54 protein-coding genes and 2 pseudogenes (1 of these 56 running past the window's edge) are annotated in these 55,388 nt (G+C 65.5%); 23 read left to right on the forward strand and 33 right to left on the reverse strand.

All coding sequences use genetic code 11. The annotated features are described in order from the left end of the window. Positions 1-171 precede the first annotated feature (171 nt). Complete coding sequence (ald, locus tag ABIB45_RS20445; protein WP_354217684.1) at positions 172-1,290, reverse strand: alanine dehydrogenase; 1,119 nt, start codon at positions 1,288-1,290, stop codon at positions 172-174. A 233-nt stretch (positions 1,291-1,523) separates the two neighbouring features. Here ald and ABIB45_RS20450 point away from each other — a divergent pair, with 233 nt between their 5' ends. Then, positions 1,524-2,741 carry a PucR family transcriptional regulator gene (locus tag ABIB45_RS20450; RefSeq protein WP_354217685.1) on the forward strand — a complete coding sequence of 406 codons (1,218 nt, stop codon included), beginning with the start codon at positions 1,524-1,526 and terminating at the stop codon, positions 2,739-2,741. A 31-nt stretch (positions 2,742-2,772) separates the two neighbouring features. On the opposite strand, the gene ABIB45_RS20455 is transcribed toward ABIB45_RS20450, so the two are convergent. After that, positions 2,773-3,183: a helix-turn-helix domain-containing protein gene (locus tag ABIB45_RS20455; RefSeq protein ID WP_354217686.1), complete on the reverse strand. Its 411-nt coding sequence runs from the start codon at positions 3,181-3,183 to the stop codon at positions 2,773-2,775. Positions 3,184-3,232: 49 nt separating this feature from the next. Between ABIB45_RS20455 and ABIB45_RS20460 the strand changes: the two genes are divergently transcribed. Then, positions 3,233-4,015: an alpha/beta fold hydrolase gene (locus ABIB45_RS20460; RefSeq protein ID WP_354217687.1), complete on the forward strand. Its 783-nt coding sequence runs from the start codon at positions 3,233-3,235 to the stop codon at positions 4,013-4,015. Positions 4,016-4,018: 3 nt separating this feature from the next. Here the strand turns inward: ABIB45_RS20460 and ABIB45_RS20465 are convergent, their stop codons facing one another. After that, positions 4,019-4,297 carry an HPr family phosphocarrier protein gene (locus tag ABIB45_RS20465; protein ID WP_354217688.1) on the reverse strand — a complete coding sequence of 93 codons (279 nt, stop codon included), beginning with the start codon at positions 4,295-4,297 and terminating at the stop codon, positions 4,019-4,021. A 53-nt stretch (positions 4,298-4,350) separates the two neighbouring features. After that, the gene (ptsP, locus tag ABIB45_RS20470) at positions 4,351-6,036 is read right to left on the reverse strand and encodes a phosphoenolpyruvate--protein phosphotransferase (RefSeq protein WP_354217689.1); all 1,686 of its coding nucleotides are present in this window, start codon (positions 6,034-6,036) and stop codon (positions 4,351-4,353) included. Positions 6,037-6,196: 160 nt separating this feature from the next. Between ptsP and ABIB45_RS20475 the strand changes: the two genes are divergently transcribed. The 3 genes from ABIB45_RS20475 to ABIB45_RS20485 are packed head-to-tail and all read left to right on the forward strand — an operon-like array spanning position 6,197 to position 10,201. Beyond that, on the forward strand, positions 6,197-6,925 hold the full coding sequence (locus ABIB45_RS20475; RefSeq protein WP_354217690.1) for a TetR/AcrR family transcriptional regulator: 729 nt from the start codon (positions 6,197-6,199) through the stop codon (positions 6,923-6,925). Between the two features lie 49 nt (positions 6,926-6,974). Then, entirely contained in the window at positions 6,975-9,038 is a 2,064-nt protein-coding gene (locus ABIB45_RS20480; RefSeq protein WP_354217691.1) for a PTS mannitol transporter subunit IICBA, read from the forward strand. Then, complete coding sequence (locus tag ABIB45_RS20485; protein ID WP_354217692.1) at positions 9,038-10,201, forward strand: mannitol-1-phosphate 5-dehydrogenase; 1,164 nt, start codon at positions 9,038-9,040, stop codon at positions 10,199-10,201. The genes ABIB45_RS20480 and ABIB45_RS20485 overlap by 1 nt, the downstream gene beginning before the upstream one ends. Before the next feature lie 598 nt (positions 10,202-10,799). Here ABIB45_RS20485 and ABIB45_RS20490 read toward each other — a convergent pair. After that, entirely contained in the window at positions 10,800-12,461 is a 1,662-nt protein-coding gene (locus ABIB45_RS20490; protein ID WP_354217693.1) for an MDR family MFS transporter, read from the reverse strand. A gap of 127 nt (positions 12,462-12,588) precedes the next feature. Then, a complete protein-coding gene (rraA, locus tag ABIB45_RS20495; protein ID WP_354217694.1) occupies positions 12,589-13,083 on the reverse strand; it encodes a ribonuclease E activity regulator RraA in 495 nt (164 codons plus the stop codon). Positions 13,084-13,212: 129 nt separating this feature from the next. Here rraA and ABIB45_RS20500 point away from each other — a divergent pair, with 129 nt between their 5' ends. From ABIB45_RS20500 to ABIB45_RS20525, 6 genes are all read left to right on the forward strand, one after another. After that, positions 13,213-14,499, forward strand: coding sequence for an MFS transporter (locus ABIB45_RS20500; protein ID WP_354217695.1), 1,287 nt, complete (start codon positions 13,213-13,215; stop codon positions 14,497-14,499). A gap of 103 nt (positions 14,500-14,602) precedes the next feature. After that, positions 14,603-15,211 (forward strand): TetR/AcrR family transcriptional regulator, encoded by a 609-nt coding sequence (locus ABIB45_RS20505; protein ID WP_354217696.1) that lies wholly within the window; start codon positions 14,603-14,605, stop codon positions 15,209-15,211. A gap of 290 nt (positions 15,212-15,501) precedes the next feature. Continuing rightward, positions 15,502-16,701, forward strand: coding sequence for an NAD(P)-dependent malic enzyme (locus tag ABIB45_RS20510; RefSeq protein WP_354217697.1), 1,200 nt, complete (start codon positions 15,502-15,504; stop codon positions 16,699-16,701). A 140-nt stretch (positions 16,702-16,841) separates the two neighbouring features. Then, positions 16,842-17,342: a DUF456 domain-containing protein gene (locus ABIB45_RS20515; RefSeq protein WP_354217698.1), complete on the forward strand. Its 501-nt coding sequence runs from the start codon at positions 16,842-16,844 to the stop codon at positions 17,340-17,342. 47 nt (positions 17,343-17,389) lie between these two features. Then, positions 17,390-18,355 (forward strand): hypothetical protein, encoded by a 966-nt coding sequence (locus ABIB45_RS20520; RefSeq protein ID WP_354217699.1) that lies wholly within the window; start codon positions 17,390-17,392, stop codon positions 18,353-18,355. Between the two features lie 37 nt (positions 18,356-18,392). Continuing rightward, positions 18,393-18,752: a nuclear transport factor 2 family protein gene (locus ABIB45_RS20525; RefSeq protein ID WP_354217700.1), complete on the forward strand. Its 360-nt coding sequence runs from the start codon at positions 18,393-18,395 to the stop codon at positions 18,750-18,752. Here ABIB45_RS20525 and ABIB45_RS20530 read toward each other — a convergent pair. Then, positions 18,749-19,402, reverse strand: a complete 654-nt coding sequence (locus ABIB45_RS20530) for a LysE family translocator (RefSeq protein ID WP_354217701.1) — start codon at positions 19,400-19,402, stop codon at positions 18,749-18,751. The genes ABIB45_RS20525 and ABIB45_RS20530 overlap by 4 nt on opposite strands. Before the next feature lie 104 nt (positions 19,403-19,506). Here ABIB45_RS20530 and ABIB45_RS20535 point away from each other — a divergent pair, with 104 nt between their 5' ends. Beyond that, positions 19,507-19,962, forward strand: coding sequence for an Lrp/AsnC family transcriptional regulator (locus tag ABIB45_RS20535; protein ID WP_354217702.1), 456 nt, complete (start codon positions 19,507-19,509; stop codon positions 19,960-19,962). Positions 19,963-20,048: 86 nt separating this feature from the next. On the opposite strand, the gene ABIB45_RS20540 is transcribed toward ABIB45_RS20535, so the two are convergent. Then, positions 20,049-20,549 carry an Lrp/AsnC family transcriptional regulator gene (locus ABIB45_RS20540; protein WP_354217703.1) on the reverse strand — a complete coding sequence of 167 codons (501 nt, stop codon included), beginning with the start codon at positions 20,547-20,549 and terminating at the stop codon, positions 20,049-20,051. 322 nt (positions 20,550-20,871) lie between these two features. On the opposite strand from ABIB45_RS20540, the gene gluQRS reads away from it, so the two are divergent. After that, complete coding sequence (gene gluQRS, locus ABIB45_RS20545; RefSeq protein ID WP_354217704.1) at positions 20,872-21,753, forward strand: tRNA glutamyl-Q(34) synthetase GluQRS; 882 nt, start codon at positions 20,872-20,874, stop codon at positions 21,751-21,753. A 98-nt stretch (positions 21,754-21,851) separates the two neighbouring features. After that, a complete protein-coding gene (locus ABIB45_RS20550) occupies positions 21,852-22,460 on the forward strand; it encodes an HD domain-containing protein (RefSeq protein WP_354217705.1) in 609 nt (202 codons plus the stop codon). A gap of 69 nt (positions 22,461-22,529) precedes the next feature. Here the strand turns inward: ABIB45_RS20550 and ABIB45_RS20555 are convergent, their stop codons facing one another. The 6 genes from ABIB45_RS20555 to ABIB45_RS20580 all read right to left on the reverse strand — a co-directional run bounded on the left by ABIB45_RS20555 (position 22,530) and on the right by ABIB45_RS20580 (position 29,293). After that, complete coding sequence (locus ABIB45_RS20555; protein ID WP_354217706.1) at positions 22,530-23,846, reverse strand: ATP-binding protein; 1,317 nt, start codon at positions 23,844-23,846, stop codon at positions 22,530-22,532. A gap of 159 nt (positions 23,847-24,005) precedes the next feature. After that, on the reverse strand, positions 24,006-24,254 hold the full coding sequence (locus ABIB45_RS20560) for an SCO4226 family nickel-binding protein (RefSeq protein WP_354217707.1): 249 nt from the start codon (positions 24,252-24,254) through the stop codon (positions 24,006-24,008). Between the two features lie 174 nt (positions 24,255-24,428). Next, positions 24,429-25,943, reverse strand: a complete 1,515-nt coding sequence (locus tag ABIB45_RS20565) for an amino acid permease (protein ID WP_354217708.1) — start codon at positions 25,941-25,943, stop codon at positions 24,429-24,431. Between the two features lie 28 nt (positions 25,944-25,971). After that, positions 25,972-27,396: an aspartate ammonia-lyase gene (locus ABIB45_RS20570; protein ID WP_354217709.1), complete on the reverse strand. Its 1,425-nt coding sequence runs from the start codon at positions 27,394-27,396 to the stop codon at positions 25,972-25,974. Between the two features lie 29 nt (positions 27,397-27,425). Beyond that, on the reverse strand, positions 27,426-28,490 hold the full coding sequence (locus ABIB45_RS20575) for an asparaginase (protein ID WP_354217710.1): 1,065 nt from the start codon (positions 28,488-28,490) through the stop codon (positions 27,426-27,428). Between the two features lie 41 nt (positions 28,491-28,531). Further along, the gene (locus ABIB45_RS20580; protein WP_354217711.1) at positions 28,532-29,293 is read right to left on the reverse strand and encodes a FadR/GntR family transcriptional regulator; all 762 of its coding nucleotides are present in this window, start codon (positions 29,291-29,293) and stop codon (positions 28,532-28,534) included. Between the two features lie 352 nt (positions 29,294-29,645). Between ABIB45_RS20580 and ABIB45_RS20585 the strand changes: the two genes are divergently transcribed. Continuing rightward, positions 29,646-29,813 carry a hypothetical protein gene (locus tag ABIB45_RS20585; RefSeq protein ID WP_354217712.1) on the forward strand — a complete coding sequence of 56 codons (168 nt, stop codon included), beginning with the start codon at positions 29,646-29,648 and terminating at the stop codon, positions 29,811-29,813. 87 nt (positions 29,814-29,900) lie between these two features. Here ABIB45_RS20585 and ABIB45_RS20590 read toward each other — a convergent pair whose 3' ends face one another. From ABIB45_RS20590 to ABIB45_RS20605, 4 genes are all read right to left on the reverse strand, one after another. Continuing rightward, positions 29,901-30,323, reverse strand: a complete 423-nt coding sequence (locus tag ABIB45_RS20590; RefSeq protein WP_354217713.1) for an N-6 DNA methylase — start codon at positions 30,321-30,323, stop codon at positions 29,901-29,903. Beyond that, a complete protein-coding gene (locus ABIB45_RS20595; RefSeq protein WP_354217742.1) occupies positions 30,320-30,448 on the reverse strand; it encodes a type I restriction-modification system subunit M N-terminal domain-containing protein in 129 nt (42 codons plus the stop codon). The genes ABIB45_RS20590 and ABIB45_RS20595 overlap by 4 nt, the downstream gene beginning before the upstream one ends. Before the next feature lie 63 nt (positions 30,449-30,511). Next, on the reverse strand, positions 30,512-31,120 hold the full coding sequence (locus ABIB45_RS20600; protein WP_354217714.1) for a DedA family protein: 609 nt from the start codon (positions 31,118-31,120) through the stop codon (positions 30,512-30,514). 508 nt (positions 31,121-31,628) lie between these two features. Continuing rightward, the gene (locus tag ABIB45_RS20605) at positions 31,629-32,729 is read right to left on the reverse strand and encodes a thermonuclease family protein (RefSeq protein ID WP_354217715.1); all 1,101 of its coding nucleotides are present in this window, start codon (positions 32,727-32,729) and stop codon (positions 31,629-31,631) included. A 224-nt stretch (positions 32,730-32,953) separates the two neighbouring features. On the opposite strand from ABIB45_RS20605, the gene ABIB45_RS20610 reads away from it, so the two are divergent. Beyond that, positions 32,954-33,229, forward strand: coding sequence for a helix-turn-helix transcriptional regulator (locus ABIB45_RS20610; RefSeq protein WP_354217716.1), 276 nt, complete (start codon positions 32,954-32,956; stop codon positions 33,227-33,229). Next, positions 33,226-34,470: a type II toxin-antitoxin system HipA family toxin gene (locus ABIB45_RS20615; protein ID WP_354217717.1), complete on the forward strand. Its 1,245-nt coding sequence runs from the start codon at positions 33,226-33,228 to the stop codon at positions 34,468-34,470. The genes ABIB45_RS20610 and ABIB45_RS20615 overlap by 4 nt, the downstream gene beginning before the upstream one ends. 68 nt (positions 34,471-34,538) lie before the next feature. On the opposite strand, the gene ABIB45_RS20620 is transcribed toward ABIB45_RS20615, so the two are convergent. Both ABIB45_RS20620 and ABIB45_RS20625 read right to left on the reverse strand, forming a co-directional pair. Beyond that, positions 34,539-35,156 (reverse strand): uracil-DNA glycosylase family protein, encoded by a 618-nt coding sequence (locus ABIB45_RS20620; protein WP_354217718.1) that lies wholly within the window; start codon positions 35,154-35,156, stop codon positions 34,539-34,541. Between the two features lie 239 nt (positions 35,157-35,395). Beyond that, positions 35,396-35,959: pseudogene (locus ABIB45_RS20625) on the reverse strand (HNH endonuclease); the annotation flags it as partial. Positions 35,960-36,439: 480 nt separating this feature from the next. Here ABIB45_RS20625 and ABIB45_RS20630 point away from each other — a divergent pair. Next, positions 36,440-36,961 carry a hypothetical protein gene (locus tag ABIB45_RS20630; protein ID WP_502909158.1) on the forward strand — a complete coding sequence of 174 codons (522 nt, stop codon included), beginning with the start codon at positions 36,440-36,442 and terminating at the stop codon, positions 36,959-36,961. Here the strand turns inward: ABIB45_RS20630 and ABIB45_RS20635 are convergent. From ABIB45_RS20635 to ABIB45_RS20655, 5 genes are read right to left on the reverse strand one after another with little or no spacing between them, the layout of a single operon-like run. After that, on the reverse strand, positions 36,948-37,328 hold the full coding sequence (locus ABIB45_RS20635) for an RNA-binding S4 domain-containing protein (protein ID WP_354217744.1): 381 nt from the start codon (positions 37,326-37,328) through the stop codon (positions 36,948-36,950). The genes ABIB45_RS20630 and ABIB45_RS20635 overlap by 14 nt on opposite strands. A 44-nt stretch (positions 37,329-37,372) precedes the next feature. Then, on the reverse strand, positions 37,373-38,368 hold the full coding sequence (locus ABIB45_RS20640; protein ID WP_354217720.1) for a sensor histidine kinase: 996 nt from the start codon (positions 38,366-38,368) through the stop codon (positions 37,373-37,375). Then, complete coding sequence (locus ABIB45_RS20645) at positions 38,361-39,035, reverse strand: response regulator transcription factor (protein ID WP_354217721.1); 675 nt, start codon at positions 39,033-39,035, stop codon at positions 38,361-38,363. Before ABIB45_RS20645 ends, ABIB45_RS20640 begins: the two co-directional genes overlap by 8 nt. A gap of 4 nt (positions 39,036-39,039) precedes the next feature. After that, on the reverse strand, positions 39,040-39,753 hold the full coding sequence (locus tag ABIB45_RS20650) for a DedA family protein (RefSeq protein ID WP_354217722.1): 714 nt from the start codon (positions 39,751-39,753) through the stop codon (positions 39,040-39,042). Positions 39,754-39,779: 26 nt separating this feature from the next. After that, complete coding sequence (locus ABIB45_RS20655) at positions 39,780-40,541, reverse strand: phosphatase PAP2 family protein (RefSeq protein WP_354217723.1); 762 nt, start codon at positions 40,539-40,541, stop codon at positions 39,780-39,782. Between the two features lie 140 nt (positions 40,542-40,681). Here ABIB45_RS20655 and ABIB45_RS20660 point away from each other — a divergent pair, with 140 nt between their 5' ends. After that, entirely contained in the window at positions 40,682-41,566 is an 885-nt protein-coding gene (locus ABIB45_RS20660; protein ID WP_354217724.1) for a cytochrome c oxidase assembly protein, read from the forward strand. Positions 41,567-41,773: 207 nt separating this feature from the next. Here the strand turns inward: ABIB45_RS20660 and ABIB45_RS20665 are convergent. The 3 genes and pseudogenes from ABIB45_RS20665 to ABIB45_RS20675 all read right to left on the reverse strand — a co-directional run. Beyond that, a pseudogene (locus ABIB45_RS20665) lies at positions 41,774-42,091 on the reverse strand (Rossmann-fold NAD(P)-binding domain-containing protein); the annotation flags it as partial. A 62-nt stretch (positions 42,092-42,153) separates the two neighbouring features. Further along, positions 42,154-43,158: an aldo/keto reductase family protein gene (locus tag ABIB45_RS20670; RefSeq protein WP_354217725.1), complete on the reverse strand. Its 1,005-nt coding sequence runs from the start codon at positions 43,156-43,158 to the stop codon at positions 42,154-42,156. Between the two features lie 77 nt (positions 43,159-43,235). Then, positions 43,236-43,811, reverse strand: coding sequence for a hypothetical protein (locus ABIB45_RS20675; protein WP_354217726.1), 576 nt, complete (start codon positions 43,809-43,811; stop codon positions 43,236-43,238). Between the two features lie 243 nt (positions 43,812-44,054). Between ABIB45_RS20675 and ABIB45_RS20680 the strand changes: the two genes are divergently transcribed. Further along, complete coding sequence (locus ABIB45_RS20680; protein WP_354217727.1) at positions 44,055-44,450, forward strand: YchJ family protein; 396 nt, start codon at positions 44,055-44,057, stop codon at positions 44,448-44,450. On the opposite strand, the gene ABIB45_RS20685 is transcribed toward ABIB45_RS20680, so the two are convergent. The 3 genes from ABIB45_RS20685 to ABIB45_RS20695 form a co-directional block, all read right to left on the reverse strand. Further along, positions 44,447-45,334: a YrzE family protein gene (locus tag ABIB45_RS20685; RefSeq protein WP_354217728.1), complete on the reverse strand. Its 888-nt coding sequence runs from the start codon at positions 45,332-45,334 to the stop codon at positions 44,447-44,449. The two genes, ABIB45_RS20680 and ABIB45_RS20685, sit on opposite strands and share 4 nt — an antisense overlap. A gap of 51 nt (positions 45,335-45,385) precedes the next feature. Continuing rightward, on the reverse strand, positions 45,386-47,416 hold the full coding sequence (locus ABIB45_RS20690; RefSeq protein ID WP_354217729.1) for an acyl-CoA dehydrogenase family protein: 2,031 nt from the start codon (positions 47,414-47,416) through the stop codon (positions 45,386-45,388). 61 nt (positions 47,417-47,477) lie between these two features. Then, a complete protein-coding gene (locus tag ABIB45_RS20695; protein ID WP_354217730.1) occupies positions 47,478-47,777 on the reverse strand; it encodes a hypothetical protein in 300 nt (99 codons plus the stop codon). A gap of 239 nt (positions 47,778-48,016) precedes the next feature. Here ABIB45_RS20695 and ABIB45_RS20700 point away from each other — a divergent pair, with 239 nt between their 5' ends. Genes ABIB45_RS20700 through ABIB45_RS20710 form a run of 3 tightly spaced genes read left to right on the forward strand, consistent with a single transcriptional unit; the run spans position 48,017 to position 53,744 of the window. Further along, a complete protein-coding gene (locus tag ABIB45_RS20700; protein WP_354217731.1) occupies positions 48,017-49,480 on the forward strand; it encodes a DUF3375 family protein in 1,464 nt (487 codons plus the stop codon). Beyond that, positions 49,480-50,286 carry a DUF4194 domain-containing protein gene (locus tag ABIB45_RS20705; RefSeq protein ID WP_354217732.1) on the forward strand — a complete coding sequence of 269 codons (807 nt, stop codon included), beginning with the start codon at positions 49,480-49,482 and terminating at the stop codon, positions 50,284-50,286. The genes ABIB45_RS20700 and ABIB45_RS20705 overlap by 1 nt, the downstream gene beginning before the upstream one ends. After that, positions 50,283-53,744, forward strand: a complete 3,462-nt coding sequence (locus ABIB45_RS20710) for an ATP-binding protein (RefSeq protein ID WP_354217733.1) — start codon at positions 50,283-50,285, stop codon at positions 53,742-53,744. Before ABIB45_RS20705 ends, ABIB45_RS20710 begins: the two co-directional genes overlap by 4 nt. Before the next feature lie 81 nt (positions 53,745-53,825). On the opposite strand, the gene ABIB45_RS20715 is transcribed toward ABIB45_RS20710, so the two are convergent. Together ABIB45_RS20715 and ABIB45_RS20720 are read right to left on the reverse strand one after the other, a co-directional pair. Next, positions 53,826-54,371, reverse strand: a complete 546-nt coding sequence (locus ABIB45_RS20715) for a TetR/AcrR family transcriptional regulator (RefSeq protein ID WP_354217734.1) — start codon at positions 54,369-54,371, stop codon at positions 53,826-53,828. Then, on the reverse strand, positions 54,368-55,388 hold the 3' portion of the coding sequence (locus ABIB45_RS20720) for an MFS transporter (RefSeq protein ID WP_354217735.1). The gene runs 953 nt beyond the window's last position; the window shows 1,021 of its 1,974 coding nt (coding positions 954-1,974); its start codon lies off the right edge, out of view; its stop codon occupies positions 54,368-54,370. The genes ABIB45_RS20715 and ABIB45_RS20720 overlap by 4 nt, the downstream gene beginning before the upstream one ends.

Raw genomic sequence — 55,388 nt, forward strand, 5'->3', positions numbered from 1 at the left:
ACCAACCACAGAAAGTAGCCAGACACCCCAAACCAAAAGACAGGAAGATCCCCGGAAACCCGGGGATCTTCCTGTCTTAACTCACGTAACTTCAGCTTAAAAGAGGCCGGTGGTTGAGCCTGTCGAACCTAAGTTTCGACAGGCTCAACCACCGGAACGGCCAAAGGAGGACTACGCCGAAACGAGCTCGTGCCAGTCCGCGACGAGGGGCAGGTTGTGAGCCTCGGACACGGAGTGGTGTGCCACGTGGCCGCCGGCGATGTTGAGGCCGGCTGCAAGTGCGGTATCGCGGTCGAAGGCGGCCCGCACGCCCAGGTTGGCCAAGGCCACGGCGTAGCGCAGCGTGACGTTGGTCAGCGCGTGGGTGGAGGTGTTTGGCACAGCGCCGGGCATGTTGGCCACGCAGTAAAAGATGGTGTTGTGCACCTTGTAGGTGGGTTCCTGGTGCGTGGTGGGGTGGGTATCCTCGAAGCACCCGCCCTGGTCCACCGCGATGTCCACCAGCACCGAGCCGGGCTTCATCCGCGACACGAGCTCGTTGCTGACCAGCTTGGGGGCCTTGGCGCCGGGGATCAGGACGGACCCGATCACGAGGTCCGCGTCCACCACTGACTTCTCGATCTCGTACTTGTTGGATGCCACGGTCTTGAGCCGGCCGGCGTACTGGGCGTCGAGTTCGCGGAGGCGGTTGATGTTGATGTCCAGGATGGTCACGTCGGCGCCCAGCCCCAGTGCCATGGCCGCGGCGTTGGTGCCCGCAACGCCGGCACCCAGAACAACCACCTTGGCAGGCCGGACACCCGGCACGCCGCCCAGGAGCACACCCTTGCCCCCGGCCGGTGCCATCAGTGAGGTGGCGCCCACCTGCACGGACAGGCGACCGGCAACCTCGGACATCGGAGCCAGCAGCGGCAGGGTGCGGCCTTCCTGCACGGTCTCGTAGGCGATGGCCGTGACGCCGGAGTTGATGAGCTCCTGGGTGAGTTCCGGCTCAGCGGCGAGGTGGAGGTAGGTGAAGAGGATCAGGCCCTTGCGGAAACGGTGGTACTCGGCTTTGATGGGTTCCTTGACTTTCATGACCATGTCCGCGCCGGCCCATACGTTATCGGCGTCGGCCACGATCTCTGCACCGGCGATCGCGTATTCCTCGTCCGTGATCCCTGAACCCAGCCCTGCGCCGCGCTCCACCAGGACGGTATGGCCGTGCGTGCGGAACTCGTTGACGCCGGCTGCGGTGATGGCAACGCGGAATTCGTTGTTCTTGATCTCTTTGGGGACACCGATGATCATTTGGGGCTCCATGTTCTCGTACCGGATGGGTCCGAAATTGCGGGGAAGGTTGTGATTCCAGAATAAATCCCGCTGTGATCCACCTGACAGCAAACCTGGATCCTGAGTGCACCGGTCCCGCGTGATTCCGGCAATTTTGGATTTCGTATATCGACAAATGTTCAGTCCGCGGGCGTCAGGTGTCGCCTGATGTTCGTTCGCCGGGAGGGCCGGGCGGGCAGTAGTGTTAGCCCATGCAGCAGGACGTGGAACAGCTGGTGGAGCAGGTGGCCCAGAAGCTCGGGCGCGGGCTTTCGCTCGAAGACCTGGACGGCCTGCTGCTCGCCTACAGCTCCAACCAGTCCCACGCGGACCGGGTCCGGGTGAACTTCCTGCTGAGCAAGAGGGTCCCCGCTGACGTCAGCGCCTGGCAGCTTTCCCACGGCATCGCCACGGCGGTCCGCCCGGTGGTGATTCCAGCCAATCCGGACCTGGGAATGCTGGGCCGGGTCTGTGTCCCCTTGATGGTGCGCGGTTTTCGCGTGGGCTACCTGTGGGTCCAACAGGACTCGGCAGAGGAAAATCCGACGGCGATTCTCGCCCAGTTGCCGGACGTGGCCCAGGGGATCGAACTGCTTTCCGGCCTGCTGCTGGACTCCAACACCGCTGAGTCAGAGTTTCGGCGCAGCCGCGAACGCGAGTTCCTGGCCGCCTGCGTTGGCGAGGTCAACGCGGTGGCCGCCGTGGCGGGGTGGAAGGAAATCCAGGGCAAGGGCCCCTGGCAGATGGTTACAGTGCTCGACGCCGACGGCTGGGCCGGCGGTCCCGACCCCATCGCCTCGACCCTGATCCACCGGTCCGCCGCGCTGCAGGCCACCGTGGGCGTGGACGTGGCGCTGTTCAGTGCGGGCACGGAAACCCACGCCGTGGTCCTGTTCAGCGAGTCCGTGGGCCGCGCTAACCATGCCCAGGTCCTGGTCCATTACCAGCTGGAGCTGGCCAAACGGTCGGGACGGCCGGTGCACCGCATTATCCTGGGCATCAGCGAGGGTTTTTCGAGGCCGCGCGAGCTTGCCGAGGCGTACCGGCAGTCCCGGCAGGCAGCGCAGGCGGCGGCGGTGGATCCCCAGCTGGGCGAACTGGTGGATTGCCGGGCCACGGGCGTCTACCAGCTGCTGGCATCCGCGGGTGGGGGTGCCGGGGCGTGGGCTGACTCCGGGTCCGTCTACGTCCGGATGCTTGAGGACCATGACCGGAACCACGAGCTCCTCCCTGTGCTGGAGCTCATCTATGACAACGACGGCGCGGTCCAGGACGTGGCCACCAAACTCCACCTGCACCGCAGCAGCATCTACAACCGCCTGGGCCGCATCCGCCAACTCCTGGGCGTCGACCCGCTCAAGGGCATGCCCCGGCTGGAACTCCACGCGGCCCTGAAAATGCGGCGCTGGGCGGCGCGTCCGCGGATCTAGCGTGCCCTGAGGGACATAAGCCCCCTGATTCCTAGGCCGGCCCCGGTGTCTTCTGCTGCTGGCTGTTGTGCTGCTCGCTCTTCTTCTGCTCGTCCAGCCAGGCCATGATGGACGCCAGCCTGATCCGGCGGTGCGTGCCGCGGTATTCCACTGGTATCTCGCCGCGATCGGTCATGTTCCGCAAGTACGTGTGGGAAATCCCGGCGAGCTCGGCCGCCTGGGAGGTGGTGAGCACCTCCTCCACGCTGCTGACGGTCACCGCTTCGCCGCGGCCGAACCGGCTGAGGAGGTCGACGACGGCGTCCCTCGCCTGAGGTGTCAGCCGGTGGACGGTGCCGTCCACAAAGACAGTGATGTCCTGGCCGCCCTCCAGGGCCTGCTGCAGTTTTCCTGCGTCCTCGGCCGGGAGGCCGGCAGTCATCCTGGAAGCTATCAGTGCCATGCCAACAGCCTAGCGCGGTAGCAGTATGGGACAGCGGTATGCTCGCTGGGTGAAACTGAATGGCGGCCGTGACATTGAATCCGGCGGGCTCGCGGGCCGGCTCTACCCTTCTGTGGCGACCTCCGGCGACGGTCCACGCCGGACGTATGTCCTGCTGCACGGCATCGGCGTCTCCCACCGCTACCTCGCGCGGCTGCACCGTGAACTGGCCCTGGCGGCCGATGTCTACTCCTTTGACCTGCCAGGTTTCGGCGATGCGCCCAGGCCCCGGCGGCAAGTGCCGGTGGGTGAGTACGCGGCCTTCGTCCGTGCAGCGCTTTCCGACGCCGGCGTGACGTCCTGCGTGGTGATCGGGCATTCCATGGGAACCCAGCATGCGGTTGAACTGGCCCTGCAGGAGCCGGAGTTCGTGTCCGGCGTGGTGCTGATGGGCCCGGTGGTGGACCCGCGCCGCAAGTCGGTTGCCCGGCAGGCGCTTGCCTTGACCCGGGACGCCATGTTCAGCGAGAGCCTGTCCGCCAATACCCTCGTCTTCTCCGACTATTTCCGGGCCGGCCCCCGCTGGTACCTCACCGAGTTGCCCGTGATGCTGCAGTATCCCCTGGATGCCAGGATCCGCGGAGTCGGCCAGCCGCTGCTGGTGCTCCGCGGCGGCAAGGACCCGGTGGCCGGCCGCGACTGGTGCCAGTGGCTCGCAGCCCAGGCACCCCAAGGCAGCGCGGCCGAAATCCCGGGCCACGGCCACGTTTTCCAGCACACCGCCACGGGGCCCACCGCCGCAGCGATCACCAGTTGGGCGCGGGGAGTAGACGGCTTCGGCGTCACCGCCTAGCTGCTATTCTGCGTCGAGGTCCGTTTCCAGGAGCCTGACCAGGGAATCCAGCGCCGCGTCGGCACCGTCACCGTCTGCCCGGAGCACCACCACATCGCCCTTGGCGGCGCCGAGGGTCATTAGCGACAGGATGCTGGAAGCGTCCAGCGCGTCATCCTCCGGGTCGCCCTGCATGGCAATGGTGACGTCCACTCCCACGTCGCCGGCGGCTTCCGCGAAGAGTGCGGCGGGGCGGGCGTGCAGGCCGGAGCGGCTGGCGATGGTGGCGATGCGTTCGGGCATGGTTCCTCCTGGTAGGTGTTCGTCGCTGGTAGGCGTTGGTGCGGGCGGCCGCGTTAAAGTCCGAGTTCTTCAAGCACCGGGAGTTTTTCGCGCACCCAGGCGCGGGCCTCGGTGGCGCTGGGGGCGGACAGCGCCAGCTTGGCCAGCTGCTGCGCCTCGGCGAGGGTGACGGTTTTCAGGACCGCCGCCACGGCGGCCAAAGAGCGGGCGGTCATGGACAGGGTGTTGACCCCCAGGCCGGTAAGGACGACGGCGAGAGCCGGGTCCGCGGCTGCCTCACCGCAGACGCCCACGGGCTTGCTGTTCCCTTCCGCGCGGGAGCCTTCCACGGTGAGCCCCACCAGGCGAAGCACGGCAGGCTGCCACGGGGTGTTCAGACCGGCGAGCGGGCCCAGCTGTCGGTCAGCTGCCATGGCGTACTGGGTGAGGTCGTTGGTGCCAAGGCTCGCAAAGCCCACCTCACGCAGGATGGATTCGGCGGTGAGCGCCGCGGACGGCACTTCCACCATCACGCCGGGGTTTTTGATCCCGGCCGCCGCGCACATTGACGCAAAGTGCGCCGCTTCCTCGGCAGTGGAAATCATCGGGGCCATCACCCAGACGTCAGCTTCGGAATCCTTCTCGGCGAGGGCGATTGCCTGCAGCTGGCGGTCCAGTACCCCGGGCGAAGTGAAGTCGGTGCGGTAACCACGGACGCCGAGGGCCGGGTTGGGTTCGGTGGCGTCGGTGAGAAACGGGAGGGGCTTGTCCGCGCCGGCATCCAGGGTTCGCAGAACAACTTTTTTGCCGGGGAAGGCGTCGAACACGCTCTTATAGGCGGCGGCCTGCTCTTCCACGGTGGGTTCGGTGTCGCGTTCCAGGAAGCAGAACTCCGTGCGGAACAGGCCAACGCCCTGGGCCTTGAGGCCGGCAGCTGCCACGGCGTCCTTGCCACCGCCCACGTTGGCGAGCAGCGGTACCACGTGGCCGTCCGCCGTCGTGCCGTTCCCGTCAAAGACGGCCAGCAGCGATGCGTTGGTGGCCCAGGCGTCCGCGGCGGCGCGCTGATCGCCGTCGGGGTTCACGCTGATGAGGCCGGCGGCGCCATCCACGTACACCTCGGTACCGTCGGTGAGTTCGTCCACGCCGGCTGCGGCGACGACGGCGGGCAAACCCAGGGAACGGGCAATGATGGCAGTGTGGGACTGCGGTCCGCCGCCGGCAGTGACAAGGGCCAGTATCTTCTCAGGATCCAGGGTGGCAGTGTCTGCCGGAGCCAGGTCCTCGGCCACCAGGATGAACGGCGTACTGGCGGAGGGGATGCCGGGTGCCGGAACGCCACGCAGCTCGGCCACGATGCGGGCCCTGACGTCCAGGACGTCGGTTGCGCGTTCGGCCATGTAGCCGCCGAGGTTGTGCAGCATTTCTGAAACCAAGGCGCCGGCTTCCCAGATGGCACGCTGCGCCGAAGTTCCGCGGGCGATCAGCTTGGCGGCGTTCTTCAGGAGCATGGTGTCCTTGGCCATCAGCGCAGTGGCCTCCAGTACCGCCCTGCCGTCACCGCTGGCCGTTTCAGCTCGTGCCTTGAGTTCGTCGTGGACGGCGGCAGCGGCTGTCTTGAGGCCGGCGGTGGCCTGTTCGGCGGAGGTGCCGGCGGCCAACTGCTCACCGGCGGGGGGTTCGCTGATCGGTTTGGGCATCTGGCGGATGGTTCCGATGATGCGGCCGGGGCTGACGCCTACTCCTGGGAAGGTCTGCACTGAAGTCCTCATTCTCTGCCGGTAGCCAGGCGCGCCCTCATGGTTCCCGGCGCCATGCCGGGTCCGTCGCGACGACTGCGTGCGACAGCGAATACGTGCCTGAAAAAATTGTATGTGATTCAGTTCATATAGCAATGCTATAGGTGATAGGGTAGCGGCTATGAGTTTGGATGGCCAGCTTCCCCCCAAAATGCGACTGTTGCGAGCAGCAGCCGAATTGCTGGCAAATTCCGCGGGGGCGGCCGTTTCCACCCGCCAGATCACGCAGCTGGCAGGTGTTACGGCGCCAACGCTGTACCACCACTTCGGTGACAAGGAAGGTCTTTTCGACGCCGTCGTCGCCGCAGGTTTTGAAGAGTATGTTGCGGGCGAGAGGGATTTCGCCCCGTCCGGCCAGCCGCTGGAGGACATCCGCAGGATGTGGGACAACCACGTGCAGTTCGGGCTCAAGCAGCCGGAACTCTACCTGGTGATGTTCGGGAATATCCGCCCGGAAAGCCGCCCCGCCATCGTCGCCGATGCCGAGGCCCTGATGGAGGAAATGCTGAACAAGGCGGCGGTGGCGGGCCAACTGAATGTCCCGCCGCGGGAAGCAGCCAGGTCCATCCTGGCCGCCAACGTGGGTGTGACACTCATGCTGATTGCGGAACCCGCCGCGGAACGGAACCTTGAACTGTCCATCATGACCCGGGACGCCATGATTTTTGCGGTGTCCGCGGAGCAGAGCGCCGGTGCCGGACCGGACGACTCCGGTAAATCCTCGGTGGTGGTGGCAGCGATCGCCTTGAACGCGGCACTCCAGGCATCGCACTCAGACCAGCTCTCCAGCTCGGAACTCAAACTGTTCCTCGAATGGCTTCACCGGATCTCCACCAGCACGTCGTCGTAACTATCGGACCCATCCTGCGCAGCAGCAGGAATGACGGTTAGGAAAGCACATGGCAACAGAGACAGTTGCAAAACCCCGCACAAGCGTGCGTGTTGGCGTCCAGAAGTTCGGGACGTTCCTGTCCGGAATGATCATGCCCAACATCGGGGCGTTCATCGCCTGGGGCCTTATCACCGCCCTCTTCATTGAGAAGGGCTGGATCCCGGTCCCGCAGTTGGGCGGTTTTGGCGAAACTGGCGGGAAGCCGAACATCGGCCTCGTGGGCCCCATGATCACCTACCTGCTGCCCCTCCTGATCGCCTACACCGGCGGCCGGATGGTCTACGACGTCCGCGGCGGCGTGGTGGGCGCCATCGGCACCATGGGCGTCATTGTGGGCGCCGGCATCCCGATGTTCATCGGCGCCATGATCATGGGCCCCCTCGGAGGCTGGGCCATGAAGAAGGTCGACCTCCTGTGGGAGGGCAAAATCCGCCCGGGCTTCGAGATGCTGGTCAACAACTTCTCCGCCGGCATCTTGGGTGCGCTGCTCGCGATGCTCGGCTTCTATGGCATCTCCCCGCTGGTGCAGGCCTTCAGTACCGGCGCCGGCAACGTGGTGCAGTTCCTGGTCAACAACGGCCTGCTGCCGCTCACCAGTATTTTCATCGAGCCCGCCAAGGTGCTGTTCCTGAACAACGCCATCAATCATGGCGTGCTGACCCCGCTGGGCATCCAGCAGTCACTGGACCAGGGGAAGTCCATCCTGTTCCTGCTCGAGGCCAACCCCGGCCCCGGGCTGGGCGTCCTGCTGGCCTACATGTTCTTCGGAAAGGGCATCGCCAAGGCTTCGGCGCCGGGCGCCGCGATCATTCACTTCCTCGGCGGCATCCACGAAATCTACTTCCCGTACGTCCTGATGCGCCCGCTGCTGATCTTGGCCTCCATCGCCGGCGGCATGACGGGCATTGCCACCCTGGCCTTCACCGGCTCCGGGCTGGTTGCGCCGGCGGCACCTGGCTCGATCATCGCGGTATTGGCCCAGACCTCCCGTGACAGCTACGTCGGAGTGATCCTCGCAGTGGTGCTGGCTACGGCGGTTTCGTTCCTCGTGGCCTCCGTGATCCTGAAAACCACCAAGCACAGCGACGAGGTGGACCTTAACGACGCCACGTCCAAGATGGAGGCGATGAAGGGCAAAAAGAGCGCCGTATCCTCAGCGCTGACCGGCGCCGGTGCGGTGCGGGGTGGCGGCGTGGGCACGGCCGTCTTGGCCGGCCCCATCAAGAACATCGTGTTCGCCTGCGACGCCGGGATGGGCTCCAGCGCCATGGGAGCCTCGGTGCTCCGCAACAAGATCAAGGCTGCCGGGTTCCCGGATGTCAAGGTCACCAACGCCGCCATCGCCAACCTCAGGGACACGTACGACGTCGTCATCACCCACCAGGACCTGACCGAGCGTGCCAAGCCCGCCACGTCCAGCGCAGCACACTTCTCCGTGGACAACTTCATGAACAGCCCGAGGTACGACGAGATCGTGGAACTCGTCAGGGAAAGCAATACTGAGGCAACCGCCGGCGCTGACACTGAAAGGGCCGGCGGAACCAGCGGAACCGGCGCCGCCGTAGCCGCCAGGGCGGGCCACGGCGCCCACGTCGCCGATGTTCCGGTTGGTGCAGAACCGGCTGCCGCCGTCGCGCCTTCCGACATCCTGGTGTCCCGCAGCGTCATCCTCAACGGCATGGCCACTACGCGCGATGCCGCGATCGACGAGGCCGGCCGGCTCCTGCTGGACCGTGGCGCCGTGGACCAGGACTACATCGCGGCGATGCACGAGCGTGAGGAATCCGTGTCCACGTACATGGGCAGCTTCCTGGCGATCCCGCACGGCACCAACGCGGCCAAGGACCACATCATGAAGTCGGCGGTTTCCGTGATCCGCTACCCGGACGGCATCGACTGGAACGGCAAGCAGGTCAAGTTCGTGGTGGGCGTTGCCGGCATCAACAACGAGCACCTCCACATCCTGTCCTCCATCGCCAAAGTCTTCACCAACAAGGCCCAGGTGGCCCAGTTGGAGGCCGCGACATCGGTGGAAGAAGTCCTGGAGCTGTTCGGAAAGGTCAACGCATAGTGAAGGCAGTACATTTTGGCGCCGGGAACATCGGCCGCGGGTTTGTGGGGTTGCTGCTGCATCAGGCCGGGTATGAGGTGGTGTTCGCCGACGTCGCGGACGCCCTCATCACCCAGCTGGCAGCAGCGGACAGCTACCACGTCAACGAGGTGGGGGAGAACCCTGCGGTCCGGACAGTAGACGGTTTCCGGGCGCTGAATTCCGGCACCCAGGAAGCGGACTTGGTGCGGGAAATCGCGACGGCGGACATGGTCACCACCGCCGTTGGGCCGCATATCCTGAAATTCGTGGCGCCGGCCATCACCAAGGGCATCGCGGCGCGGGAGGCCGAGCTGGCGCCGCTGCAGGTCATGGCCTGCGAGAACGCCATCAACGCCACGGACATCCTGCGGGCAGAAGTGGCGGCGCTGTGGGACGACGCCGCCGGCTCCCTGGGCTCCATGGCGGTGTTCGCGAACACCGCAGTGGACCGGATCGTGCCTAACCAGGAGCCCGGGCAGGGCCTGGATGTCACGGTGGAGACATTCTACGAATGGGTCATCGACCGGACCGCCTTTGGTGATGCGGCGCCGGTAATTCCGGGCGCAACCTTCGTGGACGACCTCTCGCCCTACATCGAGCGGAAGCTCTTCACCGTGAACACCGGGCACGCTTCCGCAGCGTACTTCGGGTTTGAAGCCGGGCTGGAGAAAATCTCCGATGCCATGGCCGATCAGGACGTGGCGGAAGACGTCCGCGCGGTCCTGGAGGAGACCAAGCAGCTGCTGGTGGCCAAACACGGGTTCAGCAACGACGAGCAGGAAGCCTACGTCCAGAAGATCCTGGTCCGGTTTTCCAACCCGCACCTGCCTGACGCCGTGAACCGCGTGGGCCGCGCCCCGATGCGCAAACTCAGCCGGCACGAGCGGTTCATCGGCCCGGCGGCCGAGCTGGCAGAACGCGGGATCGTGCCCGAGGCCTTGCTGGGTGCCATCGCCGCGGCGCTGCGCTTCACCGATCCTGCCGACACCGAAGCAACGGAACTCGCGGAAATCCTGGCGTCGTCGTCCCCGGCCGACGCCACTGCCCGAATCACGGGGCTGGCGCCCGATCACCCCTTGTTCGCGGCCGTGTCCACGCTGGTGGAAGAGCGCCAGGCAGAGGAGGCGAAGGCGCCCGCCTAGGTCCCATAAACCGAAACGCTCTCTCACTGGATGTGCGTTTTACGGAAACGCTCGCGCACTTAAACGCACGACGACGGCACTCACGGTGAGTGCCGTGGTCGGCTGCGGAATGCTGGTGCGATGACCCCGAACCAAGGTGCGCTGCACCCTCTGCTGACTGCCGACGTCGGGCGCGGCTCGAAGCCAGCCATGAGGGCATGAAGCTCACGCTGCGACTGGCGCTCCGTAGCGGATCACGGCCGCCTCGACGGCAATCGGGGACGGCTTTCAGGACAAAGGGGAATAGGACTCCGGCCAGCACCGCGGCCATCACCGGTTTAGGGACAATGGCCAGGAGCCGGCCGAACCAGCCGGTCAACCCGACAAATAAGCGCCAGCACAGCCGCCACCACGTAGGCGCCGATGGCGTCGCTGTAGTTCTCATCGTCGCGTCGTTGAGTCGGTTCCGATTATGCGTCGGTCCGGCGTTCAGTGGCCGAGTCTAACCTCTGAGTGCGACGGGCCGGGTGCCACATGTAGCAGGCTTTTGGGCCGGGCACGCCGGGCACGCCGGGAAAGCCCGGGTTCCCGTGCGAACGCACGTTACGCAGCCGAGAGGCTAGTGCGCGGCCACCGTCGCAGCGCCTGCCTCCTGAGCGGACTTGGGGTCCGTCAGCTTTTTCTTCGGCAGGGCGAAGCTGATGAGGAACGCGACGCCGGTGAGCACCGCCGCGGTGAGCATGACGGTGTCGATGGCGTAGGCGAAGCCCTCGGTGATGGGGCGGGTGAGGACACTGTTGGCCGAGTGCAGCCAGCTGGTGTCGTTGAGTGAATCGTCGGACGCGCCGTTCTGGAAGAACTCGTAGAGCTTCGTGTTGGCAGGGTCCGCTGCCACGGCAGGATCCCTCAGGACGGCAAGGTACGACGCGTCAGTCATTGCCGATTTCATGGTGTCAGCGATCCGGCTGGCGGCCACGCTGAAGAGCAGTGAGATGAACACCGCCGTGCCCACTGCGCCGCCCATGGACCGGAAGAACGCGGCGGAGGAGGTGCCCACGCCCATGTCCTTCGGCGGCACGGACACCTGCATGGCCAGGGTCAGCGGCTGCATGCAGAAACCCAGGCCCATGCCGAAGAACACCGCGATCACGCCGGGCACCCACAGCCCGGTGTCCACGCCCAGGGACAAACCCATCACCAGCGCGGCGGCGGTGAGGATGGCGGTTCCCACGATGGGGAAGATCCGGTACGTGCCCGACGCCGAGATGGTGCGTCCGGCGGTAATGGAACCTGTCAGGATGCCCACAGTGAACGTAATCATCATGAGGCCGGCTTGGGTGGGCGTAAGCCCCTTGACCAGCTGCAGGTACATGGGGAGCATGGCGATGGCCCCGAACATGCCGATGCCGATGATGAAGTTCAGCAGCGAGGACAGTCCGAAGGTCACGTTCCGGAAGAGCCGAAGCGGGATCAGGGCGTAGTCGCCGGCGCGCTTCTCCGCCAGCAGGAACCAGACGATGCCCACGGCGCCCAGGCCGTAGCAGAGGAACGAGTTCAGGGACGCAAAGCCCCAGCCGCGGCCCTGTTCGGCCACGAGCAGCAGCGGGACGATCCCGAGGGTGATGGCTGCCGCGCCCCAGTAGTCGATCTTCTGCTTCACGTGCTTGGCCGGCAGATGCAGGAACAGGAACACCACGGTCAGTGCGGCCAGGCCGATAGGCAGGTTGATGAAGAAGACCCAGCGCCAGCCGTCAAAGCCCAGAATGTTGGCGGAGCCGGCAAATGCGCCGCCCACCACCGGGCCAAGCACTGAGGAGATGCCAAACACGGACATGAAGTAGCCCTGGTACTTGGCCCGGTCCTTCAACGACACAATGTCGCCGATGATGGTCAGCGCCAGGGCCAGCAGGCCGCCGGCACCAAGCCCCTGGATGCCGCGTGCGATTGCCAGTTCCGTCATGGAGTTCACGGAACCCGCATACAGCGAGCCCACCAGGAAGATGGCGATGGCGGTGAGGTACAGCGGACGGCGGCCGAAGATATCGCTGAGCTTGCCATACAGCGGCGTGCTGACGGTGGAGGTGATGAGGTACGCCGTAGTGGCCCACGCCTGCAGCGACAGTCCGTCGAGGTCATTGGCGATGGTGTAGATCGACGTGGACACGATGGTCTGGTCCAGCGAAGCCAGGAACATGCCGAGCATGAGTCCCACCATCACGGTGACGATCTGACGCCGGGTCAGGGTTGCGCCGGCGGCCCGCGCGGCGGATGTCTTGGACATGGCTTCTCCAAAGAAGAAAAAGGGATCAAAGCTGATAGTTGCTTTCAGTAACTATGTTACGTCCCGAATTGTTCCCCAGCCCACAGTTTATTGGCGCCCATCCGCGGCACCCCCCGGGCACCCGCTGTCAGCGCTCCACGAGGATGCCGTCCGGATCGCACCAGACGGTGGCCCCGGGACGGAAGGTCACGCCGTCGAATATCACATCCATGTCAACTTCGCCAGCGCTTGCCTTGGCGCTCTTGCGCGGATTGCTGCCCAGCGCTTTGACGCCGAGGTCCAGCGCGGCAATCGCTTCGCGGTCGCGGATGACGCCATTAATGACGACGCCGGCCCACCCGTTCGCGACGGCGCTCTCGGCAATCATGTCCCCCATCAGCGCCGTGCCCAGGGAGCCGCCGCCGTCCACCACCAGGACCGCACCGTTGCCCGGCGTGGCCAGGGTGGATTTCACCAGGCCGTTGTCCTGGAAGCAGCGGATGGTCCGGACCGGGCCGCTGAAGTGCGAACGGCCGCCAAGGGACTGGAACTGGAGCGCCACGGAAGCCAGGTCCTCGCCGCGCTCGTCGTAGAGGTCGGCGGTGCTGACTGTGTTGGCGGGGCGTTGGGCAGGTGCGTTCATTGCATCTCCAGGTGTCCGGTGTCGTGTTCGGGGCGACCCGCCGCCCGGCGTGCGCCGTATGACAAGCGGGCATTGATGCCCACGATAGTCTGATTTTCTGATCGCCAACCGTTCCAGGGGGAACCAGTTATGAGCCTGCCCGACACACCCGCAGCAGCGGATCCCAGCCCTGCGGCGGCAAGTTCGGCGGCGGCGCTCGCCGAGCCGACGACGAAGGTCACCGCGCGCTGGGTCACCGGGCTAGTGCTCGTCAACGTCGGTATTAACGCGGCCTTCTTTGGTCCCATCAACATATTTATCGGCCAACAGGCCATCGGCATCGACGAGGCCAATAAGGAAGCCATCCTGTCCCTCGTTATAGGGTGCGGCGCCGCCGTGTCGCTGGTGGCCAATCCGCTGTTTGGTGCACTGTCCGACAGGACGGTCTCAGGCTTCGGCCGTCGTGCGCCGTGGGTCCTGGCGGGTGCCATCCTGGCAACCGCTGCCTTGCTGGCGATGTCCGGTGCTACCGCTGTTGCCCTGATGGTCCTGTTCTGGTGCCTGGTCCAGCTGGGCGCCAACGCCGCCTACGCCGCCATCACCGCCGCCGTCCCGGACCGCGTGCCGGTGCTGCAGCGCGGCGGCGTGGGCGGCCTGGCGGCAATGGGCCAGACGCTGGGCATCCTGCTCGGCGCCGTCTTCGGGGCAGTCGTCTCGGGAAACTTCATGGTGGGCTACAGCATGTGTGCGGCAGCCCTGCTGTTCTCCGTGCTGCCGTACCTCCTCCACCGGAATGATCCGCCGCTCCCGCGCGAAGCCCGACCGCCGTTTACCTGGGGCGGTTTCCTCCGAGGCTTCTGGATCAGCCCGGCGCGCCACCCTGACTTCGCGTGGGCGTGGCTCACCCGCTTCCTGGTCAACGTGGGCAATCAGCTCACCATCGTCTACCTGCTCTTTTTCCTGCGGGACGTCATCAAGCATGAGGACCCTGCGGTCGGTGTCCTGATGCTCACCGGAATCTATGCGGTGATGGTGATGATCACGGCGGTGCTCGCCGGACCATTGAGCGACCGCGTGGGCAAGCGCAAGCCGTTTGTCATCGGTTCCTCCGTCACCATCGCCATGGCAGGCCTGATCTTGGCCTTCTTCCCCGTGTGGACCGGCGCCCTTATTGGAGCCGGCATCCTGGGCGTGGGGTTCGGCGCCTACCTTGCCGTTGACTTCGCGCTGCTGACGCAGGTTCTGCCGCAGGCTGCCGACCGCGGCAAGGACATGGGGGTCATCAACGTGGCCAACTCGCTGCCCCAGGTGTTCGCGTCCGGCCTCGCATTCCTCGCCGTGACCTACTTCGGGGGGTACTTCACACTGTTCACCACGGCGGCTGTCATCGGCCTGTTGGGCGCTGTGTTCGTGGTCAAGATCAAGGGTGTTGACTAAGGCGCACTATCGCCGCGTGCCGTATAGTTGACGCGGACTGCAGGGCGCCCGGGATGGGGATCCGACGGCCGCTGCACCATAAATTCACTACCCCGGAATGCTGATGCCCGAGACCCTTCCCGCCCATCCGCCCATGGCCGCCCGGCCCTCCACTCCACGCCAGAGGCTGCGTTATAAACGCGTCCTGGAATCCGCCGGTGGGTTTGCCCGTACAGGGCTGGAGTCCGTGGACCTGGCGGAAATTTCGGAAAAGTCCGGCGTCCCACTCGGTACTGTTTACCGGTACTTCCCCTCCCCAACGCACCTGATGCTGTCCCTCTACCGCCAGCAGCTGGACGAGCTGCATTCCCGGGCCCGCGCTTCGGCTGACAGCTTCGGCGGCCGTGCCCTCACGGGCGTGGTCATGGAGATCTTCCACATGAGGGTGATGCAGCCTGCCGTCGAGCAGTGCCTGGCCCGCAGCGTGTACCTCAAAGGCAGGGACGCCACTGGGCTTCTGCAGGAAATCGACGCGCTCAGTGAAAACGCGGTGGCCGCAGCCTCCGACGACGCCGTGGCGGCCCGGGTGCTCCTGCTGACGGTAGCTGGTCTGGTCCAGTCCGTCCGTAACCGCAGACTGTCGCTCTTTGAGGCCGAAGAGGACCTCAAAAAGGCCTGCACCCTGCTTGCTCCCGTGACTCCGAACACCCGCGCAGCGCACCGGTCGGCGTAACTGGTCTAGACCGGCTGGCGATTAAATCCGTCTTTATGCCGTGATGTGGATCGCAAAAGTTCTGATTAATCGATTTGGCACCGAACCGAGGCGGAGTGACGGCCAATTCCGCCTCCAACCGCTGATTACTATTGCTGGACCGGAGTGGCTCGCAACCCACATCGGCAAGGACCTCACTCCGGGCCCGCCACCACCGGGCCTATGAAGTGTGAATACCGACCACCTTGAGCCACCCTGTGCTTGAGCCATTCTGCGCCGTGCGCCCACGGCTAGCACCAGGAGACAACGACGTGTCCATTGACGCAATCGCACCCACTGACAATTCCGCAGCCACAGTCCTGACCGAAGCAGAGATTTTTGATGCCCACCAGGGCGGCAAGCTTTCGATCAGCAGCACCGTCCCGCTATCCAACAAGCGCGACCTTTCCATCGCCTACACCCCCGGTGTGGCCGAAGTCAGCCGCGCCATCCACGCCAACCCGGAGCTCGCCAAAACCCTCACCTGGGCGCAGCGTCTGGTGGTAGTGGTCAGCGACGGCACCGCCGTGCTTGGCCTGGGCAACATCGGCGCCAGCGCCTCACTTCCGGTCATGGAGGGCAAGTCCGCCCTCTTCAAGACCTTCGGCGAACTGGATTCTATCCCCGTGGTCCTGAACACCACGGACGTTGACGAGATCGTGGAAACCCTCGTCCGTCTCCGCCCCAGCTTCGGCGCCGTCAACCTGGAGGACATCTCCGCACCGCGCTGCTTCGAACTTGAAGAAAAGCTCATCGAGGCGCTGGACTGCCCGGTCATGCACGATGACCAGCACGGCACCGCCGTGGTGGTCCTCGCCGCCCTGAGGAACGCCGCCAAGGTCACCGGCCGCGAACTCGCCAGCCTCCGCGTCGTAGTTTCCGGTGCCGGTGCAGCGGGCATCGCCGTCGCCGAAATCCTGCTGACAGCAGGCCTCGAGGACGTCGTCCTGCTCGACTCAAAGGGTGTCATCAACAGCGCCCGGGCCGACATCGCCGCCGACCCGCAGAGCAAGAAGTCCCAGATGGCACAGCGCGGCAACCCGCGCGGCGTCACTGGCGGCCCCGGCGATGCACTGCTCGGCGCGGACGTGTTCATCGGGGTTTCCTCCTCGAAGCTGGACGAAGCGCACCTGAAGCTGATGAACGCTGATTCCATCGTGTTCGCCCTCTCCAACCCGGACCCCGAAGTCCTGCCCGAGGTGGCAACCAAGTACGCCGCCGTTGTAGCCACCGGCCGCAGTGACTTCCCCAACCAGATCAACAACGTGCTGGCGTTCCCCGGAATCTTCCGCGGCGCGCTGGACGCCGGCGCCCGGAGGATCACGCCCGCCATGAAGCTTGCCGCGGCGCGCGCCATTGCGGACCTGGCCGAAGATAACCTGTCCGCTGACTACATCGTGCCCAGCCCGCTGGACCCGCGCGTTGCCCCCGCAGTGACGGCCGCCGTGGCCGCCGCCGTGGACGCTGAATAACCTCCGCAGCCGCACCCTGCCCTAACGCCCGACGGCGGTGCCTCCCCTCTCAAAGGAGAGGCGCCGCCGTCGGGCGTTTACCCGGACAGATGGTGGGCCGGGTGCCAGTCCGGACGCGGGTGCCACCCTAAACTGGGCTCATGAATTCCGAAACCATTGTAAGCATCCTGTGTGGTCTGGCGATCCTGGTGGGAGTCGCCGGCACCATCGTCCCCGTGCTTCCCGGCAGCTTCCTGATCGGTCTCAGCCTGTTGGCGTGGGCAATCTGGGGCGGCGCCGGCACCGTGGGCTGGGTGATCTTCGCGGTGGGCATCGTGTTTGTGGTCGCCGGACTGTCGGCGGGTGCCGTGCTGACCGGGCGGAAGCTCAAGCAGGCAGGCATCCCCAGCAGGAGCGTAGTGGTGGGCCTGGCTGCTGGCGTGATCGGTATGTTTATCATCCCCGTGGTGGGGCTTTTTATCGGGTTTGCCGCCGGCCTGCTGCTCAGTGAGCTCCGCCGGACCCGGCAGGTCCGCACCGCAACCACCACCAGCTGGGCGGCCCTGAAGGCCACCGGACTGGGAATGCTCGCGGAGTTCGGGCTGGCGTGCCTGGCAGCCAGCACCTGGGTGATCGGAGTGTGGATCGCTGCGGTTACGTAGGCCGGCCGCGTGCAGCGCCACGCGGGGCTGCCACGTAGCATGGAGAGATGAGCGTGGGGGATGCCAGAGGACCGATCTACCGGGACGGCCGGGACCTGACGCCGTTCGGCAACGTCCAGTTTCAGACCCCCGTCCGGGAACTTGCCGGCAGTGTGGGCGGCCTGCTCCACGGGGTGCTGGGCGGCCGTGATGCTGCGCTGATCACCGTCGACGGGGACGTGCCCCGGCTCAGGCTGATGCCGGGGAAAGCGGCCAGGGCGGTCCATGACGCCATCTTCGCCAACAGGGAACCGGAACGGCTCATTGCTGTGGGCCGGACCTACCCCGGCTGGGCGGGCCTTTGTTCTGTCATGTCCGGCCTCCTGGCGTACCAACACGGCGGCTACCTGCGCGCTTCCGAACTTCTCCAGCGGGGCCTGTCCATCAGGAACGACGACGACGCCAACCAGTACGCGGCAACGTACCTGACGCGGGTGGTCAGCCGCGTCGAGGTCGCCGAGCGCATCGAAGTTCCCGTGCTGTTCGGCCAGGAAGCGGTCTTCCTCGCCCTCGCGCACTGCCTGCGGGAAACGGGCCAGCTGGAGGCCGCGCTGCAGACGGTGGCCGGGCTGCCGCCGTCGTTGCCCTCCGCACTGGCGCGCTGTGCGCTGGCGTTTGCGCTGGGCCGGGATAAGGAAGTGGTGATCTGGACTGAGGGGCTGCTGAATTCGGATGACCTGTCGGCCGCGCTGCTGCTCCTCCGCGGCCGGGCGTTGCGGCGGCTCGGAGCCCACACCAAGGCGCACGAGGCACTCAAGGAGGTGCTCCGCCGTCGGAAGACAGACGTGGTGCTCCGCAACGACGCCCTGACCGACCGCGCCCTGCTGGTGCTGGACAACGGCCGCAAATCCCTCAACCCGCGGGACTGGCTCCGGGGCCGGCCGGCGGAGCTGGAAACCTTCGAAGTTATCCGCAAGGACGTCGACGAGCGCCGGCTGTGGGAGCAGGAGTGGGAGAACTTGGACGGGAAATGACCTTGTGGAGCCAGCCGCCGCGGGGTACAACGGAGGCATGAGTGACGCAGCCCGCTCCTGGATGGAAAAGTACATCGCGGCATGGACCACCAACGAGCCCAACGACATCGGGGCGCTGTTCACTGAGGATGCTGTCTACGCCACTCGGCCCCACGACAAGGATCCGTGGCGGGGGCGCGAGCAGATCGTGGACCATTGGCTGGTTGAGCGGGACGAACCCGACGAATGGACCTTCGAGTGGTGGGTGCTGGGAGTCGACGGGGACCTGGCCTTCGTGCAGGGCATCACGCACTATCTGGGGGACCGGCCCAGCTACGAGAACCTGTGGGTGATCCGGCTGGAGCCCGACGGCCGCGCGTCCCAGTTCACGGAATGGTTCATGGAACGCAAAGACTAGGCTTGCGCCGTGAGCCCGGCAACGAGCGGCACCACTTGCTCGGCCAGTAGCACAGCGCCCAGGGCAATCATGATGATGCCGCTGGCCAGCGTGACGGCGCGGGCGGCGCCGGGGCGGGATGTGAGGAGCTTGCGGGCCAGCAATGCCACGCAGGTGTAGACGGTCCCGGCCAGCAGGACAAACGTCAGTCCCAGCAGCCCGGACTGTACCGGCAGGGGGAGGGCGGCTTCCGGACTGACGAACTGCGGCACCAGCGCCACGTAGAAGAGCAGCCCCTTGGGGTTGATGCCGCTGGTGCCCATTCCCTGCAGGAAGGTCCGGAGCTGGTTGGCAGGCTTCCCGACGGCGGCTGCCGCGCTGAAGGATGCCCCGCGCCAGGAGCGGAGGGTGCTGATACCCAGCCACAGGAGGTAGGCGGCCCCTGCCACGGTGATCCAGCCCAGGAGGCCAGGCATGCCGGACAGCAGCGCCGCCAGGCCCGCCACCATCAGCAGGGTGTGCAGGACATAGCCCCCGCAGAGGCCGGCAACGGCCGGGACGAAGCTGCGCTGCCGCAGTCCGGCCGTGATGGAATAGGCCCAGTCCACCCCGGGGGTGCAGGCGAGGGCCGCCGCGACCAGCACAAATGCGAAAAACAGCTGAGGGTTCATGGTGGGCTCCTGTCCGATGGCTACAGGACAAACCCTATGAAGTTTGTGGCCATAAGTGCTTACCTTTTTCGCCCATGAGACAGGCCTCTTGGTAATATTCTTGCGTGATTGACCACATTGACAGGAATATCTTGCGGTACCTCAAGGAGGACGGCCGAATGACTGCCACGGCGCTCGCCGCCAAGGTGGGCCTGACGGTGGCGCCGTGCCATCGAAGGCTGCGGGATTTGGAAGCCTCGGGCGTGATCCGCGGCTACAAGGCGGACATCGATCCCGCGGCCGTGGGACTGGGGTTTGAGGCGATTGTGTTCGTCACCTTGCGCCAGGTGGATCGCTCCACAATGGAAGTCTTCGAGAACCGGGTGGCGGACAACCCCAACATCGTCGAGGCGCAGCGGCTTTTCGGCTCCCCGGATTACCTGCTGAAGGTCATCGCCGAGGACCTGCCGGCATACCAGCGTTTCTACGACGCCGAGCTGACGTCCCTGCCTGGCGTGGAGCGGCTGACGTCCACCCTGGTGATGAAGAACCTCAAGTCCAACGCCGGCCCGCCCGTCTAACTCCACCTCGGGGTCACTTATGGCCCATCTGTGGCCCTCCGACGGGCAAAGAGTGACCCCGCGCCGGTCTTCTGTTTCGGGATAGTCTATGGCCCGAGCAGCCCTGTGGTCCGGTAGGGGATGACCTCGCGCAGGAACATGCTGGTGGACGTACGGACGATTCCAGGACAAAGCCGGATTTCCTCCGAAACGCGGTAGAGATCGTCCGGGCTGGTGGCCACGACACGGATGACGAGGTCGGTGTCACCGGCGGGGGCATGGCACTCCAGGACTTCGGGGATTTTCCGGAGCGCGGCGATGGCTTCGTTGAGGTGGCTCTGGTCCAGTTCGGCGCTCACAGCTGCCGCCACTCCGCGGCCCAGGGCGGAGGGGAGCACCCGGCTGCTGTTGGGGCGGAGTGCGCCCGACGCCGTCATCCGCTCCAGGCGCGACTGCACCGTCCCGCGCGCCAGGCCCAGCCGCTGGGCGAGGACCATGATGGGAATGCGGGGGTCAACGTCGAGGGCGTTGAGGATCCGCTTGTCTGTGGCGTCCAGTTCCTGCAATCTGATCACTTCCTGTCGGTTTTCACGGTGAATATTGGTCATTCTGACCAGAGTATTCCTTGCCGGTTGTGCCAACTGTAGGACGTCTGCTCAAATTATGGCAACATGCAGGCGAAAGGCTACCGCTGATCCTGCTGGCTTACAGGCTCCCCGGCACACCACCCGGAAACTGGACCACGCTTCCCGCAAAGAGGCCGCCGCTGATGACACTTGTTCACACCAAAGTCATTCTCCAACCACGACGAGAGCCCCTGAACTCCCGGGCGCCGGATTTCCGGCGTCATCGGTAGCTGAGGGGCTCTTGTGTTGTCCCGCCGCACTGCAACGCGGGGTCACTTCAGGCCCATTTGCGTAGGCTGGGTTTATGACTCCAGCCGGACGCTTCGCCCCCAGCCCCTCCGGGGAACTGCATGTGGGCAATCTCCGCACCGCGATTCTTGCCTGGCTTTTTGCCCGATCCACCGGCCGGGACTTCCGGCTGCGCATTGAGGACCTGGACCGGGCGCGGGCCGGCGCGGAGGCCGAGCAGCTCCGCGATCTGGCAGCCATCGGCGTGACGTGGGACGGCGCCGTCGTCCGCCAGACAGACCGCGGCGCGGTGTACGACGAGGCGATCCGCCGGCTCGGCGACGCGGGTCTGACGTACGAGTGCTTTTGCACGCGCCGGGAGATCCAGGATGCGCCATCGGCCCCGCATGCACCGCAGGGAGCCTACCCGGGAACGTGCCGGTACCTCGACCCTGCCGAGCTGGAGTACAAACGCTCCACCCGGCCGGCGGCCATAAGGCTCCGCTCTGCCGTCACCGAATGCACTGTGCAGGACTTACTGCTCGGGGAATTTACGGGCGTGGTGGACGACTTCGTCCTGCGCCGTAACGACGGCGTGACCGCCTATAACCTGGCCGTGGTGGTGGATGATGCCGCTCAGGGCGTCGATCAGGTGGTGCGCGGGGATGATCTGCTTCCATCCACGCCCCGGCAGGCATATCTTGCCAAGCTCTTAGATATTCCTGTTCCGGAATATGCGCATGTGCCGTTGGTGGTGAATTCCGACGGCGCCCGGCTGGCCAAGCGGGACGGTGCCGTGACGCTGGCCGACCTTTCCCGCGGAGGAGTTACCGCGGGCGGCGTCCGGGACCTCATCCTCCTATCCCTGGGCCTGCCGGCGGACAGGCTGGAGCAGTCCCTGCCAGTATTCCTGCCCGGCAGGTTACCGCGGAACCCGTGGGTTTGGCCCGGAGCCTAGCAGCATCCTCCACACACACCACAGACTTGGCGAGCACGAAGACGTTGCTGCGCAACGCTGTGTGGGGCAGTGCGGTCTGGGGGTCGTAGGCTGGAACCATGTCAGACCAGCGCTCCCCGGAGCACACCCCAGCACTTCGATTCACCGTTGAGACCGCGAAGGTCCTGGCTGAGGTGGCGCACAACCGGCAGAAGGACAAACTCAAGCGGCCATACCGCGAACACGTGCTCGCGGTGGGCGACGCCCTGGCGGATTTCGACGACGACATCCGGATCGCTGGATACCTGCATGACATTGCGGAGGACACACCAATCACGCGGCAGGCGCTGCTTGAGATGGGTGTACCTGAGCGGGCTGTGGACATCATTGAGCGCGTCACCAACCGGCTGCATGAGAACCCCGACGACTACGCATCCGGGATCCGCGAAATTGCCGAAGACCACGATGCCGCACTGGTGAAGATCGCGGACAACGCCCACAATTCACTGCCTGGACGGGTCAGGTCGCTGGCGGAGAAATGGCCGGACAAGCCGCCGGTCACCAAATACCGCGATGCGCGTCCGGTGCTCTATGCCGCTGTGGACGTGGAAGAGGTCCGGAACATCCTGGCCCGCGTGAACCCGTGGCTGCTGGAAGAACTCGACGACCGGCTGGACGAGGAAGACGACACCGACTACGAGAACCTCTCCTACGACGCCCCCCAATAGCAACGCGGGGTCACTTATCGCCCATCGGAGGGCAAAAATTGGGCGATATCTGACCCCGCGTTGGTTGGGCTACACCCGCCCGATGGCGTCGATGTCCTCGAGGAAGTCCTGGTGGACCTCGGCGCTGACGGTGGTCCGGGTGTCCCCGATGGCGTCCAGATAGTCCTGCGTGGAGGGCCCCTTCCGGACCGCCTCACGGACCGAAACGCTGCCTCCGGAAGCTGCGCCGCCGTCGTCATACACTGCTTTTTCCAGCGCACGCTGGGAAGCGCTGCGGGCGGCGTACTCAATGTCCGCGGGGGAGAAACCTTCGGTGCGCTCCACGAGGAGTTCCACATCGACGTCGTCCACCACGGCGGCCGGGATGAAACGCTGCCACATGGCTTCGCGGGCCTGGCGGTCGGGGAGGCCGATGGGGATGACGTAGTCGAACCGGCCGTGGCGTAGGAAGGCGGTGTCCAGGGCGCGGATGAAGTTGGTGGCGCAGACCAGCAGGCGGCCGGGCTGTTCACGGAATGCCGGGATGATTTTCAGGAGTTCGTTCGTCACGCCCTGCAGTGGCGACGGCGGCTCGCCGGACCGCTGCGAGGCAATCTCCTCCACCTCATCGATGAACACCACGCAGTGCTCCAGCTCGGCGATTTCCAGGAAAGTTTCGCGCAGGGCGCCCGCCAGCCCCTTGGGATCGGACGCCAGCCGCGACGGGAACACCTCCACGAACGGCCACTCCAGCCGGGACGCAATAGCCTTGGCGAACGTGGTTTTGCCGGTCCCCGGAGGCCCAAAAAGCACCACAGCGCGGGGCGGCACCACACCGTATTCATCGGCGAGGTCGGCCTCGGCGAGCGGCAGGACCAGACGACGCTCCAGGAGCTCCTTTTCCTTGCGCATGCCGGCCACATTCTCCCAGAGGTCCCGGGCCAGGATCCGGCCTCCCAGCTCGCCCAGCGCGCCGAGTTCCTGGCGCTGCACGGGGATAGTCCGCTCGAAGTAACGCAGGTTTTTCTTGAGCGCGAAGCCGCGGCTGAGGAACGCCTCCACCCGGGTTTCGGACTCGGGCATCAGCGCTGACAGTTTGTTGAGGCCGTGCGGGGCCATCCGGTTTTCGACGGCGGCGAGCAGCGAGGTGCCGATGCCCCGGCCGCGGTACTCCGGCAGTGTAGCCAGGAAAACGATCCAGCCCTGGTCATGGGCGGCGCGTCCGACGGCGGCGCCCACCACCATATCGCCCTGCACTGCCACAACCGCGTGGTCCTTCTCGCATGAAGCCAGGACCTCGGAGAGAGCATAAACGGGCTCCACATCAGAGGCCTTGAGGGACTCCCACAGGTGCAGGATCCCGTCCAGGTCCGCCGAATGGAAATCCCTGATGCGCCAGTTGGTCATGCGGTGTCTCCCGGGTGGTTCGTCGTTGAACTGCAGGTCGTAAATGCACAGCGCAGTACGGTGAGGCGCTCTGCTGAGCATAGGCGACCTGCCCGCGACGAAGGGTTGCAGGAGCGTTGCGTTACGGCGGACTTAAGGCAGCCGGACTCTGTTGCCTGGTCAGACTTTGATGGGAACTGGGTGGACCTCGTCGGCGGGGTGGCCCGCGCGATCATGGATGCGCCGCACAGCGTCCGCTGACGGAGCCTCGGACAGGCAGTAGACCAGGCCCGACTCAGGGTCGGCCCAAGCCGACTTGAACTCGACGCTTTCGTCGCTCTGAATGGCGAGATCGGCGTCGTGGGCTTCTTGAAGGGCTTCTTGGGTGATTCCGGTCATGTTGCGATGGACATCCATAAATTCCGGCATGATGCTGGTGCTCCTTAACTCGGTTTCGCCGTTGAAACAGCAGGATGGGGCCGACGTTAGACCTGCGCCCGGAACGCGTCAAGAGGATTTTGGAAACGAACGACGGCGGCACCTGAGGGTCCGTGGAATCAGAACCGGATGCCGCCGTCGTACGTTTAAAAACGCGCCGGTGCGCTACTTTTTGAACGTGTCCGCAGGCGGGTTGGCCACCATGGGAGCCGTGCCCGTGAAGCCCTCGCCGGTGGCCGCGATTTCACGGATGCGGTGGCGGCAGGCGAACCAGCCCACCACCATCAGCGCAGAGGCGATGGCCGTTACCAGCATGGTGAGCGGGGAATCAATGAAGACCATCACCAGCACGCCGACGAGGAAGAGCAGCGAAAGGTAACCCGTGTACGGGGCACCGAACATCCGGAACGACGGGCGCTCGAGCCAGCCCTTGTCCGCCCAGCGTTTGAGCTGGATCTGGCAGAGCACGATGGTTGCCCAGGTCATGACGATGCCCACGGAGGCCACGTTCAGGACGATCTCAAAAGCCTGGGCGGGGACCAGGTAGTTCAGTGGGACGCCCAGCAGGGACACGGCGGCGGTGATGGCGATGCCGCCGTAGGGAACGCCGGCCTTGTTCATCCGGGACGCAAACTTGGGGGCCGATCCGTTAACGGACATGGAGCGGAGGATTCGGCCGGTGGAGTAGAGCCCGGCGTTCAGGGAGGACAGGGCGGCGGTGAGGACCACCAGGTTCATGATGACGTCCACGCCCTGGATGCCGATGGAGCCAAAGAACGTCACGAACGGGCTGACGCCCTTCTCGTAGGAGGTATAGGGCAGCAGCAGCGCGAGTAGGATGACGGAGCCGACGTAGAAGACGGCGATGCGGAAGACCACGGAGTTGATGGCCTTGGGCATGATCTTTTCCGGGTTTTCGGTCTCGCCGGCGGCGGTGCCCACGAGCTCGATCGAGGCGTAGGCGAACAGGACGCCCTGCATGAGGATGATCATGGGGAGCAGGCCGTTGGGGAAGACGCCGCCGTTGTCCGAGAGGAGGCTGAGGCCAACCTGTTGGCCGTCCACGGGAGTGCCGAAGATGACGAAGTAGGTGCCGACCACGAGGAAGATGACCAGTGCGGCGACCTTGATGAGGGCGAACCAGAACTCGAGTTCACCGAACACCTTGACGGAGACAAGGTTCAGGGCGAGAACCACCACCAGGGCGATCAGGGCCCAGGCCCACTGCGGAACCGCTGCCATCCAGGGGACGTAGTTGCCGAAGAAGTGCATGTACAGGGCGGCCGCGGTGATGTCCACGATGGTGGTGGTGGCCCAGTTGATCCAGTAGAACCAGCCGGAGACGAACGCTGCCTTCTCGCCGAAGAATTCGCGGGCGTAGGAGACAAACGAGCCCGACGACGGCCGGTGCAGTACCAGTTCGCCCAGGGCCCGCAGGATGAGGAAAGCGAAGAAACCGCAGACGGCGTAGGCGATGACCAGCGACGGTCCGGCGGCGTTTAGGCGGCCGCCGGCGCCGAGGAACAGGCCGGTACCGATGGCGCCGCCGATGGCGATCATCTGGATCTGCCGCGGTTTGAGGTTCTTGTGGTAGCCCTTGTCCTCCGCGTGCAGGGTGGACTCGGTGGCGTGGGCGTGGCCGCCGTCGATGAGGTGGTCGGGGATGGGGGGATTCGTCATGCGCTGTGTCCTTAAGGGGATGTGGGGACTATTTGCTGAGGTTGGCGAGGCGTTCGGGGCTGAGGAGTTCCTGGAGCTGGCTGTCGGTGAGCAGGCCGTGCTCGAGGACAAGTTCCGCGACGCCCTTGCCGGTGGCGAGTGCCTCTTGGGCGATTGCCGTGGCGGTGGCGTAGCCGAGGTGGGGATTCAGGGCGGTGACCAGGCCGATGGACTGTTCCACGGTGAGCCGGAGGTGCTTGGTGTTGGCAGTGATGCCCCGGACACAGCGGGCCGTGAGGGTGCGGCAGGCTGCTTCGAGGTGGGAGATGCTCTTGTGGAGGCTGTGGACAATGATGGGTTCGAAGGCGTTGAGCTGGAGCTGCCCGGCCTCGGCGGCCATGGTGATGGTGACGTCGTTGCCGATGACTTCGTAGGCGACCTGGCTGACCACTTCCGGGATGACGGGGTTGATTTTGCCGGGCATGATGGACGAGCCGGACTGTACGGCCGGCAGGTTGATCTCGCCGAAGCCGGCGCGCGGGCCGGAGGAGAGCAGGCGGAGGTCGTTGCAGATCTTGGAGAGCTTCACAGCCACCCGCTTGAGCACGCCGGACAGGTGCACAAAGGCGCCCACGTCCTGGGTGGCCTCGATGAGGTCGACGGCGGTGACCAGGGGCAGGCCCGTGATCTCGGCCAGGTGCCGGCAGGCTGCCTCGGTATAGCCGGCAGGAGCGTTCAGGCCGGTGCCGATGGCGGTGGCGCCGAGGTTAATTTCGTGGATGAGCAGTTCGGCCTCGGCCAGGCGCAGGCGGTCCTCGCCGATGGTTACGGCATAGGTGCCGAATTCCTGGCCGAGGGTCATGGGGACGGCGTCCTGCAGCTGGGTGCGGCCCATCTTCACCACGGTGCGGAATTCCAGTGCCTTCTCGCCGAAGGCTTCTTCGAGTTCTGCCAGGGAGTCCAGAAGCTCGCGGGCGGCGAAGATGGTGCCGAGCTTGACCGCGGTGGGGTAAACGTCGTTGGTGGACTGGCTGAGGTTCACGTGGTCGTTGGGGTGCAGCCGTGCGTAGTCGCCCTTGGGGTGGCCAAGCATCTCCAGCGCCCGGTTGGCGATGACCTCGTTGGCGTTCATGTTCGACGACGTCCCGGCGCCGCCCTGGATCACGTCCACCACGAACTGGTCGCTGAGTTTTCCGGCCATCACGTCGGTGCAGGCTTGTTCGATCGCCCGCGCCCGGTCGGCGTCCAGCAGACCAAGCTCGTGGTTGGTCCGGGCGGCGGCGAGCTTCACGGCGGCGAGGCCGCGGATCAGGTGCATGTTGGAGGACAGCGGCTGCCCGGTGATAGGGAAGTTTTCCACTGCGCGGAGGGTGTGGACGCCCCAATACGCTTCGGCGGGGACGTCGCGGTCGCCCAGGAGATCGTGCTCGGACCGGGTTTCTGTTGCGGCATCAAGCATGGTCAGGTTGGTCATGAGGGTCCTCACAGGGCTTCGTTGACGGGTTAGGACAGGGTTAAAGCAGGCAGGAAATCGGTGGGCTGCAGCAGGCCGACTGCGTGCCCGCCGCCCAGGACGGGGGCGGTAGCGATGCCACCCAGCGGCGCGGTGTCGACGCCGAGCGCCGCCAGGACGTGCAGCGTGGCGGGCATCCGGGCACGGTCGCCGCCGTCGGAAATCTTGACGGCGACGGCGCGGCCGTCCGGCAGGCCAACCAGCTGCACACCCTCAAAACCGTCCTTTGCCACGGCGCCGGGGAGCAGCCGCATCAGTTCGGTGACGTCCCGGCGCTCGCCGGCCACCATGTCAGGGTGTTGCCGCATGGCGAGTCCGACGGCGGCGTCCGCCGACAGTGGGGCGGTCCCGCCGTCGTCGGGGGTTCCTGATATGCCCGCTGCAGCGGCTGCGATGGTGCCAAAGCCGCGGGCCATGCCGCGGAGGGTGAGGGCGAACAGCGGGGTGCCGCAGCCATCTGTACTGCGGGCGGACGGTTCCTCTCCTGCGAGTTCAAAAACTGTGGACGCGACAAGTTGCTGTAGCGGGTGCGACGGGTCCAGATAGCCTTTGACCGGCCAGCCGTTGATGACGCAGGTGGCAGCCATGGCGGCGTGCTTACCGGAGCAATTCTGCGTCACTTGTGTGGCATGGAGGCCGGAACGCAGCCAGTTTTCGCGCTCGCAGGTGCCGTAGGGGAGGTCGGTGCTGTTCTCGAGGTCGCTCGCCGTGAGGCCATGCATGCTGAGGATGCGCTGGGTGCCCCCGCGGTGCTTGGCCCCGCCGGAGTGGCTCGCGGCGGCCAGCGCGAGGAGGTCGGCGGGGAGTTTCAGGCCGGCACGGACCATGGCCACGGCCTGCAGCGGCTTGAGGGAGGAGCGCGGGTAGAACGGAGCCAGGGGGTCGCCAACCGCGGCCAGGATGGTGCCGTCCGGAGCCGTCGCGACGGCCGAACCGTAGTGGACGCTTTCCACGAGGCCGTCGCGGGTAGCGACCACCAGGGGTGCGTGCTGCGGGAGGTTCCCGGCGGTGCCGGAGGCAGCAGTCTGGGAAGCATGAAGTGCAGTGGCAGGCATGGAGTCCTAGGGTTACTGGTGAAGGGATACTTGCTGAAGCGTTAGTGGTTGAGGATGGAATCGAGGGCGGCGCCCACGGCGTGCAGATGTTCGGCCATCGCGTTGCTGGCGGCGTCTGCGGATGCTGCTTCGATGGCCTCGAGGATGCGCTGGTGTTCAGCATCGGAGGCGTGCTGGCGGTCGGCCACCATGTTCAGCGTCTCGGACTGGAATGCCAGGGCGCCCCGGATATCGGCAACCACGCTGGCGAACACCTTGTTGCCGCTGGCCTGGGCGATGGCGGCATGGAAGCTGGAGTCCAGGGCAACCCATGATTCAGGGTCAGTTTCCGTGGCCATGGCGGCGACGATGTGCCGCATCGTCGCCAGTTCTTCGTCTGTCCGCCGCTGGGCGGCCAGACCCGCGGCGGGGACTTCGATGTGGGGGCGCGCTTCGGTGAGGTCCCGGGCGGAGTACTGCCCGAGCGTGAGGTCGTTTGCCACCTTGTTGGCCACCACAAAGGTGCCCTTACCGGTTTTGGTAACCGTCAGGCCCAGCGCGGTGCAGGAACGGAGGGCTTCGCGGATGACCGAGCGGCTGACCCCGTACTGCTGTGACAGGGAAGCCTCGGAACTGAGCTTGCCCCCCACTGCCACGACGCCGGATTCGATGTCGGCACGGATGGCGTTGAACACCGCTTCGGCCGCACTGAGCCGGGCCAAGGGCTGAACTGCCACGCCGGCCGCGGGGGAAGGCTGGCTAAGGGGCTGCTCGCGGACGGGATGCGCAGGCTGTCCTGCTGTCCGGCTGTCTGACAGGTTCACGCTTTAAATATGGCACGGGTCACAGACTGTGTCAATGTCCGCGACATGCCCGGGGGCCTGGTTGATAGGCCGCAATAGCCTTGCCATACTGCCCTTATGGGGAAAATAAGACTGAACACACTGATCGCTGCTGCCATTTTGTGCTTGGTTGCCTCCGGATGCGGATCCCCGGCGGCCCTGCCGGAGCCCGCGGGCGGCGCGGCAAGTGCTTCGAGCGCCGCAACCCCGCCAGCGACACCAACATCCTCCCCGACGCCGGCTCTGACCCGTATGGCGCCACCGATCGGGGTTGTGGGCGCCCATTCAGGAACCTGCTCACCCTACGCGGGCACGGTCCTCAATAGTCCGGAGAATGCCGAACAGTTTCACAACGCCAGTCGAGGTAGTCCCACTGCTGGGCAATTTCGGCCTGCAGTTGCTGCAGCTGGGCTGTGAGGTCCTCGTTGGCCGCGGCGGCTTTCGTGAGGGCCTCGTCTCTGGCCTTGTGCTCTGCCTCCAGCTTCTGGAGCTGCTCCGGTGACTGCTGGTGGACCGGAGCTTTGGGCGCCGGGGCGAGGTGGCCGGCATCGAACGCAAACGACGGCGGCAGCTGGCTGCCGTTCTTCGCCTAGTTCTTGAAGGCGGGTTCGTTCAGGAGGGCGTTGAGGTCGTCCTTGTAGGGAAGGACGAGCGCGGGCTCTACCTTGAACAGCCAATCAACAAGGCGCTCGGCGGTGTACCTGGCGTAGAACATGGACGCTCGGGGATCTACCCGGGTGAACTGTTCGGCGCGGCGGGCATGCTGCGCCAGGTCAGGCCAATCCTCAAGCGCCACCATGAGGTCGAAGATGTGGCGGGGCGTGCGGAACTGCCCGTTGGTCCCGGCCGAAGCCAGCATGGACAACATGTACTCGTACAGGTCACCCTTGGTGTCCTTGCCGTCCATATTGATGCTGTCGACGATGTCCACGACGTGTTTCAGCACGCCCGCGTTCGGGATCTTGAACTGAGCATCCTTCATGTGGTGGCGGTAGGTGGAATCTTCACTCATCGACGCTTCAGAAACAGCAGATATGTGATCTGTTCGATGACTTCCAGCGGGTTGGAGATGCCGCCGCTCCAGAACGTATTTTGGACTTTGTCTACTTGGGACTTGATTTCACCTGTGATCACCACAGTGAGTTTTGTGCCTGGGGGTGACAGTCCTGTCGAGCGGTCCAAGACCTCCGCCGTCCTCCGTTACGTGCGTTCTTTCTTCCAAGCGCGCAGGCGCCACGCCACCAGCGCGGTCAGGGCCACTGCGGCGATGACGACGGCGATGTCCCGGCCGGCTGCTTTGGTCACGGCCTCGTAGGAATTGCCGGCCAGGTAGCCCAGCAGGACAAAGCCGATACCCCACGCGAGACCGCCAGCAGCGTTGAAGAGCAAGAACCGGCCGTACGGCATCCGGGACGTGCCGGCCAAAGCGGGCATCACAGCGCGGAAGAAGGCAACGAACCGTCCCAGGAAGACCGCCCACCCGCCTCTGCGGCGCAGGAAGTCCTGGGCCTTCTTTAGACGTCTCCTATGCCGGGTCATCGCTTTGGACTTCACGAGCCGGGGGCCTAAATGCTTCCCGACCTCGTAGCCTACGGTGTCGCCCAGAACAGCGGCCGCTACCGCGACAATCATCATGACCGGCAGTTGAACTTCGCCACGGCTGGCCACCACCCCGCCCAGCACAGCCGCCGTTTCACCCGGAATAACGAAGCCGACGAACAGCGCGTCTTCGGCGAACACCAGGCAGAAGACGGCGATGTAGGCCACGAGCGGGCTGACGTTCAGGATGCCGTCAATGAAGCCGCTCATGGGGAAATACTAGGCCATCGGGGCAGAACTTTCAGGCGTAGCTTTCGACAGTTGAAGCGACTATCTCGCGAACGCCAGGGCCCTCACGGAATGTCGGGAGGCTTTCCACTGCACCATCTCCGATTAACTCCAACACCGCGTCGGGCGTGAAAGGCCAACGCCACGTGGGTCTGATGGAAGCGGTTCCCGAAGCAACGGCAATGAGGGGGATGACATTCACGCCGTGACCCAGCGCTGCGCGGTAACGATCTGCGGCGTCAGCGATCTTTGTATGCCGGTGACCGTCTTCGCCTTTGGAAGGGGCGGCCAACCCCTTCCTGTTCGGATGCCCGCCTGCTGGCGCTCTTTCCATAGTCGGCAACCGGCGCGATCGTGCCGGTTCGCTGCCCGGCTTCAGAATGCCATGTCGGAGATCCAGGGGTTGACCGAGGAATGATCCGGGCCCGGATCGGGTCTATAAACAGCGGGTCCCAAGAGCGCTTGGGACCCGCTGCAATCCGCAAATGCCCTAGCAGGGACGCCAAGACTTCCCGCCCGGTGCGTAGCAACGCGGACCTGTGTACTTGGTAGCCGGTGGTACATATGGGGCGGGCGCGGGCGGAATGTACGGCTGGGGCGCCGGCGGGACATATGGTGCGGGTGCCGGCAGCCTACGTTGGCGCTCGGCTTCGGCCTGACGGGCCGCTTCCGCTGCTGCGGCATTGGCAGCAGCTGCGTCGTCCGCGGCCTTCTTCTCGGCAGCAGCACGTTCCTCGGCGGCTTTCTTTTCCGCTGCGGCCTGAGCCTCAGCGGCCAGGCGGTCCTCGAGTGCCTTCTTTTCCGCCGATGCCAGGGTGACCTGCAGGGACTTCGTGTCGTCCCGCTTCTTCTCTGCAGCCGCGACCTTGTTATCGAGCGTGGAAAGGTAGGCCACTGTGACGGTGGCCGTCAGGCCAGCCCAGTAGATTGCCCTCTGGGCGTCCTTGCTGGCAGCAAGAACAGCTCTGAGGGCCTTTGCCGCTGCCAGTTCCGTAACAAGGGCTGTGGCCACTGCGCCAGCAGCAGTTGACGTGGTTGCGGGCTCGGCTGCAGCGGCGGTTTCAAGCGCCTTTGTCGTCTGTGCAAGTTGGGCAGGTATCGTGCAGTCCACTTGATCGGAGAACAGACCGCTCTTGGCCGCCCGAGCTTCCGCGTAGGCCGCTTCGACCGGCGGCATGAATTTACTGTTGCCGCCGAACTGTACGGGGATTCCCATGCCTTCCCGGGCTATGTTCGCGTTTACAAGTGAACCATCCGGTGTAAATACCCCAGCGAGAGTCCGGCCGTATTTGTCGTGACGTTCGGCGTCGAACTCAAGCCTGACCCGCGTGCCTTGAGGGAGCAGTCTCTCCAGGTATTCCGCGGCCTGCGGGCCGAGGCACTCCACGGGCTGGTTGGGGTCCTTCGTCTCCGGGGTGTCTATATTGAGCAGTCGGATGGTGTGGTCGCCGTTGTTGATGCTGACCACCAGGGTGTCACCGTCAATGATCCGGATTACCGTGCCGGAATCTGCATTCGCCGCAGAGGCGACGACCATGGACCCTGCCACCAACGCGGCAGAGGCCACGGAAGCAACGAGTAGTTTCTTCATTCAAAGCTCTTTTCTAAACAGGCGATCATGTCGTGAAGATACAGCAACCTTGGTTGAACCTGAAAGTTTCCTCAAACTATGCTGGACGTTTTCGGGCAAGTGAGGATAATCGCTGACGAAAGCAGTACGTTCGTGCCGGTCTGAGGCTTTTCGCTAGGCAGTACTGGGCGTAGGCTTACCGGGAATCCAAATACGGCACGTTCGTACCTATATCGGAGGCGCCAATGGAACCCTTGACCGACTTGCTCGCCGGAGAAGTGCGCTCGCGGCGCGGACAGTTGGGCCTTACCCAGCGCGACCTGGCGGACATGGCCGGGGTCTCGGAACGGTTCGTCCGTTTTGTGGAGCAGGGCAAGCCGAGCGTCCAGCTCGATTCCCTGACCGCGGTCCTGGACACCTTGGGCCTCGAACTCCGGCTCAACACCAGAACGAGCCAGGCTGCCCGCGCACTCGCAGACCCGGCCATTGCCCCGAACGTCGTCGGTGAAGCACAGCCATGAAGCACCGCGTCGCCGACATCTACAAGGCGGGTGTGCTGGCCGCACGCCTCGAACGGCACGACGGCGGCACCCGGTTCGGCTACCTTCCGGCGTATCTTGCAACCGGGGGACCCGCCGTCGCAAGCTCCCTGCCGCTCACCACCGAGCCGGTTTTCTCAGGGGCTGGAGCTGCACCGCCGTATTTCACCGGGCTGCTGCCGGAGGGCCGCAGGCTCAATGCGCTGCGACGTTCCATCAAGACCAGCGCCGACGACGACCTGGCCCTGCTCATCGCTGCCGGCGGGAATCCGGTGGGCGACGTCCAGATCGTCGGGCACGGCGAACCGCTGGACCCGGACGAACACTCAGTCGAGCTCAACACCAAGCTGCCCATGGATTTCGACCAGCTGCTGGGCGATCCGGACCTGATTGACCCGGTGGCGCTGGCGGGTGTGCAGGACAAGCTGTCCGCCGGGATGATTTCGCTGCCCGTGGCCAGCGCCGGCAAGCGGTTCATCCTCAAACTCAACGCTCCGGAGTTTCCGCACGTGGTGGAGAACGAGTTTGTCATGTTCCGGTACGCGGCCAAGCTGCGGATCCCCGTGAGCCACGTCCAGCTGATCAGGGATGTCGCGGGCAGGCCGGGCCTGCTGGTGGAGCGTTTCGACCGTATCCCGGTTCCTGGCGGTAAGCATGACCAGGTCCAGCGGCTGGCGGTGGAGGACGGCGCCCAGGTACTCAAGCTCTACCCCGCGGACAAGTACAACGTGGGGTACGGGACGGTGTGCCACGCGCTGGCCGACCATTGCGCCGCTCCCCTGCCCGCCCTCCGCAACCTCGCACTCCAGGGGGCTTTCGCGTGGCTGAGCGGCAACGGGGACCTGCACGCCAAGAACGTGTCCATGGTCCAGCAGCCGCACGGGGAATGGACCATCGCGCCGGTCTACGACATCCCCTCCACTGTTGTCTACGGCGACAAGACCCTGGCGCTAACCCTGAGCGGGAAGCGGAACGGGATTTCGCGGCGGCACTTCCTGGGCTGGGCCACGGACCTGGGACTCCCCGACCGGACGGCCAGCCAAGTGGTGGAGCTCGCCTTCAAGGCGTCCGGTCCCCTGATCGCTGACCTGGAGTCCGGTACGGCTTTCGCCGGCGTGCCACGTGCCGGAAGGAACGACGACGGCGGCTCGCCCTTCCCGGACATGGTCACCAGGGCGTGGGTGAAGGAGCTCAAGCACCGCAGGCGGTTGCTGGAAGGCTAAGGCACTCAGGTGAGTGCCGCCGTCGTAGGTTCCCGAGATGGCACTTCGCAGGGGAGGGGGAGAGGCAGCTAGAGGTGCTGGATGCCCGCCCGCTGCATGGCGTCCTTGTAGACTTCCACGCTCTTGGCCAGGAGGTCCTCCTGCTTGGCTTCAGAAACAGCAAAGACCCGCCCGCCGAGCGCGCTGGCCTTATAGATCTTGATGCCGCTGTTCTTCAGCGAGGAATGGTAAGTCTTCTCGAAGAGGGTGAGGAACGTGGACGCATCCGTGCCGTGGGCGATGACAGCCGAGACCCGGCGGTTGATTTTCAAGAACTGACGGAAGGGCCGAAGGCCATCGGTCTTTTCCTGGACGTTCAGGGCCGACGGCAACTCCGGATCGCGGATCCACGGGTAGGCGTTCCACGGCATGACGTAGCGGGGGTCGAGCTCTGCGAGTTCGTAGATCTGGGTGGCGCGGCGCGCGGCTTCGTCATCGTTGAAATGGGAGACGAACCCCGATTCGGTGCCCTTGCCGGGGCTGACATGGAGGCTGACGATCCGGCATTCGTCTTCGTCATGCACGGGGTCGATGTACGGGACGGTGGACCCTGGCTTCTTTTCCATCAGTTCGTCGCAAAGCTGCGTTACCGCCGCAATGTTTGGTTCCTGTAGCAGGGCCTTTTTTTCGTCCCAGTCAATCGTCACGATCTCTCCCTCAGCAGCAAGGCGTCCAGAATCAGGCGTCTTATGCCACTCTACGCTTTTGGGCGCGCGGGTGGGCAGGGCGTCCCGTGCACGGCTCCGCAACAATATGTGGATTCCTGACCGGTACACCGCCCGCCGGCTGCAACCGACGGTGACTTGTCACTGGAACACGTCTTGATATCCCACGACATCCAGGACTGGTACGGCAGCCGTAATACCTGGACCCGATTCAAACTTGTTCAGGCACGCGCCCCCTGGGCCAGGCCCAGGGGGCCGACTCGAGTCCTTTCAGCCGGGCGCCAGATCACAGGTGCTCGTCTAAAATCGGCCCGTTTGAACCACTTGGTACGGCGCCGGAGTCTCCGACGATGGTTGGGCCGCTCTCCTGCGGCGGTCAGTGGTGTGTTGGCCTTGGGCCAACGGGCCAGGGGAGTTCCGGGCAAGGGCGGCGCGGTTGACCGGTCAGCGTGGCCGGTTGGTGTGGTCACTTCAACGGTGTGGCGCGGGCCGGGTATTGGCCGGGCGGCCCAGCCCGGTGATTCCTTGGTGTGGTTGCAGGCTTCGCAAAGCCCCTGACCGTTGAGCGTGTTGGTGGGTCCGTCGCTGTGCCAGGGGATGATGTGGTCGTGATGCCGGATCGGAGCATCGGAGTACGGTGTGCGGCACGTATCGTCGCGGGTGTGGAGGAAATGGCGTAGCCGTTCCGGGAAAAGCCGCGCCTTTGAATCCATTGAAACCAACTCACCGCTGCCGGGAGCGGTGTATAGCCGGCGAAGCCAGATTCTGAAGTCGGGTTCATCCGCATCCATATCCCCGCCGGGCCCGCCGACCAGAGTTCCGGCTGCACCGCCGGCTGGCCCGCTTCGCTACCGATCCCGGGTCCCGCCGGTACGCTGGGGCGCGGACGGCGCCAATAATTGCCCGGTCACCGGCGCCCTGTTGGTCCGCTGGAACGCTAGCCGCTGCCTGCGCACGTCTCCCGACGGCGTCGAACGCCACCGAAAACCGCGCCTGCGCGGCAGCAGCGGCCGACTTCACATCCTCAAGTTCCCGCAGCCGGTTGATAACGCTTGGACCGTCACTGCCGGCACGGACGGAGTTGAGAATATTCAGGGCATCCGCAAGGCCGGATGCGCGGTTTCCCGCCGCCTGCTCCATTGCCGGACCCTGACTGGCTTCCATAAGCAGAGTCTTCCAGAGCGGTCCGACAATGATAGGCACCGTTGAACGCTATGTGGATAAGCGGCCCCTACCGGGGCGCTTCGGCGGGTAACGTCATCAGGATGAACAAGAAAACGCTCAAGTCTGACGGCTTTGCTGGCTTCAAGGCGTTCGACAGCCTTGAGATCATAAGGGTTCCGCAGGGCACGGGCGTCTTCGCTGTGCTCCGGACAAATGAGTTCGAGCCGCACTTCCTGAAGAGGAGCGCCGCAGGCGTTTTCAAGAAGAAGATCCCCACCCTGCCGGCGGAAGCCATTTGGGCGGAATGGGTGGACGGCGCAGATATTCTCTACCTCGGGAAGGCAGGGACCGGGAGCAAGGGCAATCGTGGCCTCCGCATTCAGATCAAGGAGTTTTTGGACTTCGGGAGGGGCCGGCCGCCAGGACATTGGGACAGCCGGCTCATCTGGCAGCTGACACACACCGACGAACTGATCATTGCGTGGAAAGAGCTGCCTGCCGAGGAAGTGAGCCGGGCTGAGGCGGCGTATCACGCCGCCTTCGTCGCGGACCACGGAAAGCTGCCGTTCGCGAACCTCGTGCAGGCCAAGGTCAAGAACCAGGCTGAAACTACGCGCCCTTAAGACGTTCCATCTCGCGCCGGTCCTTCTTGGTGGGCCGCCCTGCACCACGGTCCCGCTGCGGAAGTCCCAGAGCCGGCGCCACCGGCCGGGGCGGAGTGTGGTCGGTGAAACAGTGCGACGCCGCCTCGGCGCCCACGCGTTTGGCGATCAGGCGGCGGACTTCAAGGATGCGTTCATAGCCGGACATCCGAATCGTCACGGTCTCGCCCGTTACGAGCGTGGCGGAGGCCTTGGCTGGGCTGCCGTTGAGCCGCACGTGTCCGGCCCGGCACGCGGAAGTGGCAGCGGAGCGGGTTTTGTAGGCGCGGATCGCCCACAGCCACGCATCAAGGCGGACGCTGGCGGGGGAGGACGGAAGGCTGGTCATGGCTGGCACCGAGTATACGGCGTCGCCGGCCCGGGGCACCGGGGTCATGGTGCAGCCAGCGGGAGCGTGAGCTTCATGGTGGTTCCACCCGGACCCGTGCTGGCGACCCCAACAGTCCCGCCAGCACCGGTCGCGATGTCCCGGACCAGGGCCAGCCCGATGCCGAAACTGCTTTGGCCCCGCGAGGAATCCGGACCGGGTGCCCGCACGAACCGATCAAAGATCCTGTCCTGTTCGACGCCGGTGATGCCGGATCCGGTATCGGTCACCGTTATGACAGCGCTGCGGTGGCTCGAAGTGGTAGCTATAGTTACCCTTCCTCCGCGCGGCGTATGGGCGAGGGCGTTGTCCGCCAGGGCAAGGACGGCGCGGCGGAGACTGTTCTGATCGATCCGGCAAAGCGACTGGCCGTCCTTCGTGCCCACAACGTGGATGTCCAGGTCCTGGGCGATCTGCCGGATGCTGTCGGCGACGGCGGCAGCCGCCTCAGCGACGTCCGTCGGCTCGGGCGGCGCTTCCGGGGCTCCGCCTGTGGCCGCCAGAAGCAGTTCATTGACGATGGCCGTCAGCGTTCCCGTGTCCTCCCTGATGCGGGCCAGCGCGTTCCCCTGCTCCGAGCCGGCCGGGGCATTGCGTTGGGCGAGCTGGATGCGCGCGTCCAGGATGGTCAGGGGTGTGCGAAGTTCGTGGCTGGCATCCTGGACGAACCTGCGCTGCAGTGCCATTGCCTCGCCCAAAGGACGGATGGCGCTGCGGGCACTGAGCCAGCCGATCAGGCCGGCGAGCACAATCCCTGCGGCTCCTGCGATGACCAAGGCCTTGAGCAGATCTTTGTAGTCAAGGTAGGCGTAGTCTGCCACGGCACCGGGAGTGCCGGGCACTTCGGGGTGCGACAACTGGTTCGCCAGGTAGACGGCCGCTCCGGCCAGCAGGAGGATGACCATCACAGCGCAGGCAGCGCTGATGCGCAGGGCGATCCTTAACGATGCCTTTCGCAGGGTGGTCTGGTCCCGGTCGGCCGGCCCGGCTGTTTTACTCATGCCCGTCCCCGATCTGGTAGCCGATGCCGTGGACCGTCCGGACCACACTTTTTGATATTTTGCGGCGAAGGTGGTGGACGTACGTGTCCACCACGCTTGGTTGGTCGGTGGGCGGGAAAACGGCGCGGATGAGTTCGTCCCGGCTGAATACCCGGTCCGGTTGCGTGGCGAGTGCGGCCAGCAGCTCGCATTCCTTGGCGGTCAGCGTCACCAGCGGACCGTAGACGGAGCGGACGGAACGGGCGACGGCGTTCAGCTCCCAGTCGCCGATGCTCACCGTCGGTTGTTGCAGAGTGTAGCTGCGGGTCAGCGCGCGCAGGCGCGCACCCAGCTCCCCGGCGTCGAACGGTTTGGTCATATAGTCATTGGCGCCGGCGTCGAGTCCGCGGACCTTCTCATCCGTTGCGCCCAGCGCTGTCAGGATCAGCACCGGCGTCGAAATCCCTTTAGCCCGTAGTGCGCTGATCAGGGCAATCCCGTCCATGCCGGGCAGCCCGCGGTCGATCACCAGGACGTCCCAGGGCTCCCCAAGTGCGGCGCTGAGCCCCAGCCTTCCGTCCGCTGCCAGCCGGATGCAGTAATCCCCCTCCAGCAGCTCCACAATGAGCGGGCCCAGGACGGGATCATCCTCGACCAGGAGAAGGGACGGCCGGGCATCTGTTGTCATGGGTCTATTCTTCCCCGGCCAACTCTTCCACGAGCCGATCTTCGGATTCTGCGGCCGGTTCCTTGCTGACGTTGCCCTTGTTCCTGCGGCGTTTCAGGTACTCGATGCCCCACGGGATGACGGACACCAGGACCATGGCCACGGCGATGAGGTCGATGTTGTTGGCGATGATTTCGAAGTGCCCCAGCCAGGACCCCAGCAGGATCACGGACGCCGACCAGGCCACCGCACCCACGATGTTCCAGAGAGTAAATCTCCGGTACGTGTAGTGGGCGATCCCGGCTGCCAGCGGGGCATAGGTACGCACGATCGGCACAAAGCGCGCCATCACCACCGCGCCACCGCCATGCCGGTGGAAGAACTCCTCGGTCTGGGTCAGGTGCGAGGTCTTCAGGATCCGGGCATCATCCTTGAACCAGCGGCGGCCGAACTTCCGGCCCAGAAAGTAACCGACCTGGTCGCCGGCCACCGCCGCCACTGAGACGACGCCGATCAGGAGCGGGAGGGTGAGGTTCAATTGCTGATGAAGCAGGCCCGCCGTGAAGAGGAGCGAGTCCCCGGGCAGGAAAGGGAAAAGGACGCCGGATTCGATGAAGACCATCCCGGCGATAACCGCCAGGGCGGCCGGTCCCAGGCCCTGAAGGAGCCCGGCCGGGTCGAGGGGCGAGGACATGGCAGCGGAGGCCGCCGCCGTGGCCAGTGCATGAAATGTCTGCATGATGCCTTTCGTAAGGGCGGGAACGCCTAGAGCAAGAATGGCCTGGTTGCCGCGTTGACCGGCAGACGGTTCCACACCAGGGGCGCCAACCAGTTCCAGCACCCGGTCAGGAGGATCACGGCTGCGCTGCCAGCCAGAAGCGACCCGACGACGTCGGACAGGTAGTGCACACCGATGTACAGCCGTGACCACGCCACGACCACGGCCACCACCACGCCTGCGACTGCGGCGAATTTCGACCACCGCGTCCCGCGGGCCAGGAAGTACACAGCGAAGGCAAGGGTCACAGCGAAACTGACGTGACCGCTGGGAAAACTGTCGCTCCCGGTTTCCGGTGCCAGCGGGTCGAAAAGCAACGCGGGATTCGGACGCTGCCTGGCCACAAGGATCTTGAAGAATTCGCTCGCCACCCAGCCGGACGCCGCCACCAGGCCGAACGCCACAGCATTGACGGGCGCCCGGCGCACCAACAGCAAAAACAAGGCGACGACGGCGATCAGCAGGACCCCCACCATGGGGCCGAACAACAGGTTCAAGGCCATGGCGACTCCGGTCAGCAGGGCAATGTGATGCAGGCTCAGGTTCTGATCCACGCCCAGTTCGTCCATGCTGATGCCGGGAACATGTGCAACAGTGATGCCAAGAATGACGACGGCGGCGGCCAGGAGGATCCCCCACAGGACCCAGAGCCGGGCTTGGGGCAGCGCGAGGAGCCGCGTCCTGCCGCCACTTGGGGCGGCGCATGCGCGGCCTGGCGGGAAACTTGGGCTGTGGTCGGTGTCAGGCATCAAATACTCCGGCTCGCTCTCTGCGGCCCGTTGGCCGCGTCCAGACCAGTCTGCCCCGATGCCGTTAAGGAATCCTTAAGAATGGCGTCCCTGATGGATCGCCCGGCGTTTTCCAAGGAAGTTCCCTTATCCTTGGGCCTGTGCCCCCACTCGAAGTTGTTGTTGGCGCCTGGCGAATCGACTGGGCCGCACTCGTCCTCATTGTTGCCTCAGGCGTGTTGTACGGACTCGGCGTGCGGACGGTAGCCGCCAATGGCCGCCGCTGGCCGTGGTGGCGGACCGCGGCCTTTTATCTGCTGGGTCTGGGATCACTGACGGTCCTGACCTGCGGCTTCCCCGGCGTCTACAGCGCTGAGCTGCGGTGGGCGTTCACCCTGAAGATCTCATTGATGCTCTTTGTGGTGCCGTTGCTGATCGGCCTGGGGAAACCGATCACGCTGGCTCGTGCAGCGCTGCCACCCGCAGGAATCACGCGGCTGAACGCCACACTGTCCCACCGCCTGGTGCGTTTTTTCAGCAACTCGCTGGCTGCCCCGCTGTTGGGATTGGCCCTCTTTTCAACGTTCCTCACGCCGTTCTTCTACACACTGCGAACGGATCCGGTGGCCGAGGCGCTACTCACGGTCGGGGTTCCGCTGCTGGGTCTGATGATGGCGTTGCCCATCATCGAAGACGCCGATTTTCAGCGTTCCAGCGCCTTCATCACCCTGGAATTCGTTTTCGTCTTCATTGAGCTGCTGATCGACGCCGTCCCCGGGATCCTTCTGCGGCTCAACGGGCAGGTGCTGGACCGGGTGACGGCTGTGGCGGGGGGCGCGCCCGCCTGGTTCCCGGGCGCCCTCCGGGACCAGCAGCTGGCCGGCGATCTCCTGTGGTTCATCTGCGAGATCGTGGACCTGCCGCTGATCATCCTGATGTTCATGCGTTTCTCAAGGAGCGACAAACGCGAGGCCCGCAGCTTTGACGACCTCACGGACCGGGAACTTGAAGACCTCAACGCGGAGCACCTGAGGCGCGGCCGCTAAGAGACCCCCGAGTTTTTGTCCAGATAATGGGGCTTTTGACGGGCAGCCGCTGGTGTCTGTTGCCCGTCAGGCGAGCTCGTGGCGGCCGGGATCCGCCACCCACCGCAGCGTCCATTTGGACCAGGCGAACCGCCCGGCTGGTTTTCCAGGTGGGCGGGTCGATCCTCTCGTCACAGGTTTACGCACGGTCACCATTCGGATCAACGGAAAGGTGTACTTCATGCCGGAGGCCCTGATCCGCTCCGCGGTGGCGAAATGGTCGCGGCCCAAGTGAACACCGAGTCCGGCGCCGCGCCATAGAACGACGTGTACACCACGTGCTGCACCCCGGCGGCAGCCGCGGCAGCACTAAAGCTGTAGTGCTGCTCCAGCCTGTCCTCAGCTTCCGCCGCCCTGGCCGGCCACAACTGCGGCGGCGTAACTGAACACCAGGGGGACCGCTCCGTCGAGCTCCGGCGCGCGGTCGGCGTCGCGCACCAGCAGGCGCTGGGCGGTGCCGGCCGCGGCGAGCTGCCGGGCCACCATCCCGCCCAGGCCTCCGGTGGACCCGGTCACGGCCAGGGCTGGCAAGGAAACCAAAGCGGCTCCTACGCTTCGCGCGTAGCGGGCGACTTGGTCTTGGCCGGATCGCGCTCAGCCAGCGAGCCGATCGCGTCGTCGATCTTCTTCAGCACATCGGGCTCGAGGGTCACACCGGCGGCAGCCGCACTGTCGGCGATCTGCTCCGGACGGGAGGCGCCCACGATCGCCGAAGCCACGTTCGGGTTCTGCAGCACCCAGGCGACGGCGAGCTGCGGCATGGACAGCCCGGCCTCCGCCGCGATGGGCTTGAGGTTCTGGACGCTGGCCAGGACGTCGTCGCGCATCCAGCGCTCGATCATCCTGGCTCCGCCCTTGTCATCGGTGGCGCGGCTGCCTTCCGGTGCAGGCTGGCCAGGCAAGTATTTTCCGCTCAGGACGCCCTGCCCCATCGGGGACCAGACAATTTGGGACACGCCCAGCTCCTCGGAAGCCGGCACCACCTCGGCTTCGATGACCCGCCACAGCATGTTGTACTGCGGCTGGTTGGAGATCAGCTGGAAGCCAAGCTCCTTGGACAGGGCGTGTCCGGCGCGGAGTTGCTCGGCGGTCCATTCGCTGACTCCGATGTACAGTGCCTTGCCCTGCCGGACGATGTCCGCGAAGGCCTGCATGGTCTCTTCCAACGGCGTCTCGAAATCGTACCGGTGGGCTTGGTAGAGGTCCACATAGTCCGTCTGGAGGCGGCGGAGCGAACTGTTGATGGACTCCATGATGTGTTTGCGGGACAGGCCCAGATCGTTCTTGCCTTTGGGGCCGGTGGGGCCGAAAACCTTGGTGAAAATCTCCAGGGACTCGCGGTGCTCCCCCTTCAGCGCCGCACCGAGGACTGTTTCCGCTGCGGTGTTGGCGTAAACGTCCGCGGTGTCGAAGGTGCTGATGCCGGCGTCGAGCGCTGCCCTGACGCACTCGGTGGCGACGTCGTTCTCCACCTGTGAGCCGTGCGTCAGCCAGTTGCCGAACGTGATTTCCGAGACTTTGAAGCCGCTGTTTCCGAGGTATCTGAATTCCATGGGTCCCACGCTAGCGGAGATGGTTGCCCGGGGTAAGGGCTTCCCGTGGCGGTTGACGGCGCACCGGTAGCAGGCGCTTAGCTGCGGTCTGCCGGCAATTTAGCCTTGAAGACGTTCGCATGATCGGACAGCGACACGAGCGAGCCCGTATCCAGCAGGGACAGCGTTGCTGGGGCAGGAGGCTTGGTGAACGAACGGGGGGCTTCGCCGGTTGCGTTGTTGCCACCGGCTGTGTCGCATCCCGGGTTGTCCTGGTGCAGCGCCGACTCCGCAAGAGGGGCCACAGCCTTCAGTTTTGCTGCCGGCGTGGAAGGGTCAGGAAGATCACGAACGGCGACTTTGACCTCGGGAGCAGCGGCCCGTGCACGCGCCATGGCGCGGGCGTCCGCTTCGGCCACTGCTGAGGCCCAGTCCTCGGCGAGCGCCGGCGGTTCCTTACGGACGGCCGGCCCGGTCAGCCGGACCAGCGGGAGGATTTCGTTTTTGGGGAGCCGACGAAACAGGGCCATCACCGTTAGAGCCACCAACCGCCCGACGCCGGCGAGCACCAGCGTAAGGACCACCAGCAGGATCAGGCCCAGGAACATCAGGAACGCCACGCCGAGCGTCCCGAAAAACGTCAGGTGCAGAGCGATCGTCGTTGAATCTCCCACGTCGTCTCTCCAATCTGCCCGCGGCTGGGTCCGTGCCGCCACCCATCACCAAGGGCCACAGCCCATCCCACTACCTTACGGACTATTTTTCGGCGAAGCCGCCGCCTGCGGGGTGCACCCGAGGTTGTTTCTAAGCTGTTACCGGATATGACACGCACCCTGCCGCCTATAGTCGAAAGGGATCATCAGGCCACCGCAACGCAGGCCCGAGGACCGTTAAAGGCAACCTTCAAAGGAGCACCATTGCCCGAGAACCCAGGCACCGGCGGCAACTGCATTTGCCTCTCCGGCGAGGCGTACAGCGAGTGTTGCGGGCGGTTCCACAGCGGCGGCGCGGAAGCCAGCACAGCGGAACAGCTGATGCGCTCCCGCTACAGCGCGTTTGTGCTGTTGGACGCGCGATACCTGCGGAAAACCTGGCATCCCGACACCCTGCCGCCGGGCCTGGAACTGGATCCTGCCATGGAGTGGCGCCGCCTCGACATCCTCGCCACGCACCGCGGCGGGCCCTTGGACACAGAAGGGACCGTGGAATTCAAAGCGCATTTCAGGCACGACGGCGAACGCGGCGTCCACCACGAAACCAGCCGATTTGTGCGCGAAAACCGGCGCTGGTATTACGTGGACGCTTTGCTTTAGCTCTCGCTATATGTTCCGTCCGGGGTGAAGCCGGCACGGTCCACCTTGCGGTGGAAATGCATGCCCGCGAGGCCGCCGAGCACTGCGCCCACGAGCGCCACCAGGGCCACGACGACGGCGGCGATGATGCTGGTGACCGTCAGCTCACCTTCGTTGATGGGGATCCGCGGGAAGCTGTTGAGGCTGGCCAGGACATTGAACTGCTGCCCGGCAATGAGGCCCAGCAGCGCCACCACAACCGCGGCGATCAAGGCCCAAGCCCACACCATCATGCCCTGCCTGGCGCCATTGAACCGGGCCATCCGGCCAGCCACATAGCCGCCGGAATAGTAGGAGACGAACAGGATCACCAGCAGGACGATGATGCCCACCCAGCCCACGGCGCCGTTGGTGGCCATCTGGTTGACGGCCTCGTTGACGTCCGTGTTGTTTGCCAGCCCGACAGCGGTACCGGCCGCGGCCACGAGGGCGGTCAGCAGGACGGCCATGCCAGTGGCGGCCAGCCAGCCGAAGAAGGCGGAGCCCACCTTGACACCGCCGAACTGTTCCTTCTCCCGGGCTACGGCGGTCTGCCGGTCCGTCAGTTGGGGATCCGTCAGGCGCGGATCCACCACCGGAGCATCCACTGCCGGTTCCGCAGCGTACGGCTGCGCCGGGTAATCCCCCTCAACGTAATCCTGTTCGGCGTACGCCGGTTCGACGTACGCCGGTTCGACGTACGCCGTCTGATTATCGGCGCGGGTTGGCTCAACGTAAGGCGTCTGATCGGCAGCCCGCGTTGGCTCCCCGCCCGCGAAGGATGCGTCACGAGCAGTTTCACTCCGCAGATTTTCATTCCGGGCGCGCCTCGGAAGTCCGTCCCCTGGTTCCATTTGGTTGCTCATGAGTCAACTCAACCACTGGTGGCCAGTGATAACAAGGATGCTTACTATCTGCTAGCGGTAGTCCCGGTGCAGGTTTGCCTTTGTGGAGGCGCCCGGCGTTGCGTCCGCGATCCACGGCCCCGTGCCCTCCGACTGATCCAGCACGCCGGCCTCCAGCCAGGTGTAGTCGCCGGCCAGTACCTTCCGCGACAGTTTCTGGTCGCCGCCGTCAGTGTTGCGCCAGAGCTGATCGAAGTACTCTTCCACCCGGACCCGGGCCTGCGCGCAGAATGCCTCAGCCAACTCGTAGGCGCTCGCGGCATGTTCCGGCGCGGTGTGCAGGATCATTTCAGCGCGTGAACAGCAGGCAGCCATGGCGAACAGCTCCGCGCCGATATCCACCACCCGGCCCAGGAACGCCTGCTTATAGGCCAGGTTGGCCTGCCACCGGCCCATGCCGTAGAAGGTCTGGCGGGCCAGTCGGCGTGAGGACCGCTCCACAAACCGCAGCTGCTTGGCCAGCCGCCCGAACTCGCTGTAGGAGCGCGGGTCCATGCCGGCGCCGGTCACCAGCTTGGGCAGCCACTTCGCGTAAAAACCAGAAGCGCCGACGGCGGCCTTCGCCTTGTCCTGCAGGCTCGCCGTGACGGAGGCGAGGTCGCCCGCGGCGGCGAGGTGGGCATCCACCGCTTCCCGGGCGATGAGCAGTTTCATGATCTCCGAGGATCCTTCGAAGATCCGGTTAATCCGGAGGTCGCGGAGCTGCTGCTCCGCAGGGACGGCCCGCTCGCCCCGGGCTTCCAAGGACTCGGCGGTCTCGAATCCGCGGCCGCCGCGGATCTGCACCAGTTCGTCGGCGATGCGGTAGCTGATCTCCGTGGACCACAGCTTGGCCAGGGCGGCCTCGATCCGGACGTCCTTCTGCCCGGCGTCCGCCATTTCGGCGGACAGCTCAAAGACGGCGTCCAGTGCGAATGCCGAAGCGGCGATGAAGGCGATCTTCTTGCTCACGGCCTCGTGCTTGCCCACCGGCTGGCCCCACTGGACGCGGGCGCCTGACCACTCGCGGGCGATCTTCAGGCTCCAGCGGCCGGACGCAACGCAGAGCGCCGGAATGGAGAGCCGGCCGGTGTTCAGCGTGGTCAGCGCAATCTTCAGGCCCTGGCCTTCGCGGCCCAGCCTGTTCGCTGCCGGCACGCGCACCTGATGGAACCGCGTCACACCGTTTTCGATGCCGCGCAGCCCCATAAACGCGTTGCGGTTCTCCACGGTAATGCCGGGGGAGTCCATTTCCACCACAAACGCGCTGATGCCGCCCTTGTGTGCTGTACCGTCCGCATCTGTGTGCGCCGGGACCACAGCCATCACCACCACCAGCTCGGCGATCACCCCGTTGGTGGTCCAAAGTTTCACGCCGTCCAGAACGTAGGCCTCGCCGTCGTCCGTGGGAACTGCGGTGCTGCCCATCCGGGCAGGATCGCTGCCAACGTCAGGTTCCGTGAGGAGGTAGGCGGTGATGGCTCCGGCGGCGCACCGCGGCAGGTATTCACGCTTCTGTTCCGGGGTGCCGAATACCTTGACCGGCTCGGGGGCGCCGATGGACTGGTGCGCGGAAAGCAGTGCTCCAATGCTGGGGTGGACGCTGCCCAGGAGCGCCAGGGCCCGGCCGTAGTAGACCAGGGACAGGCCCAGGCCGCCGTATTCCTGGGGAATCTTCATGCCGAACGCGCCAAGGTCTGCCAGGCCCCGGAGGTATTCGTCCGGAATCCTGGCATCACGTTCGATCACCCGGCCGGACATGGTGCGCGCATATTCGGTCAGCCGCTCCATAAAGGCCTCGCCGCGCTCCACGTCCTCGGCCTTTGCCTTGGGCCAGGGGTGGATCAGGCTCACGTCGAAGTTTCCCAGATACAGTCCCTTGGCAAAGCTTGGCCGGTCCCAGCCGGTTTCGCGGGAGGCCTCGGCAAGCGCGCGGGCGTCCTCGGCAGTGACGTCGGGCCCGAGATTGTCCGCGGCGATGGGAACCTCTGCGGCCGGGGCATCCGTGGGTGGAACCTCGGTGCCAACTGCTGTGGTGGCGGGACTGTCAGTGGCGGAGCTCATGGGGTATCTCCTTCGCCCAGGTGGCCGGTTGAAGCCAGGATCCGCCGGGTTGGAGAACCCTTCAGCTGTCTCCCAACATTACCCGCGGGTAGCTTCCAGTGCTAGGGGATGCCTGCCCTTGAAAGTCCCCCGGGGATCCCGTGGCGGCGTGATGCACCAGACGGTCCCAGCCCTGGTTGATGCCGTGGACCACCGCGATCAGCGACGTCGACACGAGGAACCAGGCGAGCTTGCCGACACCGACCAGGACCAAGGCAATAAACCCCGCGGTCAGGACGAACGCCACCAGTACCAAGGCAAACCCCAAGGTTCCGACGAACACCATGGTGGCCGTTTCCACTGAACTCAAGTCGAACTGCATTCTTCCCCCTGCGCCATTGCCTCGTTGAATCAATAGGACTGAGCGTAGGGGGTGCCGGGCGTCCCCAACCAGACGCGCCCTGCCTGGCAGGCGGGTTGATACGGGATCGCAATGCTACCCGGAGGTAGGTCACAGGGCGGTCGCGGAACGATCACTGTTAGGGGTGCAAGGGCTCTGCGTTAACCTTGTAGTTGGCAGTTTCCTGCCCAACCATCCCCCCAGCAGATTAAGGAGAGTGCGTGCCCCGCTCCGCCAGGTCATCCGCTGACGCGATCAGCGCCCGGCTCCGGGACCTCGAACTCCTGACCAAAGGACCTGCCTGGGCGCTTACGCGCTCCGCGCCGTGGGTCATCGCGGTGCTGCAGGCGTCGTTTACCCGCACCCGCCCGCAGGCTCCGCTTGAGGAGTTCCACGCCGACGTCGACTCCTTCCTTGAGCAGCTCCGGAGCCAGGAGCCCGGGCAAGGCGGCGCCGCCATCGGCACGTCTTCCGGCCGGAACTATGCGGACGAATGGACGCGCAAGCAGTTCCTGACCCGGCGCAACCAGTCCGGGCAGATCGTTTACGAAGTCACCGAACCCGCCGCGCGCGTGCTCGCGTTTTTGGACAGCCTCTCCAGCGAGCGGTCCACCCTGAACGGATCCCGGCTGGGAACTTTGCTCGGCGACGTGGAGAAGCTCGCCAACGAGACCAACCCGGACCAGAGCGCCCGGCTGGAATCCCTCGGGGAAGAGATCGAGGAGCGGCAACAGCTGATGCAGGACATCAGCTCCGGCGACTTCGACGGCCTCTTGGACGACGACGAAGCCGTGGAAGCCGCCGGCAACATCCTGGACCTCGCCGCGAGCCTGCCCGCCGACTACAAAAAAATGCGCGACCGCATTGAGGAACTGGTGGGCGCGCTGCGCAACCAGATCATCGAGGAGTCGCTGAGTAAAGGCGCCACCATGGCCCAGGTGCTGAAGGCGGACAAGCGGCTCCGGCAGAGTCCTGAAGGCAGGACCTTCCGTTCCTTCACCGCGTTCCTGGAGGACCCGCAGCAGCAGCTGCGGTTCCGTTCGGCGATCGGCGAGGTCCTCAGCAGACAGTTCGCCGATGACCTCTCGGCTGAGGACCGCGAGACCCTGAAAAACCTGGTGGCCGAGCTGCGCCACCAGCACGGCCAGATCCAGCGCATCTACGGCAAGCTCAGTGAGAGCCTGAACACCTACGTCCAGAGCGACGACTTCCGCCAGTCCGTCCGCCTCCGGAAGGTCCTGCGCGAGGCCGAGCAGGCCATCAGGTCCCTGCCCTACGAACGTGAGCGGCCCGGCCTGGTCCGCGGGCCGGTGCTGTTCAACGCCGGCTTCGAATCCCTCGCCATGGTCAAGCTCTACGACCCGGACGAGTTCGCCGTCCCGCCGAAGCTCGCGGATCCCATCGCTTTCAGCGACTCCGACCGCGTGCGCTCGCCGAGGACCGGGAAAGCCCGGCCGGTCGCGATCCGTGCCGCCGTCGCAGGCGCTTGCACCCTGGCTGAAGCCTGGGCGCAGCTGCCGGCCGAGGAACAGCACATCAACTCCATCCGCGCCCTTCTTTCCCACGCCCTCCAGGAAGGCGCGGCCTTCGACCGCGACGCCTGGGGCGGCCTGGACTTCGAACAGATCGACCGCACCACCCGCACGGCGTACCTGCCCGTGGTCACCCTCAAAAAGGATTCATGATGACTGAAGAAATGACGACGGCGACCGCTCCGGTGGTTGAACGCAGCGGAGGAGCTACGCCCCGGGACGCCTTCGTGGACGGCGCGGCATTGTTCCCGGGCGACACCGGCGTGCTCTCAATGAAAGTGCGCCAGGCCCTGGTGAAGCTGCTGAAGGGCCCGTATGTTGATGGCGGCCGCGACGAAAAACTGTGGACCACGCTTCTGGATAACCAGCTGATCCTGCGCAGCCGGCTGTCCGAGGTTTTCCTGACGCTGCAGCTGGACCACGAGCGCAAGATCGCCGTGCTGCGACCGGTGGACCCGGAGGCCATCGGCGGCAGCACCCGTTCCAGCATCCTGCGCCAGCAGCGTGCGCTGAGCCGGGTCGAGACCATCGTCCTTCTCCGCCTGCGCCTGCTGCTGGACCGCCACGTCACGGCCCAGACCGATCCCACCATCACCCGCGAGGAAATCGCGGACCTCGTGGCCCACTACCAGCCAGCAGGCCAGCAGGACGCCCTCCGCGATTCGGATGTAGTCAACCGCGCCATTACCAAACTCCTGGCCCGCCAACTGCTCCTCACCACCGGCCTGGAGGACGTCTACACCATCTCCAACGCCCTCCCGCTGGCCCTCCCCTTCGAAAACATCGGCGACATCCCAGCCCAAATCGTAGCCCTGGTAGCAGCCACAACAGACCCCGCCGGCACAGAGCCACTGATAGACCTCGATCCGGACCCGGAGGTTGAGCCTGTCGAAACCGAGGATGACGAGGACAGCGACGCGGAAGGCGACCACACCGACGCAGGAGGGGAAACCAAGTGAGCATCGCAACCATGCTGCCGATTGGTGAACTGACAAACCCGGGCCAGATGCGCCTCGCGTTGGTGCAGGTGGTCAACTGGGGAACGTTCCATGGCGCGCACACGATGCGCGTGGACCGCAGCGGCACGCTGCTGACAGGCAACTCGGGTGTGGGCAAGTCCACGCTGTTTGACGCCATGCTGCGGGTTTTCGACGCCCGGCCGCGGTCCAACGAGGCAGCGGCGCAGCGCGCCGGCGGTGCTGTGGAGGACAAGAGGACCACGTACACGTACATGCGCGGGAAGGTGGGCGACAAGGCGGTGGGCGAAGGCTCGGCCAGTGCCTTCCAGCGCCCGGGCGCCACGTGGTCCGCCGTCGGGCTGACGTTCGATAATGCCGCGGGCACCCGCGTCACCGTGTCGGCATTGTTTGATGTGCCCAAGAACGGCACGGAATCCAGTGTCGGGCGGTTCTACCTAATCGACACCAAGCCGCTGGACCTCCCGGCCATCGAGGACATCGCGGACAGGCGCTTCACCAAGGCCACGCTGGAGACCATCTTCCCGGACGCCCAGGTTTTCGATGTGCACAAGGCCTTTGCCGAGCGTTTCCGCCGGCTTCTGGGCATCAGTTCGGACCAGGCCTTGCCGCTGCTGCGCGTTATCCAGGCCGGCAAGGGGCTCGGTGGCAGCGTTAACACCTTCTTCCGCGATCAGGTATTGGATGCGCCGGCAACCCTGGCCGCGGCCGATGACGTGGTGGAGGAATTCAGCAACCTGATGTCCATCAGGCAGCGGCTGGAGGATGTGCGGCAGCAGCGGGACCAGCTGGCTCCGGTCCCCGCCCTGAATAAAGAATATGCGCAGTCGCTGCTCGGCGCGAACCGGCTCCGGGACCTCGCGGGCGAGGAATTCGAGGCCTACAAGCAGCAGCTGTCGGTTACCGTGCACCAGAAAACCCTGGCCCGGTTCAAGGAGCTGGCGCAGGCCAAGGCCATGGAATTGGGCGTGGAACGTTCTGTCCGCGACGGCCTGGCCAACGAACTGCGGCAGCTCGAAACCGACTACAACAACCAGGGCGGCAACGCGATCTCCGCGATCGAGCAGGCGCTGGAAAACGCGAAAGTTGGCCTGAGGCTCCGCGAGCAGGTGGAGGAAGCGGCTCGCAAGGCCCTGTCCGACGCCGGCCTGCAGCTCGAGTGGACCGCCGAAGGCTGGGAACAGGCCCATGAACAGGCCGCCGCCAGGTCTGCCGAGCTCAAGGATGATTCCCAGGCCCTGCAGGAACTCCGTTTCGAAGCCTTCGACGGGCACGCCACGAAGAAACGCGAGCTGGCGGCCGCCCAGCAGGAACTCGTTTCGCTGCAGACGCGCAAGTCCCTGCTGCCGCCGTCGAGCATTGAGAACCGTGCGGCGATCGCCGCGGCCACCGGCGTTCCCGAGGACCGGATGGCGTTCGGCGGCGAGCTGATCGACCTCGCCGAAGGGGAGGAGCAGTGGCGGCCGGCGGCGGAGCGTGCGCTCCGGAACCTGGCCACCACCCTGCTAGTTCCCGGCGAACACTTCGCCGCGGTGACCGGCTACCTGAACGGCCACAAAGTACGCGGTGCCCTGCGCGCCGTGGATGTGTCCAAGCCGCTCGCTGGCGGTGCGCTGGGCGTGGAGGACGTGCGCGACGGCGACCTGCTCACCAAGCTGGACATCCTCGCGAGCGGCGCGGCGACCGAGGCCGGGGAATGGATCCGCGAACGGATCGCCCTCGATTTCGCGTACCCATGCGTGGAGGATCCCGACGAACTGAGGAAGCTGGACAAGGGCCTGAGCCTGGGCGGTGTGGTCAAACGGAACCGCCACACGGTGGAAAAGGATGACCGCTTCACCAGCCGGCAGGACTACGTGCTCGGGTTCGACAACGCCGCCAAGCTGGAGCTGGTGGCCGCCCAGGTGGAGGATCTGCAGCACGAACTGGCCAGGGCGGCCGAGCTTGCGCAGAGCCGTGAAGAGTCGCATCAAGGCATGAGCCGGCAGCTCGAAGCCCTTCGCCGCATCGCCGAAGACCACCGGCCCTGGGATCAGGTGTCAGCTGCGGTGGCTGCCGGGGAACTCACCAGGATTGAGCAGCGGCTTAAGGACGCCTTCGCGGCCCAAGCGGACCTGGAACCGCTGCGGGCAAACATCGAAACGGCGCGGCAGAAACACCAGGCTAGCACCGAGGCCGCGGCCGTCCTGCAAAGCGAATACAAGGCACTGGACCGTCAGTTGAGCGCAGCCGATTCGCTGCTCGAAGCCGCGCGTGCCCGCCTGGCGCAGGCGCCGCCGTCGGACGCTACCATCACCTCGCTGGAACCGTACTTTACGGACTTCGGCGACGTCAGCGAGATGCATGAGCTCGACAACCTGGCCAACCGCGTCCGGACCGCCCTGCTCGGGGAACTGCACAGCGCGGAGACGCGCGGGCAGGCGACCTCCGAGCGGCTCACCCGGATCTTCGAAGGTTTTGTGCGCGAGTGGGGCTCAGCGATCTCCGCGGACCACGGCACCTCCATCGGCGCGGCGGGCGAGTTCGAAGCCCGCTACCACGCCATCGTCAGCGACGGCCTGCCCGCCCAGGAGTCCGAGTTCCGGCACTTCTTCAACCAGCGCACGCACGAATCGTTCAGCACTTTGCTGCACCTGCTGGACGAGGAGCGGCGCTCCATCACCAGCCGCATCCTGCCGCTCAACGGCATCCTGTCCGAGGTTAACTTCCACGAGGGCAGCTTCCTGGAACTCGACATCAAGCAGACGCTCCCCGCCACTGCGAAGCAGTTCAAGGACGCCATCCAGAATGCACTGAAAGTCCGGCACGCGCGGCCTGCGCGGGCCAGCGCGGATGCTGCGGGTGACGACGACGCCGAACTCACAGCGCGCTACAAGACCCTGGAAACTCTGGTGAAGCGGCTCGGATCGCCCACGCCCGAGGACCGGCGCTGGCGCGCCGAGGTGCTGGACGTCCGCGGCCACCTGTTCATCCAGTGCAAGGAGCACCGCGCTGTACCGGGTGCGACGACGGCTGAAAAAGGCGGCGCCAAACGCACCGACGTCTACATGCACGCCGACACCGGCTCGATGTCCGGCGGCGAGCGGCAGCGCTTCACTGCCTTCATCATGGCCGCGGCGCTGAGCTACCAATTGGGCATCGCCGAGCAGGGCTTCACCACGTACGGCACTGTGATGATGGACGAGGCGTTTGTGCTGGCCTCGGAGGAGTTCGCCGGCGCCGGGATCAAGGCGCTGCACGAGTTCGGCTTCCAGCTGCTGCTGGCCGCGCCGGAAAACGTGATCGACCTGTCCCGGCACCTGGGCTCGGTCACGGAAATCCTCCGCGACAAGCGCACCAACCGCTCCGGGGTGCTGACTGCGCCGGTGATCCGGCCCAACCCCGGGTCCGAAGGGGCATGGCGGTCCGAGGCCAACCCGGTGGACATCGTCCTCCGCTAGCCGCTTCCTACTGCAACGCGGGGTCACTTAACGCCCAAAACCCCCCGGAATGGGCCGTATCCGACCCCGCGTTGCGGTTCCCTAAGGGTCTGCGGTGCACGCGTCGATCTGAGCCTGGACGATTGCTCCGTAGTGCCCCACCAGCTCGTCAAAATTCCAGCCGTCAAAGAGGCCCAGCGTGCGGACGGTCTCGCCGAAGCCGGTCATCAGGGCGGTTACCGTGGATGCGAAACGCCGCTCCGGCGTGGAGTCCCCGATCAGCTGGGCGATGGCGGCAACGTAGCGTTCGCGGATCTCGGCCCGGGCAGCCTCCGGGTCCGGGGCGTCCAAGACGGCGAACGGGATGATGGCCCACGGCTCCTGCACCCCGCGTTCCCGGCGCATCAGCACCCGGAACACGAGCGTCCTGCCAAGTTCCGGCGTCGGGACATCCACATCGGCGAGCTGCGATTCGTCCGGCCGGACCGCGGCAAAGAGCTTTTCCTTGGACAGGAACAGCTTCATGACCAGCGCGGCAGAAACGCCGGCTTCGGCGGCGATGTCCCGCACCGTCACCGCGCGGTAGCCGCGTTCCCCGAACAGCCGTCCGGCCGCGCGGAGGATCCCGTCGTGGCTGGGGCTGCTCACATTCCCACGTGCTGTCCGGCGGCGTTCTCTGCGCGTGGGGCGGCGAGGTCGAGGGTGGTCGACTGGATGCCCACGGTGAGCTTTTGGGCCGTGGCTTCGTATGTTTCCGGGTGCAGCATGGTCACAACGTAGCGGCCGGCCGCGGGCAGCGGGAAAGCGTACCGGCCCTCCTCACCGGTCCGCGTGCTTCCCACATGCCCGCCGCCGGCTTCAAGGAGCGTCAACACGGCGCCGGCCAGCGTCCGTCCGCCGGCAGTGACCGTTCCGCCGATCTCCAGACGGTCACGCAGCCGGAGATTCTGCTGCAGCGTGCGGCCGTCGAAATCTATGACCTCCGCCGTGGGCGCCCAGCCCGCTGCGTTGGCAACCATCAGGTATTTTCCAGCGCCGGGCAGCGCCACCGAGTAGTTGCCTTCCGCGTCCAGGCGGCTCCAGTCCACCGGCTCGCCGCCAGTCTGCAGGACGGTCACGACCGCGGAAGACAGAGGGCGGTGGTCGGGTGCCAGAACGCGTCCCTGCACCACGAGTTCGGTGGCGGCGACGGCGGGTGTTGGCGTGCGGTGGGCAGCAGCGGCCTGGGGGATGAAGACTGCAGCCAGCATGGAAGCTGCGGACGCGACCGCGGCCATCCAGAACACGTCCTTGAACGCCTCGAAGGAAGGCAGGCGGGCGGCCCCGACCGTCAAGGTGACAGACGTGAGAACAGCAGCAACCGCGGCGCTGGAGGTCGATGTGCCGATGGACCTGACCAGGCTGTTCAGCCCGTTGGCGGAGGCAGTTTCGGTGATGGGGACGGCCCCCATGATCAGGGTGGGCATGGCTGCATAGGCAATGGCTGTACCGATGCTCACCACCGTGGATCCGATGATCACTGCGGCAACCGAGTCGTAGAAGAAGACACGGCCCACGTACCCCGCAATCATCACCGCCGCACCGGCCATCAGCGCGGGCTTGCCACCGAAGACGCGAATGATCCGCCCGGATACCGGGGCGAAAATAACCATGGCCAACCCGGAC

Origin of the sequence: Arthrobacter sp. UYCo732 (genome assembly GCF_040547265.1) — a bacterium.
Taxonomy (GTDB): Bacteria; Actinomycetota; Actinomycetes; order Actinomycetales; family Micrococcaceae; genus Arthrobacter.

Excerpts from the sequence above, each read along its gene's own strand:
- ald (WP_354217684.1), bottom strand. The coding sequence starts at position 1,290 with ATGATCATCGGTGTCCCCAAAGAGATCAAGAACAACGAATTCCGCGTT.
- ABIB45_RS20450 (WP_354217685.1), top strand. The coding sequence starts at position 1,524 with ATGCAGCAGGACGTGGAACAGCTGGTGGAGCAGGTGGCCCAGAAGCTC.
- ABIB45_RS20455 (WP_354217686.1), bottom strand. The coding sequence starts at position 3,183 with ATGGCACTGATAGCTTCCAGGATGACTGCCGGCCTCCCGGCCGAGGAC.
- ABIB45_RS20465 (WP_354217688.1), bottom strand. The coding sequence starts at position 4,297 with ATGCCCGAACGCATCGCCACCATCGCCAGCCGCTCCGGCCTGCACGCC.
- ABIB45_RS20475 (WP_354217690.1), top strand. The coding sequence starts at position 6,197 with ATGAGTTTGGATGGCCAGCTTCCCCCCAAAATGCGACTGTTGCGAGCA.
- ABIB45_RS20480 (WP_354217691.1), top strand. The coding sequence starts at position 6,975 with ATGGCAACAGAGACAGTTGCAAAACCCCGCACAAGCGTGCGTGTTGGC.
- ABIB45_RS20490 (WP_354217693.1), bottom strand. The coding sequence starts at position 12,461 with ATGTCCAAGACATCCGCCGCGCGGGCCGCCGGCGCAACCCTGACCCGG.
- rraA (WP_354217694.1), bottom strand. The coding sequence starts at position 13,083 with ATGAACGCACCTGCCCAACGCCCCGCCAACACAGTCAGCACCGCCGAC.
- ABIB45_RS20500 (WP_354217695.1), top strand. The coding sequence starts at position 13,213 with ATGAGCCTGCCCGACACACCCGCAGCAGCGGATCCCAGCCCTGCGGCG.
- ABIB45_RS20505 (WP_354217696.1), top strand. The coding sequence starts at position 14,603 with ATGCCCGAGACCCTTCCCGCCCATCCGCCCATGGCCGCCCGGCCCTCC.
- ABIB45_RS20515 (WP_354217698.1), top strand. The coding sequence starts at position 16,842 with ATGAATTCCGAAACCATTGTAAGCATCCTGTGTGGTCTGGCGATCCTG.
- ABIB45_RS20520 (WP_354217699.1), top strand. The coding sequence starts at position 17,390 with ATGAGCGTGGGGGATGCCAGAGGACCGATCTACCGGGACGGCCGGGAC.
- ABIB45_RS20525 (WP_354217700.1), top strand. The coding sequence starts at position 18,393 with ATGAGTGACGCAGCCCGCTCCTGGATGGAAAAGTACATCGCGGCATGG.
- ABIB45_RS20530 (WP_354217701.1), bottom strand. The coding sequence starts at position 19,402 with ATGAACCCTCAGCTGTTTTTCGCATTTGTGCTGGTCGCGGCGGCCCTC.
- ABIB45_RS20540 (WP_354217703.1), bottom strand. The coding sequence starts at position 20,549 with ATGACCAATATTCACCGTGAAAACCGACAGGAAGTGATCAGATTGCAG.
- gluQRS (WP_354217704.1), top strand. The coding sequence starts at position 20,872 with ATGACTCCAGCCGGACGCTTCGCCCCCAGCCCCTCCGGGGAACTGCAT.
- ABIB45_RS20550 (WP_354217705.1), top strand. The coding sequence starts at position 21,852 with ATGTCAGACCAGCGCTCCCCGGAGCACACCCCAGCACTTCGATTCACC.
- ABIB45_RS20555 (WP_354217706.1), bottom strand. The coding sequence starts at position 23,846 with ATGACCAACTGGCGCATCAGGGATTTCCATTCGGCGGACCTGGACGGG.
- ABIB45_RS20560 (WP_354217707.1), bottom strand. The coding sequence starts at position 24,254 with ATGCCGGAATTTATGGATGTCCATCGCAACATGACCGGAATCACCCAA.
- ABIB45_RS20565 (WP_354217708.1), bottom strand. The coding sequence starts at position 25,943 with ATGACGAATCCCCCCATCCCCGACCACCTCATCGACGGCGGCCACGCC.
- ABIB45_RS20570 (WP_354217709.1), bottom strand. The coding sequence starts at position 27,396 with ATGACCAACCTGACCATGCTTGATGCCGCAACAGAAACCCGGTCCGAG.
- ABIB45_RS20575 (WP_354217710.1), bottom strand. The coding sequence starts at position 28,490 with ATGCCTGCCACTGCACTTCATGCTTCCCAGACTGCTGCCTCCGGCACC.
- ABIB45_RS20585 (WP_354217712.1), top strand. The coding sequence starts at position 29,646 with ATGCCGAACAGTTTCACAACGCCAGTCGAGGTAGTCCCACTGCTGGGC.
- ABIB45_RS20590 (WP_354217713.1), bottom strand. The coding sequence starts at position 30,323 with ATGAGTGAAGATTCCACCTACCGCCACCACATGAAGGATGCTCAGTTC.
- ABIB45_RS20600 (WP_354217714.1), bottom strand. The coding sequence starts at position 31,120 with ATGAGCGGCTTCATTGACGGCATCCTGAACGTCAGCCCGCTCGTGGCC.
- ABIB45_RS20605 (WP_354217715.1), bottom strand. The coding sequence starts at position 32,729 with ATGAAGAAACTACTCGTTGCTTCCGTGGCCTCTGCCGCGTTGGTGGCA.
- ABIB45_RS20610 (WP_354217716.1), top strand. The coding sequence starts at position 32,954 with ATGGAACCCTTGACCGACTTGCTCGCCGGAGAAGTGCGCTCGCGGCGC.
- ABIB45_RS20615 (WP_354217717.1), top strand. The coding sequence starts at position 33,226 with ATGAAGCACCGCGTCGCCGACATCTACAAGGCGGGTGTGCTGGCCGCA.
- ABIB45_RS20630 (WP_502909158.1), top strand. The coding sequence starts at position 36,440 with ATGAACAAGAAAACGCTCAAGTCTGACGGCTTTGCTGGCTTCAAGGCG.
- ABIB45_RS20635 (WP_354217744.1), bottom strand. The coding sequence starts at position 37,328 with ATGACCAGCCTTCCGTCCTCCCCCGCCAGCGTCCGCCTTGATGCGTGG.
- ABIB45_RS20640 (WP_354217720.1), bottom strand. The coding sequence starts at position 38,368 with ATGAGTAAAACAGCCGGGCCGGCCGACCGGGACCAGACCACCCTGCGA.
- ABIB45_RS20645 (WP_354217721.1), bottom strand. The coding sequence starts at position 39,035 with ATGACAACAGATGCCCGGCCGTCCCTTCTCCTGGTCGAGGATGATCCC.
- ABIB45_RS20650 (WP_354217722.1), bottom strand. The coding sequence starts at position 39,753 with ATGCAGACATTTCATGCACTGGCCACGGCGGCGGCCTCCGCTGCCATG.
- ABIB45_RS20655 (WP_354217723.1), bottom strand. The coding sequence starts at position 40,541 with ATGCCTGACACCGACCACAGCCCAAGTTTCCCGCCAGGCCGCGCATGC.
- ABIB45_RS20670 (WP_354217725.1), bottom strand. The coding sequence starts at position 43,158 with ATGGAATTCAGATACCTCGGAAACAGCGGCTTCAAAGTCTCGGAAATC.
- ABIB45_RS20685 (WP_354217728.1), bottom strand. The coding sequence starts at position 45,334 with ATGAGCAACCAAATGGAACCAGGGGACGGACTTCCGAGGCGCGCCCGG.
- ABIB45_RS20690 (WP_354217729.1), bottom strand. The coding sequence starts at position 47,416 with ATGAGCTCCGCCACTGACAGTCCCGCCACCACAGCAGTTGGCACCGAG.
- ABIB45_RS20695 (WP_354217730.1), bottom strand. The coding sequence starts at position 47,777 with ATGCAGTTCGACTTGAGTTCAGTGGAAACGGCCACCATGGTGTTCGTC.
- ABIB45_RS20705 (WP_354217732.1), top strand. The coding sequence starts at position 49,480 with ATGACTGAAGAAATGACGACGGCGACCGCTCCGGTGGTTGAACGCAGC.